52 protein-coding genes and 5 tRNA genes (1 of these 57 only partly in view) are annotated in these 55785 nt (G+C 60.4%); 28 read left to right on the top strand and 29 right to left on the bottom strand.

The annotated features are described in order from the left end of the window. Positions 1-2082: cadherin-like domain-containing protein (locus ABMC88_RS14020; protein ID WP_349577524.1), on the bottom strand; the 2082-nt coding region annotated here is incomplete at its 3' end. 939 nt (positions 2083-3021) lie between these two features. Further along, a tRNA-Leu gene (locus ABMC88_RS14025) sits at positions 3022-3105 on the bottom strand. Between the two features lie 138 nt (positions 3106-3243). Here ABMC88_RS14025 and ABMC88_RS14030 point away from each other — a divergent pair. Both ABMC88_RS14030 and ABMC88_RS14035 read left to right on the top strand, forming a co-directional pair. Then, positions 3244-3822, top strand: coding sequence for a YqaA family protein (locus ABMC88_RS14030; protein WP_349577525.1), 579 nt, complete (start codon positions 3244-3246; stop codon positions 3820-3822). Continuing rightward, positions 3819-4289 carry a disulfide bond formation protein B gene (locus ABMC88_RS14035; RefSeq protein WP_349577526.1) on the top strand — a complete coding sequence of 157 codons (471 nt, stop codon included), beginning with the start codon at positions 3819-3821 and terminating at the stop codon, positions 4287-4289. Before ABMC88_RS14030 ends, ABMC88_RS14035 begins: the two co-directional genes overlap by 4 nt. Here ABMC88_RS14035 and ABMC88_RS14040 read toward each other — a convergent pair. Next, positions 4286-4711, bottom strand: coding sequence for an Lrp/AsnC family transcriptional regulator (locus ABMC88_RS14040; RefSeq protein WP_349577527.1), 426 nt, complete (start codon positions 4709-4711; stop codon positions 4286-4288). The genes ABMC88_RS14035 and ABMC88_RS14040 overlap by 4 nt on opposite strands. A 113-nt stretch (positions 4712-4824) precedes the next feature. Here ABMC88_RS14040 and rocF point away from each other — a divergent pair, with 113 nt between their 5' ends. Then, on the top strand, positions 4825-5745 hold the full coding sequence (rocF, locus tag ABMC88_RS14045) for an arginase (protein WP_349577528.1): 921 nt from the start codon (positions 4825-4827) through the stop codon (positions 5743-5745). Between the two features lie 17 nt (positions 5746-5762). Continuing rightward, entirely contained in the window at positions 5763-6806 is a 1044-nt protein-coding gene (gene ocd / locus ABMC88_RS14050) for an ornithine cyclodeaminase (RefSeq protein WP_349577529.1), read from the top strand. Positions 6807-6824: 18 nt separating this feature from the next. Here ocd and ABMC88_RS14055 read toward each other — a convergent pair whose 3' ends face one another. Together ABMC88_RS14055 and dksA are read right to left on the bottom strand one after the other, a co-directional pair. After that, positions 6825-7997: an FAD-dependent monooxygenase gene (locus ABMC88_RS14055; protein WP_349577530.1), complete on the bottom strand. Its 1173-nt coding sequence runs from the start codon at positions 7995-7997 to the stop codon at positions 6825-6827. A gap of 81 nt (positions 7998-8078) precedes the next feature. Further along, a complete protein-coding gene (dksA, locus tag ABMC88_RS14060) occupies positions 8079-8501 on the bottom strand; it encodes an RNA polymerase-binding protein DksA (RefSeq protein ID WP_349577695.1) in 423 nt (140 codons plus the stop codon). Positions 8502-8670: 169 nt separating this feature from the next. Here dksA and ABMC88_RS14065 point away from each other — a divergent pair, with 169 nt between their 5' ends. The 8 genes from ABMC88_RS14065 (at position 8671) to ABMC88_RS14100 (ending at position 14535) form a co-directional block, all read left to right on the top strand. Beyond that, positions 8671-9510: an AAA family ATPase gene (locus tag ABMC88_RS14065; protein WP_349577531.1), complete on the top strand. Its 840-nt coding sequence runs from the start codon at positions 8671-8673 to the stop codon at positions 9508-9510. Between the two features lie 5 nt (positions 9511-9515). Beyond that, positions 9516-9887, top strand: coding sequence for a hypothetical protein (locus ABMC88_RS14070; protein WP_349577532.1), 372 nt, complete (start codon positions 9516-9518; stop codon positions 9885-9887). 281 nt (positions 9888-10168) lie between these two features. Further along, the gene (locus ABMC88_RS14075; RefSeq protein ID WP_349577533.1) at positions 10169-11539 is read left to right on the top strand and encodes a DUF2927 domain-containing protein; all 1371 of its coding nucleotides are present in this window, start codon (positions 10169-10171) and stop codon (positions 11537-11539) included. A gap of 15 nt (positions 11540-11554) precedes the next feature. Beyond that, complete coding sequence (locus tag ABMC88_RS14080) at positions 11555-11722, top strand: apolipoprotein acyltransferase (protein WP_349577534.1); 168 nt, start codon at positions 11555-11557, stop codon at positions 11720-11722. Next, positions 11722-12909, top strand: a complete 1188-nt coding sequence (locus tag ABMC88_RS14085) for a vWA domain-containing protein (protein WP_349577535.1) — start codon at positions 11722-11724, stop codon at positions 12907-12909. The genes ABMC88_RS14080 and ABMC88_RS14085 overlap by 1 nt, the downstream gene beginning before the upstream one ends. 138 nt (positions 12910-13047) lie before the next feature. Next, positions 13048-13350 carry a hypothetical protein gene (locus ABMC88_RS14090; RefSeq protein ID WP_349577536.1) on the top strand — a complete coding sequence of 101 codons (303 nt, stop codon included), beginning with the start codon at positions 13048-13050 and terminating at the stop codon, positions 13348-13350. 41 nt (positions 13351-13391) lie between these two features. Beyond that, positions 13392-13733, top strand: coding sequence for a hypothetical protein (locus ABMC88_RS14095; RefSeq protein ID WP_349577537.1), 342 nt, complete (start codon positions 13392-13394; stop codon positions 13731-13733). Between the two features lie 118 nt (positions 13734-13851). Further along, on the top strand, positions 13852-14535 hold the full coding sequence (locus ABMC88_RS14100; protein ID WP_349577538.1) for a M48 family metalloprotease: 684 nt from the start codon (positions 13852-13854) through the stop codon (positions 14533-14535). A gap of 70 nt (positions 14536-14605) precedes the next feature. Here the strand turns inward: ABMC88_RS14100 and ABMC88_RS14105 are convergent, their stop codons facing one another. From ABMC88_RS14105 to glnE, 5 genes are all read right to left on the bottom strand, one after another. After that, a complete protein-coding gene (locus ABMC88_RS14105) occupies positions 14606-15148 on the bottom strand; it encodes an RSP_2648 family PIN domain-containing protein (protein ID WP_349577539.1) in 543 nt (180 codons plus the stop codon). Positions 15149-15179: 31 nt separating this feature from the next. After that, complete coding sequence (locus ABMC88_RS14110; RefSeq protein ID WP_349577540.1) at positions 15180-16397, bottom strand: RSP_2647 family RNA methyltransferase; 1218 nt, start codon at positions 16395-16397, stop codon at positions 15180-15182. Positions 16398-16436: 39 nt separating this feature from the next. Further along, positions 16437-17180, bottom strand: coding sequence for a DUF6778 family protein (locus ABMC88_RS14115; protein ID WP_349577541.1), 744 nt, complete (start codon positions 17178-17180; stop codon positions 16437-16439). A 158-nt stretch (positions 17181-17338) separates the two neighbouring features. Further along, positions 17339-17608 (bottom strand): hypothetical protein, encoded by a 270-nt coding sequence (locus tag ABMC88_RS14120; RefSeq protein WP_349577542.1) that lies wholly within the window; start codon positions 17606-17608, stop codon positions 17339-17341. Continuing rightward, positions 17605-20397, bottom strand: coding sequence for a bifunctional [glutamate--ammonia ligase]-adenylyl-L-tyrosine phosphorylase/[glutamate--ammonia-ligase] adenylyltransferase (glnE, locus tag ABMC88_RS14125; RefSeq protein ID WP_349577543.1), 2793 nt, complete (start codon positions 20395-20397; stop codon positions 17605-17607). Before glnE ends, ABMC88_RS14120 begins: the two co-directional genes overlap by 4 nt. A 241-nt stretch (positions 20398-20638) precedes the next feature. On the opposite strand from glnE, the gene ABMC88_RS14130 reads away from it, so the two are divergent. From ABMC88_RS14130 to ABMC88_RS14140, 3 genes are all read left to right on the top strand, one after another. Then, entirely contained in the window at positions 20639-21070 is a 432-nt protein-coding gene (locus ABMC88_RS14130; RefSeq protein WP_349577544.1) for a DUF2852 domain-containing protein, read from the top strand. Positions 21071-21150: 80 nt separating this feature from the next. Next, on the top strand, positions 21151-21576 hold the full coding sequence (locus ABMC88_RS14135; RefSeq protein WP_349577545.1) for an RDD family protein: 426 nt from the start codon (positions 21151-21153) through the stop codon (positions 21574-21576). 71 nt (positions 21577-21647) lie between these two features. Next, positions 21648-22469 (top strand): arginyltransferase, encoded by an 822-nt coding sequence (locus tag ABMC88_RS14140; RefSeq protein ID WP_349577546.1) that lies wholly within the window; start codon positions 21648-21650, stop codon positions 22467-22469. 144 nt (positions 22470-22613) lie between these two features. Here the strand turns inward: ABMC88_RS14140 and ABMC88_RS14145 are convergent, their stop codons facing one another. The 3 genes from ABMC88_RS14145 to ABMC88_RS14155 form a co-directional block, all read right to left on the bottom strand. After that, entirely contained in the window at positions 22614-24968 is a 2355-nt protein-coding gene (locus ABMC88_RS14145; RefSeq protein WP_349577547.1) for a TRAP transporter large permease, read from the bottom strand. Next, the gene (locus ABMC88_RS14150) at positions 24968-25936 is read right to left on the bottom strand and encodes a TRAP transporter small permease subunit (protein ID WP_349577548.1); all 969 of its coding nucleotides are present in this window, start codon (positions 25934-25936) and stop codon (positions 24968-24970) included. The genes ABMC88_RS14145 and ABMC88_RS14150 overlap by 1 nt, the downstream gene beginning before the upstream one ends. A gap of 131 nt (positions 25937-26067) precedes the next feature. Next, a complete protein-coding gene (locus tag ABMC88_RS14155; RefSeq protein WP_349577549.1) occupies positions 26068-27156 on the bottom strand; it encodes a TRAP transporter substrate-binding protein in 1089 nt (362 codons plus the stop codon). A 262-nt stretch (positions 27157-27418) separates the two neighbouring features. Here ABMC88_RS14155 and ABMC88_RS14160 point away from each other — a divergent pair, with 262 nt between their 5' ends. The 5 genes from ABMC88_RS14160 to ilvN all read left to right on the top strand — a co-directional run bounded on the left by ABMC88_RS14160 (position 27419) and on the right by ilvN (position 32416). Continuing rightward, the gene (locus ABMC88_RS14160) at positions 27419-28837 is read left to right on the top strand and encodes a cache domain-containing protein (RefSeq protein WP_349577550.1); all 1419 of its coding nucleotides are present in this window, start codon (positions 27419-27421) and stop codon (positions 28835-28837) included. Next, positions 28834-29478, top strand: a complete 645-nt coding sequence (locus tag ABMC88_RS14165; RefSeq protein WP_349577551.1) for a response regulator transcription factor — start codon at positions 28834-28836, stop codon at positions 29476-29478. The genes ABMC88_RS14160 and ABMC88_RS14165 overlap by 4 nt, the downstream gene beginning before the upstream one ends. 336 nt (positions 29479-29814) lie before the next feature. Beyond that, complete coding sequence (locus ABMC88_RS14170) at positions 29815-31566, top strand: acetolactate synthase 3 large subunit (protein ID WP_349577552.1); 1752 nt, start codon at positions 29815-29817, stop codon at positions 31564-31566. Between the two features lie 5 nt (positions 31567-31571). Then, a complete protein-coding gene (locus ABMC88_RS14175; RefSeq protein WP_349577553.1) occupies positions 31572-31856 on the top strand; it encodes a hypothetical protein in 285 nt (94 codons plus the stop codon). Then, the gene (gene ilvN / locus ABMC88_RS14180; RefSeq protein WP_349577554.1) at positions 31856-32416 is read left to right on the top strand and encodes an acetolactate synthase small subunit; all 561 of its coding nucleotides are present in this window, start codon (positions 31856-31858) and stop codon (positions 32414-32416) included. Before ABMC88_RS14175 ends, ilvN begins: the two co-directional genes overlap by 1 nt. A gap of 133 nt (positions 32417-32549) precedes the next feature. Here the strand turns inward: ilvN and ABMC88_RS14185 are convergent, their stop codons facing one another. After that, the gene (locus ABMC88_RS14185; protein WP_349577696.1) at positions 32550-33719 is read right to left on the bottom strand and encodes a DegT/DnrJ/EryC1/StrS family aminotransferase; all 1170 of its coding nucleotides are present in this window, start codon (positions 33717-33719) and stop codon (positions 32550-32552) included. Positions 33720-33981: 262 nt separating this feature from the next. On the opposite strand from ABMC88_RS14185, the gene ABMC88_RS14190 reads away from it, so the two are divergent. Beyond that, on the top strand, positions 33982-35136 hold the full coding sequence (locus ABMC88_RS14190; protein WP_349577555.1) for an aromatic ring-hydroxylating oxygenase subunit alpha: 1155 nt from the start codon (positions 33982-33984) through the stop codon (positions 35134-35136). Further along, positions 35133-35351: a hypothetical protein gene (locus tag ABMC88_RS14195; protein ID WP_349577556.1), complete on the top strand. Its 219-nt coding sequence runs from the start codon at positions 35133-35135 to the stop codon at positions 35349-35351. Before ABMC88_RS14190 ends, ABMC88_RS14195 begins: the two co-directional genes overlap by 4 nt. On the opposite strand, the gene ABMC88_RS14200 is transcribed toward ABMC88_RS14195, so the two are convergent. From ABMC88_RS14200 to ABMC88_RS14225, 6 genes are all read right to left on the bottom strand, one after another. After that, positions 35352-36761 carry an amidase gene (locus ABMC88_RS14200; RefSeq protein WP_349577557.1) on the bottom strand — a complete coding sequence of 470 codons (1410 nt, stop codon included), beginning with the start codon at positions 36759-36761 and terminating at the stop codon, positions 35352-35354. A 63-nt stretch (positions 36762-36824) separates the two neighbouring features. Further along, positions 36825-37619 carry a hypothetical protein gene (locus tag ABMC88_RS14205; RefSeq protein ID WP_349577558.1) on the bottom strand — a complete coding sequence of 265 codons (795 nt, stop codon included), beginning with the start codon at positions 37617-37619 and terminating at the stop codon, positions 36825-36827. Beyond that, on the bottom strand, positions 37619-38743 hold the full coding sequence (prfB, locus tag ABMC88_RS14210; RefSeq protein WP_349577559.1) for a peptide chain release factor 2: 1125 nt from the start codon (positions 38741-38743) through the stop codon (positions 37619-37621). The genes ABMC88_RS14205 and prfB overlap by 1 nt, the downstream gene beginning before the upstream one ends. Positions 38744-38829: 86 nt before the next feature. Further along, on the bottom strand, positions 38830-41373 hold the full coding sequence (locus tag ABMC88_RS14215) for a penicillin-binding protein 1A (RefSeq protein ID WP_349577560.1): 2544 nt from the start codon (positions 41371-41373) through the stop codon (positions 38830-38832). 140 nt (positions 41374-41513) lie between these two features. After that, on the bottom strand, positions 41514-42743 hold the full coding sequence (locus ABMC88_RS14220; RefSeq protein ID WP_349577561.1) for an N-acetylmuramoyl-L-alanine amidase: 1230 nt from the start codon (positions 42741-42743) through the stop codon (positions 41514-41516). A 79-nt stretch (positions 42744-42822) separates the two neighbouring features. Beyond that, positions 42823-43965, bottom strand: coding sequence for a pyridoxal phosphate-dependent aminotransferase (locus tag ABMC88_RS14225; RefSeq protein WP_349577562.1), 1143 nt, complete (start codon positions 43963-43965; stop codon positions 42823-42825). 23 nt (positions 43966-43988) lie between these two features. Between ABMC88_RS14225 and ABMC88_RS14230 the strand changes: the two genes are divergently transcribed. Both ABMC88_RS14230 and ABMC88_RS14235 read left to right on the top strand, forming a co-directional pair. Further along, on the top strand, positions 43989-45320 hold the full coding sequence (locus ABMC88_RS14230; RefSeq protein ID WP_349577563.1) for a M48 family metalloprotease: 1332 nt from the start codon (positions 43989-43991) through the stop codon (positions 45318-45320). Between the two features lie 7 nt (positions 45321-45327). Beyond that, positions 45328-46071, top strand: coding sequence for a DsbA family protein (locus ABMC88_RS14235; RefSeq protein ID WP_349577564.1), 744 nt, complete (start codon positions 45328-45330; stop codon positions 46069-46071). A 32-nt stretch (positions 46072-46103) separates the two neighbouring features. On the opposite strand, the gene ABMC88_RS14240 is transcribed toward ABMC88_RS14235, so the two are convergent. Next, positions 46104-46976 (bottom strand): glycosyltransferase family protein, encoded by an 873-nt coding sequence (locus ABMC88_RS14240; protein ID WP_349577565.1) that lies wholly within the window; start codon positions 46974-46976, stop codon positions 46104-46106. A 78-nt stretch (positions 46977-47054) separates the two neighbouring features. On the opposite strand from ABMC88_RS14240, the gene ABMC88_RS14245 reads away from it, so the two are divergent. After that, complete coding sequence (locus tag ABMC88_RS14245; protein WP_349577566.1) at positions 47055-47864, top strand: hypothetical protein; 810 nt, start codon at positions 47055-47057, stop codon at positions 47862-47864. Positions 47865-47921: 57 nt separating this feature from the next. Here the strand turns inward: ABMC88_RS14245 and ABMC88_RS14250 are convergent. From ABMC88_RS14250 to ABMC88_RS14275, 6 genes are all read right to left on the bottom strand, one after another. Then, positions 47922-47998 (bottom strand) — tRNA-Asp (locus ABMC88_RS14250). A gap of 174 nt (positions 47999-48172) precedes the next feature. Continuing rightward, positions 48173-48249: transfer RNA gene (locus ABMC88_RS14255), tRNA-Asp, on the bottom strand. A gap of 51 nt (positions 48250-48300) precedes the next feature. Beyond that, positions 48301-48376, bottom strand: a tRNA-Val gene (locus ABMC88_RS14260). A gap of 41 nt (positions 48377-48417) precedes the next feature. Beyond that, positions 48418-48993 (bottom strand): histidine phosphatase family protein, encoded by a 576-nt coding sequence (locus ABMC88_RS14265; RefSeq protein WP_349577567.1) that lies wholly within the window; start codon positions 48991-48993, stop codon positions 48418-48420. Between the two features lie 51 nt (positions 48994-49044). Continuing rightward, positions 49045-49119 (bottom strand) — tRNA-Val (locus ABMC88_RS14270). A gap of 74 nt (positions 49120-49193) precedes the next feature. Further along, complete coding sequence (locus ABMC88_RS14275; protein ID WP_349577568.1) at positions 49194-49610, bottom strand: HU family DNA-binding protein; 417 nt, start codon at positions 49608-49610, stop codon at positions 49194-49196. 143 nt (positions 49611-49753) lie between these two features. Between ABMC88_RS14275 and ABMC88_RS14280 the strand changes: the two genes are divergently transcribed. Next, positions 49754-49936 (top strand): hypothetical protein, encoded by a 183-nt coding sequence (locus ABMC88_RS14280; RefSeq protein WP_349577569.1) that lies wholly within the window; start codon positions 49754-49756, stop codon positions 49934-49936. 159 nt (positions 49937-50095) lie between these two features. On the opposite strand, the gene lon is transcribed toward ABMC88_RS14280, so the two are convergent. Then, positions 50096-52507 carry an endopeptidase La gene (gene lon / locus ABMC88_RS14285; RefSeq protein WP_349577570.1) on the bottom strand — a complete coding sequence of 804 codons (2412 nt, stop codon included), beginning with the start codon at positions 52505-52507 and terminating at the stop codon, positions 50096-50098. 301 nt (positions 52508-52808) lie between these two features. Between lon and ABMC88_RS14290 the strand changes: the two genes are divergently transcribed. Continuing rightward, positions 52809-53672, top strand: coding sequence for an aldose 1-epimerase family protein (locus tag ABMC88_RS14290; RefSeq protein ID WP_349577571.1), 864 nt, complete (start codon positions 52809-52811; stop codon positions 53670-53672). Here ABMC88_RS14290 and tgt read toward each other — a convergent pair. Next, a complete protein-coding gene (gene tgt / locus ABMC88_RS14295; RefSeq protein ID WP_349577572.1) occupies positions 53669-54796 on the bottom strand; it encodes a tRNA guanosine(34) transglycosylase Tgt in 1128 nt (375 codons plus the stop codon). The genes ABMC88_RS14290 and tgt overlap by 4 nt on opposite strands. A gap of 59 nt (positions 54797-54855) precedes the next feature. Here tgt and ABMC88_RS14300 point away from each other — a divergent pair, with 59 nt between their 5' ends. Next, a protein-coding gene (locus ABMC88_RS14300) for an SPFH domain-containing protein (RefSeq protein ID WP_439655609.1) crosses the window boundary here: on the top strand, positions 54856-55785 show its 5' portion. The gene runs 15 nt beyond the window's last position; the window shows 930 of its 945 coding nt (coding positions 1-930); its start codon is at positions 54856-54858; its stop codon lies beyond the right edge, outside the window.

Consider the following 55785-nt stretch of genomic DNA (forward strand, 5'->3'; position numbering starts at 1 on the left):
CACGACCGCCTGGCCGACATCGCTTTGGCCGTTCGGGTCTGTAATAGTATAGGTGATCGTTGCTTCACCGTTGAAGTTTGGCGCTGGTGTGAAGGTCACGGTGCCGTCGCCATTGTCGACAACAGTCCCCTGCTCAGCCGGGACAAGAATGTCCGACAACGTCAGCTCGTCCAGAGTATTGTCCGCATCGGTATCGTTGCCGCGCAGATCGACGATGACAGCGGTGTCTTCATCTGTGGTTGCGGCGTCATCGTTGGCCACAGGCGCTTGCAGGCCGGTTGGATCGCCAAGGATTTCCTCGATCTCGGTGAATTCGAGTGTGCCGGTTACACCGCCGGCGCCATCTAGGAATTCAACTGTACCTGAGTCCGAGTCGCCATCGGCGTCGCGGGTCACGTCTGTCAGGCGAAAGTCGCCTGCGTTTGTCAGATCAAGCGTGTCGAAATCAACGCCTGTTGTCTCGCCCGTGCCGCCGTCGACAGTGTCGCCGTCGGTGCCGCCTACGAACAGGTCGGAATCGTCGCCACCCGACAGGGAATCCGCGCCTTCGCCACCTGTGATGGTGTCATCGCCGGTTTCGCCGAAGATGGTGTCGGCGCCAGCGTTGCCAGACAGATCATCGTCGTTGCTTTCATCCACAATGACAACGTCGCCCGTGTCAAAGAAGACGTCGGTGATGTTGATGTCCGTGCCGCCTGAACCAGTCTGCTCATGCACGATCTCGATCCGCGAAACGGGACCGGGAATGTCGACTTGCAGCGTGTAGAACGGATTCGTCGCGTCGGCGTAGCCGCCATCGCTGGCAGCGGTGTCCGTGCCGTTGAGGCCGTCACGGTCGGACAGCGTCAAACCGCCGCCGCCTGCCAGATTAACTTCGATCGGGTTGCCGTCTTCGTCGTAGGCCAGAACAGTGACGCGCGTGTCGCCATTGATGTCGTTGATGTTGAAGTCAACGTTGGTGACAGGTGTGTCAAACTCAAGGCGGTATTCGTCTTGCTCACCCGGAACCAGTGTTGTCGAGCTCGAGAGCGAGCTGGTCGTGCTAACGGTTTCGTCGCCCCCGTCGATACCCGTCACGTCAAGCCGTTCTGTCGTTACGCGTGTGTCCGTTTTGGGGGACGCCGACGATACGATCGTGAAGGCTACATTGACGTTGCCGGTGTCTTGGGTGAAGTCCGTCGCGACTTCGCCCTCGGCAAAGCCTGCTTCGCTCCAGTTAAAGCTTTCGCGCACGCCGCCTGTCGTGACAGGCGCGTCGTCATTTGCAAGCGTACGGTCGCCATAGATCAGGTCGTCGCCTGCGCCGCCCGCGACAACATCATCGCCAGAACCCGCATAGATGTCGTCGTCGCCTGAAAAGGCCGTGACGGTGTCATTGCCGCCCAAAGCGTCTACAATATCGTCGTCAGCGCCTTCGCCGGCAATCAACGCGTCGCCCGCATCAATCCGGTCGCCCTCCGGATCGCCTTCATAGGCCAGATCGATGGTGTTGGCAGCGTCATCACCAGACACAATGCCATCGCCGTCCGCGCCAGGATCGACAGGGTCTACCGGATCAACGGGATCTACCGGGTCAACAGGATCCACTTCGTCAACGGTGTCGTCCTCGAACACAAGGTTATCAATGCCGCCCGACCCTTCCAGCGCCACTTCGAACCGGACGGTGCCGGGTACAAACAACTGAACCGTGGTCTGGTCGTTGTCGCCCACCGGCGGCACAAACTGTTCGCTCAGAACGGTGCCGTCTTCTGCAAAGAACGTCAGGCGCGCAGGCGCTTCGATATCGATAAATGTCAGCGACTTGATCGCCACAGCATCCGCAAAATCAAACGCAAAGACACCGCCCGTGGCGTTGTCATTCGGATCGTCTGCATTCCCATCCTGAGAGATGACGAGCACATTATCCAGATTATCCGACGCCAGATCCTCATCCCCACCTGTGGGGTTGTTGGTGTCAAAGATCATCGCCTGATCCACACCCGTACCGTTTGCGCTTGCAGAGACGGTCACACCCAGATCGCTGAATTGGTCGGTGACGGTGTTACCTGCGGAAAGTGCGTTGAAATCGATTGTTCTGATCATAGTAAGTGCTCCTATGCTGCGGTGCGCGCGGCGCGCGACGCGGCCGGATTGTAAGATGTGTTACGTGTGAGTGGCCGAGAGACTGGAACGGCAAACCCGGTCGCCGACAGGCTCCCTGCGTCTCGTTTCATCGCGAGATTCGACTTCAACATTTGTCTTCTCCGTTCTTTCTCTTCAACCCCGTGGGGCTTTGCTACAGGTCGGCATAAACCACACGCAGCGATACCTCTCTGAGGGGGAAGACGGGCCGAATTGAGGCCAAATCGCGGAACATTACGGACGTTCCGAGACTATGTAGCAGCAGTCGCAAACATGCGGCGCTACACCTTCCCACATCATTTGATGCAGTCCTTGTGTGGCCGCCCCCGGACCTTGGTCGTGTCGTCGCCCCCCAGTTGGGCTTGGATCATAGATATATCTCAGGGTGTTCGAGACAAAGGGAAAAATGTTCGAAAAGTGTCACAGATGTGGCCGGATGGTTAATTCGGGCGGTGTACTCACAAACAAATTACACGCTATGAGAGAGCGTTGTTTCCATTCACGAATTCCCGATTTTTCGGCTAAGTTAACGTAATCGCACGGTGAATAGAGATTTATCTCCGAAATACGCCTGAATTAACGCACGCCCATTGTTCACAGCACCGCTACAATGCGTCTGATTGGGCCATGGGCAGCTCCCCGCTTACCTCCAAGTTCCCCTAGGGTAAGTCGTTTTCTTTTTGGAACCAATCCGCCCTATCCCGTCGAATTAGCTGCCAAAGCGCTTGGAAAGTGACACATTTCGCCGAATCGTTTTGGCCCGAAATTGAGACTGTAAACAATTCCAAAAAGGGAAAACCTTCCATAAATCGTCGCTTTTCACCGCGCTGATGCCGCTAAAAAAGGCAGTCTGCGTCATTTGAATTAAGGCAATTTACGGAGACCTGACATTTGTCAGGTTGGTACCCAAGGCCGGACTCGAACCGGCACGCCTCGCGGCGGGAGATTTTGAATCTCCTGCGTCTACCATTCCGCCACTTGGGCACTGGACGCGGTGTAGCCCGTGCCTGTTGGCGGAGCAAGACCAAATTCACACACCATCGCAAACTCCCCTTGGGCGGCTCTTGACCTGCGCAAACTGGCGTGGTGTTCAAGGGGCACCGCAGCAGGAGCGCCCAACCTATGATACAACGCCTCTATGACTGGACTCTCAGCCTGGCCGAGCACCGCCACGCGATGTGGGTTCTGGCACTTGTTGCCTTCCTCGAGAGTTCGATGTTTCCGATTCCGCCCGATATTATCATGATCCCGATGATTATAGCGCGGCCCAACCGCGCCTTTGTGATTGCGGGTGTGGCGCTGATGGCTTCGGTGCTGGGCGGGATGCTGGGCTATGCCATCGGGGCGCTGGCCTATGACACGATTGGCGCGCCGATCCTACAGGCACTTGGCAAGGGCGACGCGATGGCGGAATTTGCCACGCGGTTTAATGATCTGGGCTTTTGGGCCGTGCTGGTCGCGGGGGTCACGCCCTTCCCCTACAAGGTTATCACTATCATGTCGGGCTTTACCGCCATGCCGATCGGTACATTTATCGCCACCTCTATTCTGGCGCGGGGTTTGCGCTTTTTCCTTGTGGCGCTGCTGCTGTATAAATTCGGCGCACCTGTGCGCGACTTTATTGAAAAGCGGTTGCCATTGATGTTCACCCTTGCCGTCGCCTTGCTGATCGGCGGCTTTATGGTTTTGAAATTGCTATGAGCACGCTCGACCGCGCCCTTCGCCTTACCATGATCGCGGCCTTTGGGTCGGCCATCGTGTTGGCTGGAGCCTATGCATTCCAGCATCTTGGCGGCATGGCCCCGTGCAAGCTGTGCCTGTGGCAGCGTTGGCCCCACGCCGCGGCCATCGTGATCGGCGCGGTTGTTGTATTGACCAAGCAGATGCGTCTTGCCTGGCTGGGGGCATTGGCCGCCCTCTCCACCGCTGCCATCGGCGCCTATCACGTCGGGGTCGAGCAAGGCTGGTGGGAAGGCCCGACCAGCTGCACCTCTAGCGGCGTGTCCAACCTCAGCGCCGAGCAGCTGATGGAGCAAATCCTCGCCGCTCCTCTGGTGCGCTGCGACGATATCGCGTGGCAGTTGGCGGGCATCAGCATGGCGGGCTGGAACGCGATTGCGTCCCTGTGCCTTGCCGCCCTGTGGATCAAAGCAGCCCGCGCCGCCTAGCCCGACTTCTGCGTCGACAAAAGCAGGCTCGTCTCCGAGGCCACCACCCCGTCAAGCTGGCGGATGCGGTCCAGAACGCGGTCGAACTCCTCCAGCGTGGTGGTACCAATCTCGACAATCAGGTCCCAGCGGCCATTGGTGGAATGCACCGCCCGCAGCTGCGCCATCGTGGCCAACTGCCGCTTGATCCGCGTGGCACCGCGTCCCTCGATCTCGATCATCATCATGCCGCGCACGGGGTCACGGGCCACATCGCCCCGCGTGACAACCGAAAAGCCGACGATGTCGCCGGCTTGCTGCAACCGCGCCAGCCGCGCCCGCACCGTTGTGCGCGACAGGCCCAGCGTCAGCGCCAGATCAGACAAAGACGCCCGCGCATCATGGCGCAGCGCAGCGATCAACCTCTCGTCCGTTACGTCCATCTCGACCCTCCATATTGGCCAGATCACTTCCTAATTGGCCACATTGTACGCTATTCGGTTTCCATATGCACGGGCTATACCCGCCCTGACACATCAACTCAGGAGCAGACAGCATGATCCCGCAACATTGTATTCTTCAAGGCGCCCCCCTTGATTGTGGTAAAATTCGCCGTGGCTGTATCATGGGGCCTGACGCCTACCGCACCGCGGGGCTGGCCGAAGCGCTGCAAAGCCTTGGCCACACTGTCACCGACATCGGCAACGTCACGCCCGCGCCTTTTGACGACACACCGCACCCCAAACTCCACCGCCTGTCCGAGACTATCGCATGGACCCATGCCCTCGCCGACACTACCGAAAGGTCACTGACGCGCGGGATGCCCATCACCATGGGCGGCGATCATGCGCTGGCGGCGGGGACGATGCTGGGTGCCATGCGCCACGCGGCGGCGCAGAACCGCCCGCTTTTCGTGCTTTGGCTGGACGCCCACAGCGACTTTCACACCCTCGACAGCACCGACAGCGGCAACCTGCACGGCACGCCCATGGGCTATGTCACAGCCCGCGAGCCCTTTGGCGGCTGGCCCGCCCTGCCCGCGCCGCTGCCCTACGCGAATATCGCGATGATTGGCCTGCGCTCGGTTGATCCGGCAGAGCGTGACGCCCTGCAAGACACCGCCATCACGCGCGTCGACATGCGCGAGATCGACGAGAGCGGCATCGCCCGCCCGCTGGGTGCGTTTTTGGAACGCGTAGCGGCGGCGAACGGCATGTTGCATGTCTCGCTTGATGTGGACTTCCTCGACCCTGCTGCGGCGCCTGCGGTGGGAACCACCGTGCCGGGCGGTGCGACTGTGCGCGAAGGTCATCTGGTCATGGAGATGGTCAACGACAGCGGGCTGATGACCTCCCTCGATCTGGTCGAGCTGAACCCGTTTCTGGATGAACGTGGCCGCACGGCCGAGCTGATGGTCGATCTGGCCGCCTCGGCCCTTGGCCGCAACGTATTCGACCGCCCCACCCGCGCATTTTGATCCCGAAGGAAACCACTATGAATACCCCATCCGAAAAAGCACTTGTCCCCTTTGTCAGCGTCGACCAGATGATGCAGCTGATCCATCACATCGGCCTTGCCCCCATGCTGCGCGGCCTCAGCGACCGGATCGAGGGCGACTTTCGCCGCTGGCCGCTGTTTGACAAGACGCCGCGTGTGGCGTCGCACTCCGATGTCGGCGTGATTGAGCTGATGCCAACCTCGGATGGTGAGGTCTACGGCTTCAAATACGTGAACGGCCACCCTGACAACACGCGCAGCGGGTTGCAGACGGTGACGGCTTTCGGGCTGCTGTCGGATGTGGCCACGGGCTATCCCGTGCTGTTGTCCGAGATGACGATCCTCACGGCGCTGCGCACGGCGGCAACCTCGGCTTTGGCGGCGCGGGTCTTGGCGCCCAAAGGGTCCAAGGTCATGGCGATGATCGGCAATGGCGCGCAGTCCGAATTCCAAAGCATCGCGATGCAGGCGATTGTCGGGATCGAGGAAGTGCGCCTGTATGACACCGACCCCGCCGCGACCAAAAAATGCGCCCGCAATCTGGCAGGCTCCGGCCTGCGCGTGGTGGCCTGCGCATCGGCGGAAGAGGCGATTTTGGGCGCGCAGATCATCACAACCTGCACGGCAGACAAACAATATGCGACGATCCTGACGGACAACATGGTGGGCGCAGGCGTGCATATCAACGCCATCGGCGGCGATTGCCCCGGCAAGACCGAGCTGGCCCCCGCCATCCTGCACCGCGCTGATATCTTTGTGGAATACCCTGCACAAACCCGCATCGAGGGCGAGATACAGCAGCTAAAGGCCGACCACCCCGTGACCGAGTTCTGGGAAGTGCTGGAGGGCCGCGCCCAAGGGCGGCGCGATGCCAAACAGATCACCCTGTTTGACAGTGTCGGCTTCGCGATCGAGGACTTCTCGGCGCTGTGTTATGTGCGCGATGCGATCCGTGGTACGGCATTTTTCACCGCGCTTGACATGCTGGCCGACCCCGATGACCCCCGCGACCTGTTCGGCATGGTAGCGCGGGCGAAATAAGCGAGGAGCGCAGCGCAGCTAGCGAGGAGCGCCCGCGGTCACGTCATGGCCGTAGAGCCAGTCAAACGCGCCCAGCATACGGCGCGGCGCAAAACGGCTGCCTGTGCGCAGGCCCAGATGCGCCAGCGCCCGTAACGGTCCAGGGTGCAGGTGATAGCGCCACGCGTTGCCCTCGGCCACTTTGATCACCCGCGTCACCCTTGGCACCCGCAGCGCCTGATACGCCTCCAGCGCCGCGGTGCCGCCACGGGTGACGTGGTCGGCCAGAACCCATGCGTCCTCCAACGCCATATTGGCCCCCTGCGCCAGAAACGGCAACGTTGGGTGCGCCGCATCACCCAACAGCGCCACGCCGCCGCGCTGCCAGACAGCGGCCACGGGATGGCGGTGCAAGCCCCACAGCGTCGGCACTTCAACCGCGTCGATCAGCGCCCGCGCCGTGCCACTGAAGGCGGCAAACGCCTGCCTCAGGTTGGCGGCGTCATCGGGGTGGTTCCACCCCTCTTCTGCCCATGTCTCGCGTTCCTCTACGGCAACAAGGTTCACCAACGCGCCGCCGCGCAACGGGTAGCTGACCAGATGCCGCCCGGCGCCCATAGTAACCATCGCGACATCCGCATGGCCAACCGTGTTGGGCACCGCCGCGCGCCACGCCACCTGCCCCGTGAAAAACCCTGCATCCGCCCCGTTGAGCGCAACACGGGCCCGCGAATGGATCCCATCCGCCCCCACAACCAGCTCGGCCCGCCGTGTGCTGCCATCGGCCAGCGTCAGTTGGGGCATATCGCCTGCCACGACATCCTCCACTTGCGTGCCGAATTCAAAGCTCACGTTCTGCTCGCGCGCAGCGCGGGCCAGCGCATCGACCAGATCAGCGCGGTGCATAAACAGATAGCGTTGCTGCGCGGGCAGTTGCGTCAGGTCCAGACGCGCCACATCGCCTTGCTTGTCAAAGGCCTGCATAACGACCGCTTGACCCTGCACAGCACCTTGCGCTTTCAGCCGTTTCTCCAACCCCAATGCGCGCAGCACGGCCAGCCCGTTCGGGCTGATCTGCAAACCAGCGCCGACTTCGCGGATGGCCGGCGCTTGCTCCAGCACCGTCACCGCCACGCCGCGCCGCGCCAATGCGCAGGCCGCAGCCAACCCGCCGATCCCTGCCCCGATGACAATTGCGTTGTTCAGCCCCATAGCCGCCCCTCACATACAAACAGGGCGCTGCGGTTTTCACCGCCGCGCCCCTGGTTCTTTATTGCGCGTCGCGCAATCGGCTCACTCGTCGCGGTGGACTTTCTCACGGCGCTCGTGACGCTCTTGCGCCTCAAGGCTCATGGTGGCGATGGGCCGCGCATCCAGCCGCTTGAGCGAGATCGGCTCACCGGTAACCGAGCAATAGCCGAATTCGTCCTCTTCAATGCGGCGCAGTGCGGCGTCGATCTTACCGACCAGCTTGCGCGCGCGATCGCGGGTGCGCAGCTCCAGCGCACGGTCTGTTTCCTCCGAGGCGCGATCATTCACATCGGGAATGTTGCGCGTGCCGTCTTTCATCGTTTCGATGGTGTCGCGGCTGCCCTCCATAAGCTCGGCTTTCCAGTCCAGCAGCTTGCGGCGAAAATACTCGACCTGACGGTCATTCATAAACGGCTCGTCCTCGGCTGGACGATAATCATCTGGCAAAAAATTCTCTTGCTTCACGGTGTCTTCCCCCTTGACGGTTTTCGACAATGTCACGTGGATTCCCTCCTCACGACGCCCCCATTTGGGCGGGGTTTATAGGACGGATCAGCGATTGTCACTACTCAATCACACGCTATTATGCCCTTCGGAACACACCAATAAACTGAACCAGAGGGTTGATCACGATATGAAATTCCAAGGCACCGCCGACTACGTCGCAACGGATGATTTGAAAATTGCGGTAAACGCTGCGGTCCAGCTGGAACGCCCCCTGCTGGTCAAGGGCGAACCCGGCACAGGCAAGACCGAACTTGCGCGCCAGGTCTCGGCCGCGCTGGGGCTGCGCATGATCGAGTGGAACATCAAATCCACCACCCGCGCCCAGCAGGGCCTTTATGAATACGACGCCGTCAGCCGCCTGCGCGACAGCCAGCTGGGCGAGGAAAAAGTCCACGATGTTGCCAACTACATCCGCAAGGGCAAACTGTGGGAAGCCTTCGAGGCGGGCGAAAAAGTCGTTCTGCTGATCGACGAGATCGACAAGGCCGACATCGAATTCCCCAACGACCTTTTGCAAGAGCTCGATAAGATGGAGTTCTTCGTCTACGAGACAGGGCAGACGATCAAAGCGGACGTGCGCCCGATCGTCATCATCACCTCCAACAATGAAAAAGAGCTGCCCGACGCCTTCCTGCGCCGCTGCTTCTTCCACTACATCCAGTTCCCCGACATGGAGACCCTCAAGAAAATCGTCGAGGTCCACCACGCAGGCATCAAACCCGATCTGCTGACCACGGCGCTCACGCAATTCTACGAGATTCGCGACCAGCAGGGGATCAAGAAAAAGCCATCGACGTCCGAGGTCATCGACTGGCTCAAACTGCTGCTGGCCGAAGATATGGATGCGGCCGACCTGAAAGCCGATGGCGCATCCGCCCTGCCCAAGCTGCACGGCGCCCTGCTCAAGAACGAACAGGACGTGCATCTGTTTGAACGCCTCGCCTTTATGGCACGCGGCGGACGGTGACAGAGATGTCGCGGCGCGGTCTGTACTATCTCGTCGCGATCCTACCCTTGCACTACTTTGCAATGCTGGCGGCCTCCTTGCCGCCGGCATTGTTGCTGCCCCCTGACATTCTGGTTCAGGCCGTGATGGCGGTGCCGCTGTTTACGGGCCTGATTTATTGGTCGGTCCCCGCCTTGTTGCGGCGTCTTGGCCTGTTGCGCCCTGACCAGCCCGCAGGCGCTATTCGCGCATATTCGCTGGCTGTGGTGGGGCTTTGCATCGCTTTTGCAGCCGCGGGCATCGTTATGGGGATCACCACCCCGCTAGAGGCGGCGATCTTTGGGCTTTTCGCCCTGCTGATGGCCCATATGATGCTGCTGCGCCGACTGACCAAATGACACATTGATGCGCAAACGGGCCTAAGCGCCGCCTATCCCGATAAAACTGTGGCTTTTTCGCATCCTCAACCACAGGTTTGCCTCAATCAAGACAATTTGCCACGATTTTGCCTTAATTGCTCCATACCCGTGACTGGTTGAGGGACGAAAAGATCTCCGACACAGCTCAAAAAAGGGCAGGCAGGCAGAGTTATGAGTATTCGGAACGCACTTTTCGTGCGCGTAGTTTTTGCGCGTATTCCAACAAGTTACACACCGCAGTTCATTTATGGTGATCGCACATGAAGTCGCGCATTGCCTTGGTGCTGGCGATTGTACTTAACGCGTGTACCCCCACCACCAGCGGGGATGTATCACGGCTGAATATTTCGACCGAAAGCGGCCTGCCGCCCATCAAGGTCTTTGCCACAGGACGGCACGCCAGCCCGATCCGCGCCAATAACGACCTCGCCATTGATTTCATCGAGCTTTCTTTCAAGCTCGAAAGCGGGCGCGACCTGCCCGTTTTCACGCGCTTTGAAGGGCCGATCACGGTCGCCGTTACGGGCAAGCAGCCCCCCTCGTTGCAGCATGACCTGCGCCGCCTTCTGGCCCGCCTGCGCAGTGAGGCCCGCATCAACATCTCCCAGGTCAAGGGACCAGGCGCGAATATCACGATCAATGCGGTGCCCCGTTCGGCCATTCGCAAACTGCTGCCGCAGGCTGCCTGTTTCGTCGCCCCCAATGTCAGCACCATTGATGAATACCGCAAAGCCCGCCGCAGCAAAAAGGCCAACTGGTCACAGCTGCGCAGCCGCGAAAAGCTGGCGATCTTCCTGCCCAATGACGTAAGCCCGCAAGAAGTGCGTGATTGCCTGCACGAAGAGCTGGCGCAATCGCTGGGCCCGCTCAACGATCTGTACCGCCTGCCCGACAGCGTCTTTAACGACGACAACGTCCATACCGTGCTGACCGGCTTTGATATGCTGATGCTGCGGACCTATTATTCGCCCAAGCTGCATAACGGCATGTCACGCGGTCAGGTGGCGGCGACCCTGCCCCACATCCTGCGTGAGATTAACCCCCAAGGCGAACGTGCCGCGGCGAACTATGCCACCCGCACGCCGCAGCCGTGGAAACGGGCGATTGAAACGGCGCTTGGCCCCGCCTCTGGCCGCTCGGCCCGCTATGCCGGCGCCAACGAGGCCCTGCGCATCGCCACCGCGATGGGCTGGCAGGACCAGCGCCGCGCCTTTGCCCATTACGCCATGGGCCGCGTGTTGCAACGCGACAATCCGCAGGCCGCCCAAGACCACTATGCAAAGGCGAAAAAGTTCTATGAAGCCACCCCCGGCACCCGCCTGCACCGCGCCTATGTCGCCACGCAGCTGTCGGCCTTTGCCATCAGTCAGGGCGCGGGGGCACATGCGCTCAAACTCATCGGGCCGCATATCGAAACAGCCAAGCTGAACGAGAATGCCGCATTGCTTTCAACGCTCTTGCTGCTACGTGCAGAGGCGCTGGATCTGGAGAACCGCCCTTCGGAAGCATCGGCTGTGCGTCTGGACAGTCTGGGTTGGGCACGCTACGGATTTGGCTCTGACTGGGCGGTGCGGGCCAAGCTGCGTGAGATTTCATCACTCAGCCCGCTGAAAGGCCGCCCGCAACTGTAAAAAGGGCGACGTGGCATGATCGTAATCGGGTTGGCAATTATCGGGGCAATCATTGGCGGCATGACCGCCAAGAAACGCCGCGGCAACCGCAAGGATATTGCGCAATACGCAGCAGGCTATGGCATGGCCTTCCTGATCGTGGGCATGTTCATCACCGTGATCATCGACAGGGCGCTAAGCTGATGTTCCTGCCGTTTTTTGAGCATTTGCGCGCCCATAAGGTTCCCGTATCCATGCGGGAGTTTCTGGCTTTCCTTGATGGCATGTCCGCCGGTCTGGCCACCTATGACGTCGAGGCGTTCTACTACCTCGCCCGCGTCAGCATGGTGAAGGACGAACGCAACATCGACAAGTTCGACCAAGCCTTCGCCGCTGCCTTTTCCGGATTGGAAAACATCACGGTAGAGCAGGTTCTTGAAGCGGTAGACATCCCCGAAGAATGGCTGCGCAAGATGTCCGAAAAGCATCTGAGCGCGGAAGAAAAAGCCGAGATCGAAGCCTTGGGCGGGTTCGACAAGCTGATGGAGACGCTCAAAGAGCGGCTGAAGGAACAAGAGAAGCGCCACGAGGGCGGCAACAAGTGGGTTGGCACGGGCGGCACCTCGCCCTTTGGCGCTTATGGCTACAACCCCGAAGGCGTGCGGATCGGCCAGAAGGAAGGCCGCCACGGCAAAGCGGTCAAAGTCTGGGACAAGCGCGAGTTCCGCAACCTCGATGACAGCGTCGAGCTGGGCACCCGCAACATCAAAGTGGCACTGAAACGCCTGCGCCGCTGGGCGCGCGATGGCGCGAACGAGGAGCTGGATCTGAACGGCACCATCCGCTCCACCGCCGAGCAAGGGTACCTGGACGTCAAGACACGGCCAGAGCGGCGCAATGCCGTGAAGGTCTTGCTGTTTTTGGACGTTGGCGGCTCGATGGACCCGCATATCAAAGTGGTGGAGGAGCTGTTTTCTGCCGCAAGATCCGAGTTCAAGCACATGGAATCGTTCTATTTCCACAACTGCCTTTATGAAGGTGTGTGGCGCGACAACCGCCGTCGCTGGGACGCGCAGACCCCCACGCATGAGATCATCCGCACCTACGGCCCCGACTACCGCTGTATCTTTGTCGGTGACGCCAGCATGAGCCCCTACGAGATCGCCTACCCCGGTGGCGCGAACGAGCATTGGAACCCCGAGGCAGGCTCGGTCTGGCTGAACCGCGCGCGCGAGCAGTGGAAATCAAACCTCTGGATCAACCCGATCCCCGAGAAATACTGGTCCTATACCCAGTCGATCACCATGATCCAGGAAATTTTCGGCCAGGAGGCGATGGTGCCCATGACGCTTGAAGGATTGTCACGCGGGATGCGCACGCTGACGCGGTAAACGCTGCGGCCTGAACACAGGACACGCCTGCACACCTCATGCGGGTAATTCTTAAACCTAGTTTATGAACCGCTGGCTGCTTTCTAAGAGGGTTCTTGCAGTGGGTTCTGCAAGTCTTCTGGGATTCTGGCCGCGATTATGACCCCACGTTTTGGAAGCGACGACCATGACGATCTCGCTGAAGAAACACCGTTCAGCCTTAAGCCCGAAGAAACGCCATTGGTCCTTGAAACCGATGCCGCACCCGACAGCCATGAAATTGATCTGGTGACTGAAGGCACGGAAGAAAGCGATTTTTTCAATCTGGAAGATGTCCCCCGCGACGGTCGCGGAGACCTGACAGCCCCACAAACGCAAATGGAGGGGACGACATTTCTGCGCTCACGTCGGAAGTTGGCGTTGAACCATCGGGATTTTAAGAAGACGCCTTGGCTAAGTTGAATATCTAGGGCGGCGACGACTCGCCGATTTTGGGCGCCTCCATGACCGATCTAGGGGTTTTGCGAAGCGGCGGCGCTGATACAATCCGCATCGGGTTTGATCCGGATGTCCTGCCCACAAATCGCGTTGCTCAGCGCCTGTTCGAAGGCTTCGAGGCGGGGCCTTACACGATAGAGCTGGACAAACCCTTGACCAACGGCACCTACGTGGCACGTGAACTGCATCTGGAAGAGGATCCGCAGACCAATACACCCCGCATCACTGTCGGCTACACAAGTCAGACCGAAACAAGCCGTGACATGGTGTTCACACGCAATGCAACAGGGGTGCAGATGAATGACATTGTGCTGCTCGATGACTCGACGCTGGAACCGGCAACCTAAGACAAACGTCCCTTTTCACCGCATGGTGACTGCGCTTTAGTCTTGCGTGGTCACACTGCTGTTAGAAAGCAGGCACGCCACCACTTGCCCTGCCCCGCTTTCCATCCATATTTAACCTATGTTCAAAGTTCTCCCCATTCTACTTGCCGTGCTCTACGGCCTGGCCATGTACCGTTTTTCCGTTTGGCGTACGGGGCGTGAGCTGGATGAAAAATCAACCGTACTGGCCGATCCTGCGTTGGTGGGGATGACCAAGCAACTGGCCAACGCCCTCGATATCCCGCGGATCAAGGTCCATATCTACGAGATCGCGCCCGTGAACGGCCTTGCCGCCCCTGACGGGCGAATTTTCATCACCCGCGGGTTTTATAACAAGTTTCGCGCAGGTGAGGTCACGGCCGAGGAACTGGCCAGCGTGATCGCGCATGAACTGGGGCATGTGGCCCTTGGCCATTCGCGACGGCGGATGATCGACTTTTCCGGCCAGAATGCGATGCGGGCTGCCCTCGGCATGGTGCTGAGCCGTATTATCCCCGGCATCGGGATATGGATTGCAAGCGGGCTGACCTCTCTGCTGGCGGCGAAATTGTCGCGCAGTGACGAATATGAGGCGGACGCCTATGCGGCGGCCTTACTGACCAAGGCAGGCATCGGGATCGCGCCGCAGATCTCGCTTTTTGAAAAGCTGGATGCGCTGACGAAATCAAGCGGCGGAACAGCGCCCGCGTGGCTGATGAGCCACCCCAAGACCGCCGAGCGGATTGCCGAACTTACAAAAATGCAGGGTAAATGGGAGAGCTGAGGGAGGGGGCGCTGTCCCCGCAGCCGAAGGCTGCTCCCCCCGAAATATTCAAGGCCTAAAAAATAGGCGCCTAGGTGGTGAGCGCTTTGCCCAGCCGTGGCAGGCGGGCTTTTTTCATCAAAGACCGCTTGTCCCAGTCCTCACCTGACAGGCGGCGGGCTTCGTCGACGACTGATTGGGCCACGTGGTCTACGGCGTCGGGGTTGGCGTGGTAGTGGCCCAGCAGGAAGGCGTCGGGGTCATTGCGGCTGAGGCCCTCTTCTGCCAGCAGGCCACGGGGGAAATCCTTGGCGTTCATGGTGATGATGCCGTCTGCGTTGCCGTGGATCGCGGCGGCCAGAACGTGGATGTCATTTGCGTCGGGCAGCCACAGCCGCGCCTCCAGCCCTGCGTGTACGGGCACGCTGGCTCTGGGGAAGGCGCTTTGGATCATGGCGATTTCGCCGCGGGCAATAGCCTCGCCCTCGGGGCCGAGTTTGCGTGCGGCAAGGGCCCATTCCTCCAGAATGCGTGCGGACCACAGTGGAGTATAGGCGCCTGTACGCGCGACGCCCAAAAGCATCTCGCGCATGACGGTGGGGTAGATCACGCAGGCATCCAAGAGCATTTTCATGGGGGTGTTGGCACCTTTGCCGTGATTAATCCTAGAGGTGGAAGAACAGCGACTTGAGGTAGCCCGTTTCTGCCAGCTGAGGCAGTTGCGGGTGGTCTGCACCGGCAAAGCCTGTGTGGATCAGCGAGGGTCTGCGCCCTGCCCGCCCTATGCCGCGCACAGATGCCGTGCGGAAGGCCGTGAGGTCTGCGGCGTGACTGCATGAGCAAAGCCCGAGGATGCCGCCCTCGGCCACCAACGGCGAGGCGAGCCTTGCGATACGCTCGTATGCGCGCAGGCCCGCCTCAAGCGCGGGTTTAGCGGGGGCAAAGGCGGGAGGATCGCAGACGACCACGTCGAACTCGGCTCCCTCGGAGCGCAGGGCTGTCAGCACGTCAAAAGCGTCCCCTTGGCGGGTGGTCAGCTTGTCTTCGACGCCCATCGCAGCTGCGCCTTGTTCGGCCAGCGCAAGAGCGGGGGCAGAGCCGTCGACGCACAGCGCTGATGACGCGCCCGCAGCGATCGAGGCCAGACCGAAGCCGCCCACATGCGAGAATACATCCAGTACACGCGCCCCGCCCCGTGCCATAGAGGCCGCAAAAGCGTGGTTGGGCCGTTGGTCATAAAAGATGCCCGTCTTCTGGCCACCTGTCAGGTCCGCCATATAGGTGGCCCCGTTCATCTGTACCGCCACAGCCGCGTCGGGCGCGCTGCCTGCGAGTACGGCGTTCACGTCGTCCAGCCCTTCAAGGCTGCGGGTGCGGCCAGAGGCGTTTTTCAGCACGTTTGTGACACCTGTCACTTCGATCAGCGCCGCCGTCAGCGGCTCAATCAACGCATCCGACCACGCCGCGTTGGGCTGGATCACGCAAGTGTCGCCGAAGCGGTCGATGATGACGCCCGGCAGGCCGTCGGCCTCGGCGTGGACAAGACGGTAGAAGGGCGCGTCGTACATCCGCGTCCGAAGGGCAAGGGCGCGGGCCAGATGGCGGGCGATCCATGCCTGATCAATGACGGCGGCGGGGTCTGCATCCATCATGCGGGCAATGATTTTGGAGTTGGTGTTGACCGTCACCACGCCCAAAGGCTGGCGCAGGCTGTCTTCCAGCACCGCGATGGCTCCGGGGGCCAGTGCTTTGGTACGGCGGTCGGTGACCAGCTCGTTTGCATAGACCCACGGCGCGCCGTGGCGGATCGCACGGGCGTTGGCCTTGGGCATCAGGCGGACAACAGGAAGGGGGTGAGACGTGGAAAAGGGCGCTATATTCATAGCGCCCTTCCCTAATTGGTATCCGTGGCAAGCGAAAGCCTAGAGTCTGTTCACCAGCTGATAAAAGCCGAGTGAGGCGTTTTTATAGCCTTCGGGCCGGCTCATCTGTTGGCGGATCACTTCGGCGATGTGACCGGAGATGCGGGCCTTCTGGGTCAGGCCGCGGCTTTCGGCGACGATTGCCTGCTGACCGCCAAAGGCCTCAAGGTCGGTTTCGACGCGGCGCGGCTCGGACAGGAAGGCGCCTGTCTTTGCATCGCGCAGGACCATGTTAAAGACGATGTGATGTACGCCGCCCACGGTATAGCGGGCCTTTTCGCTGAGCGCATGGAAGCGGACCAGCTGCACGTCCAGAATGACCGGCACAGGCCCCTGAAAAACGGTGGTGCCGTTGGTCAGCGCATCATGCATGATGCGGGCAACCTGTGCGTGGCGGTTGCCCATCGGGTCTTCGCGCCAGACGATATCGCCACCGGGGTAATAGCGGTTGGCTTCGGAGACTTTCAGATCGCTTGGCACGCTCACGTTGATCTGGGCCACATTGATCTGCTTCAGGATCGCTTCGGGCAGGATGGTCCGCGCCTCGTTGGCGGAGGCCGTGATGCGGCGCACGCTTTTGGTCGGATCAAGGGAGAGACGCGCGTTGTCGCGGGTCTGCGTGCCATAGGTTGCTTGGGGGGACTGTGTCTCGAATTGGGCGTCGCGGGTTACGGTATCGGACGCACCGCATGCGCTCAGCGCGGCGCCGATGCTCAGTACACATGCCAGTTTCATCATCTTCATCTCGTACTCCTCAGACCCTGCGGCCTTGAACTTGCTACGAGAACACTGATGGCGGGTGAATAAGGCAGGTTTTAGACAAATTTGCGCAAGACTTGGATCAAAACAGAGGTATTAATCCTATCTTAAGCATTCCCCAACGTAAGATTCAGCGACAATGCCTAGTCCCGCTTGCGGCTGCGCCATCCGCCCCGCCGGCGCGGCGTTGCAATGCTGTGCAGGCCTTCCGTTAAGACTTCGGACATCGGATGGGCAGGGTCGCCCCCGTACATGGCCAGAAGGGCGCGCAGGGCGGTTGGGGTTTCACGGTCGGCCCCCAGGCTGAGCGCCCAATCTAGGAAAATCGTGCGGCATTCGGATTTGGTGATGCCGCCGATCTGGTAAGCCTCAAAGATCAGACCTTTTGGATCGTCGGGGATGGATTTCTTCATGTGGGTGCTCCGCCGCCTAGTGCCGCGGTTATGATCGCGTCTGCCCGTGCGTAATGCTGTGCCAGTTGCGTCTCCAGATCGGCGCTGGTGTCGTGTTCGGGCGCCTCGGCCACCGCATCCAGCAAAAACCGCTGTGTCGCGCTGCGCAGGGTGCCAAGCTGCAAGGGGGCCGACGACAAAAGCCGCGTGGCCGATTGCAGCGCCCACAGGCGGGCATAGGCGGCGGTCAGGGTCGCCTGCCCTTGCGCGTCAATCAGACCTGCGGCGCGTGCTGCCGCCAGCCCTGCGGGGATGTCGCGGTCTGTGCTGCCGCCGATCAAGGCCCCCGCTTGGGCAAACAGTTCGATGTCTTGCAGGCGGCCCGCGCCGATCTTGGCGTCCAGAATACCGTTCGCTGATTTCGCGGCGGCAATGCGGGCACGCATCTGGGCGGTTTGCGCACGGATATGCGCCGCGTCGCGGGGCAGTTGCAGGATTTCGGCCCGCAGCGCCTCGACCGTCCGGCCCAGTGTTTCAGGGCCCGCAATCACTTCGGCGCGGGTCAGGGCCAGATGCTCCCACACCCATGCCTCATTGCGCTGGTAGCTGGCAAAACTCTCGATCGAGGTGGCGACGGGGCCTTTGTTCCCTGAAGGGCGCAGGCGCAGGTCCAGCTCATAAAGCCGCCCTTGGGCCATGGGGGCGCTCATCGCGGTGATCATGGTCTGGGTCAGGCGGGCATAGTATTGGCGGGCGGCCAGCGGGCGGCGGCCGTCCGACATCTCGACCCCGTCCGCATCATAGATCACGATCATGTCCAGATCGGACTGCGCCGTCAGCCGCCCCGCCCCAAGCGAGCCCATGCCGACGATCACCGCGCCTTTGCCGGGCGGCGGCCCGTGACGGCGCGAGACTTCGGCGATGACCACAGGCCACAATGCGCCCAGCACAGCGCGGGCCAGATCGCTGTAGTGCGCCGCTGTGGTGTCCGCATCTGTGAGGCCACGCAGATGATGCACGCCAATGCGGAAATGCCATTCACGCGCCCAGCCGCGTGTGCTGTCAAGCTGGCTCTCGTAATCGTCCAGCGCGGCAAGGCGGTCCGACAGCATCTGCGTCAGTGCCGCCTGCCCCGGCCAATCAGCAAAGAAATCGCCGCCGATCACCGCATCCAGCACACCCGCATTGCGCGACAAATGGGCCGCCAGCATAGGCGAGACACTGACGATGGTGATCAGCAGATCGGCCAGTTGCGGGTTCGCCTTGAGCAGGGAAAACAGCTGCACCCCTGCAGGCAGCCCCGCAAGGAAGCCGTCAAAGGCCCGCAGCGCCTCGTCCGGTTTGTCGGCCAGCGCCAATTTGGCAAAGAGGTCAGGCTTTAGCTGTTCGAACAATTCCGCACCGCGTTCCGAACGCATGGCAGGATAGCTGTGCCATGCCTCGACGACTTTATCGTCAAAGCTGTGCTGGGGCGGAGGTGGCTCGGGTGCGCGGCTGTCGGCAAAGAACCCTTCGGTGATCTCGTGCACAGCACTTAGCCGCTCGCGCAGGGTTTGCTCAAACGCGGTCACATCCATATCCATCATCGCGGCAATCCGCGCCATGCCCTCAGCCGATTTGGGCAGCGTGTGGGTCTGCGCGTCGCGCACCATCTGCAAGCGATGCTCGACCGTGCGGTGGAAGGTATAGTGGTCGCTCAATTCCTCTGCCGTTGCCTCCGGCACCCAGCCTTTGGCGGCCAGCAGCGCAAGGCTCTCTTTCGTGCCGCGTGTGCGCAGGCCCGCATCGCGCCCGCCTGCGATTAACTGGCGGGTCTGGGTAAAAAACTCGATCTCGCGGATGCCGCCACGGCCCAGTTTCATATTGTGGTCGGGCAAGGTGATCGGCCCGCCAAGCCCCTTGTGGGCGCGGATGGCAAGGCGCATGTCGTGGGCGTCCTGAATGGCGGCGAAATCCAGATGCTTGCGCCAGACAAAGGGTTTCAGCGTATCAAGGAACGCCTCCCCCACGCCAATGTCGCCCGCGCAAGGGCGCGCTTTGATATAGGCGGCCCGCTCCCACGTGCGGCCAAGGCTTTCGTAATACCGCTCGGCGGCGAGGATGCCCACGCAGACGGGCGTGACCGCAGGATCGGGGCGCAGGCGCAGGTCGGTGCGAAAGACATAGCCGTCATCGGTAATCTCGCTGAGGCTCGCGGCCATGGCGCGGGTGGCTTTGATCAGCCCCGCGCGCGCCTCGTGAAAATCAGTCGCGTCAAAGCGGTCTTCGTCGAACAGGCAAATCAGATCAATATCGGACGAGTAGTTCAGCTCGCCCGCGCCCATCTTGCCCATGGCCAGCACAGTCATGCCGCCCCCCTTATCCGCGTCATCGGCGCCAAGACCGGGAAGCTTGCCGCGCCTGATCTGCGCCGACAGGGCCACGCGCAACGCCGCATGGCTGGCGGCATCGGCATAATCGCTCAAGGCACCTGTCACCTCCTCCAGCGACCACGCGCCGCCCAGATCGGCCAGCGCAGACAGGATCGCCACGCGCCGTTTGCCTTGCCGCAGCCCTGCGCGCAGCGAGGTTTCGTCCAACTGTTGCGGTGCCGCGATAATGGCGGCCAGCGCGGTCTTGGGGGCCTGCACAGCCTGCGCCAGCCACGCGGCTTCTTGCGTGATAAGCCGCGCCAGATAAGGTGCCAGCGCCGCGGTCCCGCGCAGCAACGGGTGCAGGTCTGTGTCGAAATCAGCCAGCGGCAGATCATCCACCGCTTCATCGCCACGCGGGCAACGTGTCAGCAGTTTTGAGAGGGAAACATAGGTCATACCCCCACAGTCACCCCTGAACCGTCCGCCGTCAATACGTTTCAGCGCGGAAATTTTCACAGCCAAGGCACTGATATGAAACGGCTAATCAAACAAATGTAAAAAGCTTTCACATTTGCTCTTGCAATAATCCAGCCCGTTCCCAAATTGAATGATGTGAAAGGCATTAACATAAGCGTCCTTTCATCGGTGAAGCGCCCCGATCATGGTGGCCGCACACCACATACCCAAGGGGACCGATATGGCCACACAAACGTACACCGCTTCCTACTCCAACCGCAGCATGCCACGCGAAGGCTGGCTCACCCGCTCGGAAAACTGGCTTGATGCGCGCGGCAAGGGCGCATGGATCGCCGCCATGGTGTTGGGATTTATCTTCTTCTGGCCCGTAGGCCTTGCCCTGCTGGCGTATATGATCTGGAGTAAACGCATGTTTTCATCATCCTCCCGCAGCTGTAGCCGCACCATGGGCCGCACCATGTCCATGGCCCGCCCCACAGGCAACGCAGCCTTCGACGCCTACAAGGCCGACACCCTGCGCCGCCTTGAGGAAGAGCAGAACAACTTTGAAAGCTTCCTTGAGCGTCTGCGCGAAGCCAAAGACAAGTCCGAGTTCGACGCCTTCATGGACGAACGCGCCACCCGCAAGGACGACAAGACCGAGGACGCCTAAGGCCCCTTGAACACAAACGGGCCGCTCCCCACCTCAGGGGTGCGGCCACCCCCAAATCCCCCAAACTGAACGAGCCCCAAATGACCCCTGATCCCGACCTCTCTCCACAATTTTATGACGGCGTGCCCGCGAAACGTCTGATGGCGTGGGGCGTCGATACGGTGCTGATCTTTGTGCTGGTCCTGCTGGTGCTGCCGTTCACAGCCTTTCTGGGTCTGTTTATCTTTCCCTTCCTGTATCTGGTAATCGGCTTCGCCTACCGCGTCGTGACCCTGTCGCGCGGGTCGTCGACATGGGGGATGCGCCTCATGGCGATCGAGCTGCGGACCCACGATGACGAACGCTTTGATAGCTCTGCCGCGTTTCTGCATACGCTGGGCTATACGGTCTCGCTGGGGATGCCGTTGCTGCAATTTATCTCGGTCGTTATGATGCTCAGCACCGAACGACGTCAGGGCCTGACCGATATGGTCATGGGCACTGTCGCGATGAACCGCCGCGCCTGAAAACTTTGGGGTTTGCACGCCCCACCACGCAGGCTATCGTCTGATAAATCCCCCGTAAGGACCACAGCTTAATGCGCCACTCGCTTCCTATTGCGCCGCAGTTCTATGTGACAGCCCCCCAACCCTGCCCCTATCTTGAGGGACGGATGGAGCGGAAACTGTTCACCGCGCTGCAAGGCGAAAATGCCGAGAAGCTGAACGCCAGCCTGTCGTCACAAGGATTCCGCCGCAGCCAGAATGTGCTCTACCGCCCATCCTGCGCCGATTGCGCCTCGTGCCTGTCGGCCCGCATTGACGTGGCCAAATTCACCGCCAGCAAAAGCCAGCGGCGTACGCTGAACCGCAACGCGGGGCTGGCGCGGCGCGCCACATCGCCTTGGGCCACCGAAGACCAATACGACCTCTTCCGCCGCTACCTTGACAGCCGCCACTCCGATGGCGGCATGGCGGATATGGACGTCTTCGAATTCGCCGCCATGATCGAGGAAACCCCGATCCGCAGCCGCGTCATCGAATATACCGACACCGAAACAAACGAACTGATCGGCGTCTGCCTCACGGATGTGCTGGGCGATGGAGTCAGCATGGTTTACTCCTTCTACACCCCAGACCGCCCCCGCGACGGCTTGGGCAACTACATTATCCTGGATCACATCAACATCGCCCGCGATGCGGGCCTGCCCTATGTCTATCTGGGCTACTGGGTCCCCGGCAGCCAGAAGATGGGCTACAAAGCCAAATTCTCCGGCCTCGAAGTCTTCATGGCCGGCGAGTGGCACCCCATGCGCGACCCCGAAGGCTTTACGCCCGAACAACACCCGCTCAGCAATGATCCAATTGCCGAACAGGTCGCCAACATCTCCCTGCCCGATCTCACGCCAAAACGCGGCTGATCCCCCCAATGGGCCACAACGTCCCCGCACCTTCTTTATTTTGCCCTTAAACTCAATCCCGCGCCCACAACGGGCACTGCGGGTTCACATACGAAAAAGGGCGCCCGAAACAGGCGCCCTTTTCTAATTCCGTGTCATCCTAAGTCAATTCGGGATCAGATCCGGAATGATCGTCACGATCGACGGGAAGAACCACAAGATGGCAAGCCCCGCCACCTGGATCAACACGAACGGTATGATCCCGCGGTAGATGTGGCGCGTCGTGACACTGGGCGGGGCAACCCCGCGCAGGTAGAACAGGGCAAACCCGAAGGGCGGCGTCAGGAAGGACGTCTGCAGGTTCACCGCGATCATGATCGTCACCCACTTAGGGTCAAACGAGCCGCCGTAAATCACCGGCCCCACAATCGGCACCACGATGTAGATGATCTCGAGGAAGTCGAGAACGAAACCCAGAACAAACAAAACCACCATCACGATGAGGAATACCTTCAGCTCGTTATCAAACGACTTCAGGAACTGCTGGATGTAATGTTCACCGCCAAAGCTGATCACAACAAGGTTCAGCAATTGCGACCCGATCAGGATCGTAAACACCATCGAGGTCACTTTGGCTGTCTCGCGCACAACAGGTGTCAAAACGCCGTTGGTGTACAGGATCCAGCAGCTGAACAGCAGGCCGAACACGGCGTAAAGATACGCACCATAAGCGACAAAGAACGCCACCCAGTTCTCGAAACCGACCTCATCCTGATTGATGCGCAGATCAAAGTTCACACCGACAAGGATACAGATGATGATCGCCAGCGTGGACCAGATGATCACCTTGGGCGAGCGGTCCAGATCCTTGAGCTTGCGGTAGGCGGCCAACATGATCGCACCCCCTGCCCCAAGAGCGGCCGCAGGTGTCGGGTTGGTGATCCCGCCAAGGATCGAGCCCAGCACCGCAACGATCAACACCAGCGGTGGGAAGACCACGCGGATCAGCTCGTTCCTGGCGCAGAGTTTGACGCCATAGACCACGCCATACATGACCGCCACAAAGGGCAAGGCCATCAGCACGACCATCACACCGGGGCTGGTCGTCGGGCTGACCAAAACGATGTCGACCAACAAGAGAACGACAATCCCGATCCCCCCGATCAACAGCGGCTTGGCATCAGCCGAAGGCGACACCCCCCGCGCAGTGGTCAGGATCAGACCCAGAAGGATCATCATGATCGCGATGCCGGTACCAATAGGCGCTGCCGCGTCGATCTTGGCGGCTTGGGCTTCGGCAAATTCTTCATCCGACAGCTTTTCGCTCGCCGCCAGACCGCCCGCATCCTCGATCACCTGCTGCTGCTGGATCGCAAGGTCCCAGCGTTCCTGACCGTGCAGCTCGATCATCGCGGCCTTACACTGGTCATTCACATTTGTACGCAGCGTGGCCGCTTCACCGATGTCCGAGAAGCTGGAAACGCGGGTATCCTGACTGCCCACGATGCCAAGATTGCCAAGGACGATCGTCCCTACAATCATCAGCACAGGCGCGCCGGCAAACCATGTGAACGCCTCAGAGCGGGTCACGGGTTCGGCGTTGGTCGACCCCATCGGCACGGCAGGCGCCTTGTCGGGGTTCAGCAACGCATAGCCAAAGGCATAAAGCGCATAGAGCAACGCCAGCATGATACCGGGCAGCAGTGCCGCCTGGAACAACGTCCCGACCGAGACAACCGCAGGCTCCCCCAGATAGGTCAACGCGTCGGTACAGCCCAGCGACGAGGCACGCGCCTCTTGCGCGGCTGAGTACAAGTCACCTGCCAGCGTGCCCAAAAGCACGATCACGATGGACGGCGGAATGATCTGGCCCAAAGTGCCGGAGGCCGCGATGACCCCTGTCGCGATCTCGGGCGAGTAGTTGTTGCGCAGCATCGTCGGCAGCGCCAACAATCCCATCGTAACAACCGTCGCACCCACGATCCCGGTCGAGGCCGCAAGGAAAGCCCCCACAACCACAATCGACACGGCCAAACCACCCGGCAGCGGGCCAAACACCCGTGCCATCGTCGTCAGCAAGTCATTCGCGATCTTCGAGCGTTCCAGCGTGATGCCCATCAGAACAAACATCAACACGGCCAACAGCGTCTCGATCGACTGGCCTGCAAGCACACGTTCGTTCATGCGGTTCACAACAAACGATACGTTGCGGTCCAATGCGACTTCCCACCCTTGGGGGAAGACAGGCTCGGCGATCCTTGGCAAATCGGGATAGCGGAACAGCGATACCGCGTCCTCCCTGATGCCCGAGTTCACAAGCGCGCGGTATGCCTCGGATGAGGTATCAATCGCTTGGTGAATAAGCAGCCCCGCGCTGTCCATCGCGGCAATGATCCCGAATGAGATCATGCCCGCGCCACCGATGGCAAAAGCCACCGGGAAGCCCGACAGAATACCGCCGAACAGGCAGACAAACACAATGATCAGGCCGACTTCGACCCCGTCTAGTCCGAAAAACATCAGTGTGCTCCCTCGTATGCTTCTTCCCCTTCGCCAAGACTGTCCTTGTCGAGGTATTTTCCTGCGCTTTCTTCACCTTCACGCAGTTCGCACCACGACCGGTAGAACATTGCGATTGCCTGCAAAATCACCATCACGCAGAACAGGCACAGCAGGACTTTGAAGATAAAATAGCCGTTGAACCCGTTGGGCGAAAAGCCGATCGTCTCGACGTTCCATTTCAGCACCCGCGACTTGCGCAACAACAGCTCGAGGCTGTCGGAGGCCGACGGGTTAGGCGTGACCAGATGGCGCCACAGGAAATACCAGCCGTACATCCATGTCACGATGGCAAAGGGCATCATGAAGAACACCGCGCCGAACATGTCGACGATCTTTTTGGTGCGGAACTTTGCGCCCGCGTAGAACAGGTCAACCCGTACATGCCCGCCTTGGACAAAGGTATAGGCCACGCAAAGACAGACCACCAAGGCGTTGTAAAGCTTCAATTCTTCGGCAAACCAGCTGATGTCGAATTGCAGCGGGATACCAAAGCCGACCGAGATGTCGGGCCGTGTGAATATCCGTTGCATAAACACGATGATGATCTGCTGAAGCACCATCAAAAGCCCCGCCCAGGCGAACAGGCGGCCTACTCCGTTGCCGACCCATTCAAGGCCGCGCACCATGCCCCACATGAACGCGCGCTTGCGCATGCCGACGATGGTCAGGATGACCAAGGCAACCAACAGGACAAAGAAAAACTCGACCGAGCCACCGTAGTAGATGAAGCGCATCATGGCCTTTGGATCAGTCCAGTTCAGCCACATGCCGGGGTTCAGGATGGCGGCGAAGAAGTTGTAAAACGCCTCCAGCACATTGCCCGCCACGAATTGAACCAGACCACTATCCTGGAACTTGTCAAGGCAGCTGAGCTTTGCGCCCTCAGCTGCACGGAAAAATCCCGAACATACAATATCGTCAGCCATGTATCCCCCTCCGGATGCGCCTCATGGGGCGCGTGCATTTCGCAATCTTGCGGCAGTTTGCCTGCCTGTGTTTGTGAGTAGCCAAGGGCCACGCAGAATATGCGTGGCCCCCGTCTTCGATTGGAAATCGATTACATGTTTGCGCGGACGCGCTCACGCTGTTCGACGTAGAAGGCGTCGGACTTGGACAGCCATTCAGCCGAAGACGTAAGCGACGCTTCAAAGCTGGCGCGTGTTTTTGCAAACAGCTCGTCGCCCATGTTTTCGTCCATGACTTCGGCGGATGCTTTACCGAATGCATCCCAGACATCGTCAGAGAACTGCATGGTTTTGACGCCCTGCTGCTGCAGACGCGACAGTGCCGCACCGTTGTTTGCCAGCGTTTCTGCCAGCTGAACGTGTGTTGTCGCCATTGTTGCGTATTCGATGATCTTCTGGTGCGCCGGGGACAGCTCGTTGAAGACATCGAGGTTAACCGCACATGCAAGGCCCGAGCCTGGCTCGTGGAAGCCAGCAGTGTAGTAGACTTTTGCAACTTCCTGGAAGCCGGCGCGTTCGTCCGCGAAGGGACCAACCCACTCCAGACCGTCCAGCGCGCCCGAAGACAGTGCTTGGTACAGTTCACCACCGGGGATGTTCTGAACGGATGCGCCCAGTTTACCCAGCACTTTGCCGCCCAGACCTGGCATACGGAATTTCAAACCGTTGAAATCAGCGGCTGAGCCGATTTCGTTGCGGAACCAACCACCGGACTGTGAACCGGAGTTCCCTGCGAGGAACGACTTGAGGTTGAAGATCTCGCCCAGTTCGTTGTGCAGGTCATGGCCGCCACCGTGGTGGTACCAGTTTGTCAGCTCTTGTGCTGTGCCGCCGAAAGGTACGGCTGTGTAGTAGGCGTAGGCAGGGTGCTGACCGATGAAGTAGTAATCGGCAGAGTGGTACATGTCGGCCTGACCGGAGGAGACGGCGTCGAAGACTTCGAACGCGCCGACCAGCTCACCGGGGGCTTTTTTGTCGATGGTCAGCGTGCCGTCAGACATCTCGTTAACCATGTTGTTGAGGTATGTGGCCGCATCGTCCAGCACGGCGAAACCGCGTGGCCATGATGTTACCATTGTCAGTGTCTTTTTGCCTTGGGCATAGACAGGCGCGGCCAGCGTGGATGCTGCTGCGGCTGTACCACCAAGGGCAGATGTCTTCAAAAATGAACGACGATCCATAAGGTATCCTCCCGGGATTATTATGCCCGCACAGCGGTGGATTCCGCGCGCGGGTTGTTTCAAGTGCCGCTACCCTAACGGCTTGGATAGGATTTAAAATACCTACTACTGCGTAGAAATGCACAATGCGCTGATTTTTAGGCTAAATTTACCAATTCAGGCCGCAAGATCAGGTGCGTTATACGGGCGGCACCCCATACATGTTGTGGCGCGGTCGTGGTTTCGCTTTGCTCCGACGCGGGATTCGGCGTATCGAATCGCCATGTCGGCCTTTCCACGTTTTCATATCCCCTACGGGCAAAAACTGACGCTGCTGGCGGCTGTGCCGCTGATTCTTGCGGTGGCCGCTATTGCCTTGGTCGTGGCCATTCAGGCCCGTGCGCTGGCCGAGCGCGAAATCAACGCGCTGGAGACGCAGTTGATCGAGACCAAAAAGGCCGAGCTGCGCAACTATGTCACCCAAGCGCGCAACGGATTCTACTTTATCTACGGCAATGCCTCCCCCACGGATGCGCAAGCCAAGGAGCGCGTGGCCCAGATCCTGTCGGCGATGATCTATGACGAGGACGGACAGTTCTTTGTCTATGATTATGACGGCACGGCCATCGTCTCGCCGCGAGAGACGGCGCGCATCGGGCGCAACTTCAGCGGCGAGACAGACGCCGAAGGCACGCCCGTGGTGGACCGCATCATCGACATCGCCCGCGACGGCGCAGGGTATCACGATTTTGTCTGGCCCAAACCCTCGACAGGCGTGCCTGCGCGCAAGATCGTTTATGTGACCTCCTTTCCCTCGTGGCGGTGGGCGGTTGGCACGGGGGTTTTTATTGATGACGTGGTGGCTACCGTTGCCACGTCGCGGGCGGATGTGCAGGCGCGTGTGCAGCGCACGTTTGTGTATATCGGGGCAATCACACTGGTGGCGCTGCTGGTGGTGTTTGGCTCGGGCATGGGGCTGAACCTGCGCGAACGGCGCTTGGCGGACGCCAAGCTGCGCAAACTGACGCAACGGGTGTTTGACGCCCAGGAAGAAGAGCGCGGCCGCGTGGCGCGTGAATTGCATGACGGGATCAGCCAGATCCTTGTGGGCGTCCGCTATGCGCTGGACAATGCGCGGCGCAGGCTGCCCTTGGGCGATGGATCCGCGGATGCGCCGCTGCGCAAAGGGATCGCTACGCTGGGCGAGGCCATATCAGAGGTGCGCCGCATCAGCCGCGACCTGCGCCCCGGCGCGCTGGATGATCTGGGACTGGGCGCCGCCCTGCGCCAGTTGGCCGAGGAATTCGGCGAACGCACAGGCATCGAGGTCCATGTGGAGACAGTGGTGTTCCGCAACCGTCTGGATAATGAGGCCAAGATCGCGCTGTTTCGCATCGCCCAAGAGGCGCTCACCAATATCGAGCGGCACGCGAGCGCCACCGACGTCAGCGTTGATTTGCGCGGCCACCCAGATGGCGCGACCTTGATGATCAAGGACAATGGCATTGGTTTTGACCTCAACGCACAGACGCCCGGCCTTGGCTTGCGCAACATGCAAGAACGCATGGACCAGCTGCGCGGCACCTTGTCTTTGCGCACATCCCCCGGCAGCGGTACTATTGTCGAAGTTCAGGCCCCCCTCGCCCATATGCTGGCCCCCGATACGACGGGCCAAACCTCCCCAGACAAGGAAACCGCATGACCCACCCCCTGCGCATTGCCATCGTAGACGATCACCCCATGGTCGCCGAAGGCATCCAGAGCATTCTGGAAAGCTATAATGATGTCGATGTTGTCGGCACGCTCAACAGCGGGCGCGAGATGATTGACCAGTTGGAGACACTGGCCCCCGATGTGATCCTGATGGACCTCAACATGCCCGACCTCGGCGGGCTGACCGCGACCGAGATGGTGCTGGAGACCCGCCCCCAAACGCGCATCGTCATCCTGTCGATGCATGACAGCCCCGAATATATCTCCTCGGCGCTGAGCCACGGGGCGATGGGGTATCTTCTGAAAGACGTCCCCACGGACGAGATCAAGCTGGCGATTGATACGGTAATGGGCGGCGACCAATATCTGTGTACCGGTGCCAAGGGGGCGATCACGCCCAAAGAAGGTGGCGCACGCGATGCACTGACGGGCCGCGAACAAACGATCCTGCTGCAACTGGCACAGGGCCAGTCCAACAAGGAAGTGGCCCTCACCCTCGATATTTCTGTTCGCACGGTGGAGACACACCGCAAGAACATCAAACGCAAGCTGGGCATTTCCTCCACCGCGGGCCTGACGCGCTATGCGCTGGAGCATGGGGTGTTGCAGGGCACGGGTGTGGATTTTTAAGACAGTCGGCCGGATCACATCGGCGCTTGGGTCAAATCAGACCACTGGCTTTACCAAAATGTCGCTTCAAACCCAAGTTCGCGCAATAAAATTTCAATAATTCCGCATTTGGGGACATAATTATGGAAAAATGGCTGTTGACGCCCTTGCGATCCAATCCTAATGTCCCAAAACGCATAAAGGAGCCTTTGGGCATGAACGATCTAGTCGTCATTGTGAGGAAACAGCGCATGGGCCGGTAACGGTACACCATATTCTACCCCATGCGCCCCCGACACCATCGGGGGCTTTTTTATGCCAAGCCGAAGAATTCAAACGCCCAAACGGAGCAAGACCATGACACGCCAAATGACCGGAGCCAAAATGATCGTTCAAGCCCTGATTGATCAGGGTGTCGATACCGTATTCGGGTATCCTGGCGGCGCGGTCCTACCGATCTACGACGAGATTTTTCAGCAAAACCACATCAAACACGTGCTTGTGCGCCACGAACAAGGCGCGGTTCACGCCGCCGAAGGCTATGCCCGCTCGACCGGGAAACCCGGTGTGGCGCTGGTGACGTCCGGCCCCGGTGCGACGAATGCCGTAACGGGCCTGACCGACGCGCTGATGGACAGTATCCCGATCATCGTTCTGACGGGTCAGGTGCCGACCTTCATGATCGGCTCGGATGCGTTTCAAGAGGCCGATACCGTTGGCATCACCCGCCCCTGCACCAAACACAACTGGCTGGTGAAAGAGACAGACAAGCTGGGTGAAGTGATCCATGAGGCGTTCCACATCGCCACGTCGGGCCGCCCCGGCCCTGTTTTGGTCGACATCCCGAAGGATGTTCAGTTCGCGACAGGCACCTACGCGCCCAAAGCGCCGTCAAAGTCGCATTACCAGCCGCAACTGAAGGGCGACATGGAGGCGATCACCGAATTGGTCGAGGCGATGGAGAAAGCCGAAAAGCCCGTGTTCTACACGGGCGGCGGCGTCATCAACTCGGGTCCCGCGGCATCGCAGTTGTTGCGCGAACTGGTGGCGGCGACAGGCTTTCCGATTACGTCTACCCTGATGGGGCTGGGCTGCTATCCTGCGTCCGGCGACAATTGGCTGGGGATGCTGGGCATGCACGGCCTCTACGAGGCAAACATGGCGATGCACGGTTGCGATCTGATGATCAACATCGGCGCGCGCTTTGACGACCGCATCACGGGCGTTGTTGAAAAGTTCAGCCCCGACTCCAAAAAGGCGCATATCGACATTGATCCCTCCTCGATCAACAAAGTCATTCGCGTGGACATCCCGATCATGGGCGATGTGGGGCATGTGCTGGAGGATCTGCTGAAGGTCTGGAAATCACGCGGCCGCAAGACCAACTCGGACGCGGTGGCCAAATGGTGGAAACAGATCGAGGAATGGCGCGCTGTTGATTGCCTGAAGTTCAAGCAGGAAGGCCCTGTTATCAAACCGCAATACGCGCTTGAGCGGCTTGAGGCACTCACCAAAAAGCACGACCGCTATATCACCACCGAAGTGGGCCAGCACCAGATGTGGGCCGCGCAGTATCTCGGATTTGAAGACCCCAACCGCTGGATGACCTCTGGCGGGCTCGGCACAATGGGTTACGGCTTCCCCGCCTCGATCGGCGTGCAAATGGCCCACCCCGAGGCGCTGGTGATCAACGTCGCGGGCGAAGCCTCGTGGCTGATGAACATGCAAGAGCTGGGCACGGCCATGCAATACGCCCTGCCCGTCAAACAGTTCATCCTCAACAATGAGCGGTTGGGCATGGTGCGCCAGTGGCAGGAACTGCTGCACGGTGAGCGGTACTCAAGCAGCTGGTCCGAGAGCCTGCCCGATTTTGTAAAGCTCGCCGAAGCCTTTGGCGCCAAGGGCATCCTGTGCAGCGACCCCGACACGCTGGACGACGCGATCATGGAGATGCTGACCCACGACGGCCCCGTGCTGTTTGATTGTTTGGTCGAGAAGCACGAAAATTGCTTTCCGATGATCCCGTCAGGCAAGGCACATAACGAGATGATCATGGGCGAGGTTGATACCTCAACCGCGATTGATGCCGCAGGCAAGCTGTTGGTCTAACCCCGATGGAGGAACAAGCCCCAACTCCCTATCAACTGATGCCGCGCTGGTGGCAAATAGGTTCCAACACTGTGCTGATGGCCGCCTATTTGCTGTGGCTTGTGCCGATTGCCCAATACTTCTGGCGCGGTGCAGGCTGGGGCGGAACCTTTGTGTGGGTGCTGGGGGTTTTAACTTTTCAGTTCTTCCTCGCCAGACTTGTCAAACTGGTCGAGTTCTTTGAAACGGCCAAACAAATCGAACAATCGCAAGCCCATGAGGGTAAGCCGCATTTCGGAGATATAGAATAATGTCCGCACTAAAAATCAAAAAAGGCGCGCAAAGCCATTCCGCTTATAACCTACGCCCCAACTTCTCGGATGTGGAAGAACGCCACACCCTCGCCCTGATGGTCGAGAACGAGCCAGGTGTTCTTGCGCGTGTCATTGGCCTGTTTGCGGGTCGTGGCTATAATATCGACAGCCTGACCGTGGCCGAGGTGGATCACACGGGCCACCTGAGCCGTATCACCATCGTCACGCGCGGCACGCCGCAGGTGATTGAACAGATCAAAGCGCAGACTGGTCGCATTGTCTCGGTTCGGGAGGTCCATGACCTTACCGTTGAGGGCGCGAGCGTCGAGCGCGAGCTGGCGATGTTCAAAGTTGCAAGCACCGGCGACAAACGGGTCGAGGCCCTGCGTCTGGCCGACATCTTCCGCGCCAATGTGGTCGACAGCACGTTGGAAAGCTTTGTCTTCGAGATCACAGGCGCCCCCGAAAAGATCGACGCCTTTGCCGACCTGATGCGCCCGCTGGGCCTGATTGATGTGGCCCGCACGGGTGTCGCGGCCTTGTCACGGGGGACTTAAGCGCGGGCATTCCAATGAATTAGGCACGATCCGCTGTGCGGGCGGATCTGCCATTTGTTGCAGCTGCGCGATTGTCCGCTTGACGTAGGGCGAGGCACGGTCCTCTTCTTGGCCTCGCCAACACGCGCCGCAGTTATGCCTTCATGGTCGCTCCAAGTGCGTCAAGAATTGTCTGCGCCACGGCATCACATTCCTCAAGGCTAAGACGGGAAGGCAGGCGCACATCACAGGCACGGTTCAACATTTCGCGGGTTTTGGGGCGGTCGGGATTTTCGGTTAGAAAATGCCAGTTCCAGAATGCCCGCGCATTGTCTTGTGAACGGCCAAAGACTTGGACATTCAGGCCCGATGCCGCAGCTTGGCCCGTGAAGTCGTCCACTTGCGTATCTGTCATTCCGCGTAAATTGAACTGAACGGAGTCCGGCGCGCGGTTTTCTTGCGGCAACGCATTCGGGACAGAAATCCACTGGCAACGGCCAAGAATTTCCACAACATGATCATGGTTGCGCCGCCCGTTCGCGACCCGCTCCGCAAGCGCATCAAGCTGGGGTCGGATCAACGTCGCCGAAAGTGTATTTAGCCGCAGATTGTAGAGCGGCAGCTTGTTTTGCCATTTTGCAAAAGCCGCATGAAGGACCGGGTGTTTTTGCCAGTTATGCTCATAGGCGCCCGACATGATGATCGCCTGCGCAATAAGATCGGCGTCGTCGGTGACCATGATGCCACCTTCACCGGCATTCAGCATTTTGTAGGACTGAAAACTGAAGCACCCGACCTTGCCAATGGTCCCGATATTCCGACCGTCCCAAGTTGTGCCAAGGCTATGGGCGGCATCTTCGATCACGGGAACACCGGCGGCGTCACAAAGCGCCATGATCGCATCCATGTCCGAGGTGTGGCCCCGCATGTGGCTGATGATAACCGCGTCAGCCATCGGGAGCTTCTGTGCAAAGTCATCAAGGTCGATCCGATAATCATCGCCACATTCGCACAGCACCGGAACGCAATCCGCATGAAGCACTGAAGACGGCACCGCCGCGAAGGTGAACGCGGGAATGAGCACTTTGGAATCGCGCGGCAGGCCGAGCGCTTTGAGAGACAGAAACAGGGCTGCTGAACAGGATGAAACCGCCAGCGCAAATTTACTTCCAAGCGCTTTGGCGAACTCTGCTTCTAGCAACGCCACAGGTGAATGATCGGAGCTGTAACGAAACAGATCGCCGGTTTGTAAAATCCGATCAACTTCCTTTTTGGCCGCATCCGGAATGGGTTCTGCAGCAGTTAAATTCGGTAGCTTAGGCATATCGCTCGTTCCTCTGGAATCGACCGTGGTGACAAAAAGGCGCGACACAGGTCATCATCGATTTTCCCCAGCTTTTACATCCTAGCAACGCAGATGAAAACAAGTTGCCGGAAGCGGACCTTTGTGGTCGTCCCTTCGGGCTCTGACCGTGCTGTCGCCTCCCCCTCCCCGCGCATGTCGCCCGCAGGCAAAGCGGGTCGCTGTCGGAAAAGTGTCTCCCCCTCCCGCACGCTAGCCTTTTCGTAATCAACAGGAGAGCGTCATGGCCCGATCAGACATCAGCACCGTTCGCAACCCCATTGAAGCTGCCAACGGCCTACCCAATGCGCATTACATCGACGCGGGTGTTTTTGATGAAGAGCGCACCGCCGTGCTGGCTGACAATTGGGCGGGGCTGGCTGTCGCTGCGGATGTGCCTGAAATCGGCGATGCGGTGCCCCTCACCTTCCTTGGGATGCCCCTGCTGCTGGTGCGTGATAAACAAGACACTGTGCGCGTGTTCCAGAACATCTGCCGCCACCGCGGCATGATCCTTGTGGACGCGCCGCGCAAGATCGAGGGCGCGATCCGTTGCCCCTATCATTCGTGGTGCTATTCGACCTCGGGCAAGTTGGTAAGCACACCGCATGTGGGCGGGCCGGGGCAGAACACCCACGACGGCATCGACCGCGACCTGCTGGGCCTGATCGAGGTGCGCAGCCATATCTGGATGGATGTCGTCTGGATCAACATCTCGGGCACCGCTGCTCATTTCGAGGAGGCGAACGCCGAGCTGCTGGCCCGCTGGGCCGAGTTTGACAAGCCGCTCTATCACGGCGGCGCGAACAGCCGCTTTGCGCTGGAGGTGAGTTGCAACTGGAAGCTGGCGGTTGAAAATTACTGCGAGAGCTATCACCTGCCCTGGGTGCATCCCGGGTTGAACAGCTATTCCCGCCTGGAGGACCACTACCACATCGAAGCGCCTGACCGTTTTTCGGGCCAAGGCACGCTGGTCTACCGTCAGTTAACGGGCGAGGACGGGCAAAGCTTCCCCGATTTCGGCGACCTCAGCGACAAATGGGACACGGCGGCCGAATACATCGCCGCCTATCCCAATGTGCTGCTGGGTGTGCACCGCGACCACGCCTTTGTCATCATCCTCGATCCGCAAGCCACCGACCGCACGGTCGAGCATATCCACCTCTATTACGCCGCCCCCACCACCGACCTCGATTTGCGGGCGCGCAACACCGCCCAGTGGAAAGAGGTGTTCGAGGAAGACATCTTTGTCGTCGAGGGAATGCAGCGCGGACGGCACGCGGTGGGGTTTGACGGCGGGCGGTTCTCGCCTGCGATGGACGGGCCCACGCATCTGTTCCACGCGTGGGTCGCGGCCCGGATTGCGCGGCGGCGCGACGCGACGCTTGCGGCTGAATGAGCGTTTCGGACGATGATCTGCTGGCAGCGCACGCATGTGGCGACACGGGCGCGCTGATCACGCTTTATACCCAAGCGGCAGAGGCCGCAGCGGATGTGGATACCGCGTGTTTCTTTCTGACCCACGCCCATGTCTTTGCGCTGGAGCGTGGCGATGCACGGGCTGCCGATTTGCGTGCGCGGTTGGTCGCCCACGGGCGCGAAACGCCCCTGTGATCAAAGGCTTGGCGGGCGCTTTTGCGGCCACTGCGTGACCCCGTGCCATTGCTGCGCCAACCGCAGCAGCGCGGCATCACTGCCCCGTGGCCCGATCAGTTGCAGCCCCGCAGGCAGGCCATTGGCACCAAAGCCGATAGGCACATTCACCACCGGCAGCCCAATCAGCCCCGCAGGCACCACCACCTGCATCCAGCGGTGATAGGTATCCATCCCGCGCCCCGCGATCTGTGCCGGATGCACCATCTCCACATCAAAAGGCCACAGCTGCGCCGAGGGCAGAACCAGCACATCGTGGCTGGCAAACAGCTCCGTCGTCTTGCGGAACCAGTCAGAGCGGATGGCGCTGGCCCGTTGCACGGTGCTGGCGGACATGTTCACGCCCCGCTCGACCTCCCACACGGCCGCGGGTTTAAGATGGGGGCGCATGTCTGCATCCGCGTAGGCTGCCCCCAGCCCCGCCGCCACGGCAAAGGATCGCAGATCGGTCCATGACGTCCACATGGCATCCGCATCAAAGGGCGCGGCCAGTGCCTCAACCCTGTGGCCCAAACCTGCCATCTGCTGCAAGGCGGCCTCTGAAATCTCGGTGATGCCTTCCGCGTAAGGGAAGGCCCCGCCCCAATCGCCCAGCCATCCCAGTGACAGGCCCTTGGGCGCGGTATCGATACCCTCCAGCGTCTTGCCCCCTTCGGTGCTCAGCGGTTGGCGCGGATCCGCGCCCGTCATCACATCCAGCAACATCGCCAGATCCGCAGGGCTGCGTGCCATGGGGCCGCTGGTGGCGAGCTGGTGCATGAACATGTCGCCCGCAGGCTCGGACGGGACGGTGCCCCATGTGGGGCGCATGCCGTAGACGTTGTTCCAGCCCGCGGGATTGCGCAGACTGCCCATCATGTCGGACCCGTCTGCAATGCCCAGCATCCCTGTCGCAAGCGCAGCCGCCGCCCCACCGGACGAGCCGCCAGAGGATTTGGTCAGATCATAAGGATTGTACGTGGCTCCATGCACGGGATTGAACGTGTGCGACCCCAGCCCGAACTCGGGCGTGTTGGTCTTGCCGATAATGATTGCACCTGCTGCACGCAGCCGCGCCACCATCACGTCATCCTGCGCGGCCACCTGCCCCGCAAACAAGGGCGAACCCATCGAGGTGGGCAGACCGCGCGCATTGGCCAGATCCTTGATCGCGATGGGCAGACCGTGCAGCGCACCTTTGTGCTGCGCTTTGTCCGCCGCCTGTGCGTCGGCCCGCAGATCATCACCGTCGCGCAGGCTGACCACCGCGTTCACCACAGGGTTCACCGCATCAATACGCGCCAATGTGGCATCCATCAGCTCTGCCGCTGACAGATCACCATTCTCCAGCGCGGCAGCTTGGGCCCGCGCATCCATGCTCAGAATATCCATACACCGATATGAGCAGCCATCGCAGGACAGCGCAACAGCTTTGGTGCCTCCGTCCGTCAGGGTTTATTTGTATGCCAGGTGCGCCGGCACGCAAAACGGCGGACGCGGCTTGCCTTTGGCATTCAACCCAACCCCGTCGACCCAGTCAGACGCCAGAAGCGCCAGTGGAACCTCGAAACCATGCCACGCATTGACGATGGGGCCTTGGCCCAAATCCTCATAATAGCTAACCCATGCGGCGTCATCTGTTGCACTGCCTTCCTCACAGGGGACAAAGCGGGCGCGGGCGCGTATAAACCCGTCAAAGCCTGCGCGAAGATCGCGGTGGCTTTCCGCCAGATCATCCGCATAAGGCACATTACCGCAAGCCCCGCCAATGAATTGCGGACCGACAGGCGTGCCTAGCGGGCTGGCGCTGAAAAAGCGCCATTCGCCGCTGAACACGCCAGCACCGAACATCGCAAGGTATTCACGGAACGCCCGCTCAGCGCTCCACCCACGTGTGGCCTGCACCGCCGCCTGCATCTCGAAGCTGTTCAAGAAACAACCGGGTGCTCCATCATAAGCATCCACCGCCGAGATATACGGTGCCACATCAGGATCCTCAGCGCGCAATGTGGCGGTAATGTCGGGTGGTGTAATTGTGCAAAGCGCAGGGCCGATCAACAGCCAGTCGCCTTGTTCTTCTGCATGTCCAACAGCCGTTGCTACGCGCGCCTTGACGGGCCGTTCTGCGCCCGGCTCAATAACGCAGCCTTGCGCGCCGAGGCTTTGCAACCCGCTTAACCATGCGAAGGCACCAAAATACCCTCCGAAACCCGCCGCGACAACGACAGCCGCCATAACGCCAAACCGCACTACTCGCCTTGCGCTTCCGCGCGGCTTTTGCCCGACACGGCCAGCGCAAGCGTCGCCCCCATCAGCCCGTCCAGATCACCGTCCAGCACGCCTTTTGTATCGGAGGTCTCATAGCTGGTGCGCAGGTCTTTGACCATTTGGTAGGGTTGCAGGACATATGAGCGGATCTGGTTGCCCCAACCCGCGTCACCTGCGTTCTCGTGGACCTCGTTCACCAAGGCGGAGCGCTTGTCCAATTCCATCTGGTAGAGACGCGATTTCAGCGCCTTCATGGCGATGTCGCGGTTCTGGTGCTGGGATTTCTCTGACGAGGTCACGACGATGCCCGTGGGGTGGTGGGTGATGCGCACGGCGGAATCGGTGGTGTTGACGTGCTGGCCGCCTGCGCCCGAACTGCGATAGGTGTCGATGCGGATATCGCTGGGGTTTACCTCGATCTCGATGTTGTCATCGACAACGGGGTAAACCTTGACCGAGGTAAAGGACGTGTGCCGTTTGGCGGCTGAATCGAATGGCGAGATGCGGACCAGACGGTGTACGCCGCTCTCGGATTTCAGCCAACCATAAGCGTTATGGCCGCTGATTTTATAGGCGGCGGATTTGATCCCCGCCTCTTCGCCCGCGCTCTCTGATTGAAGCTCGACCGAGTACCCCTTCTTCTCGGCCCAGCGAACATACATCCGCGCCAGCATCGAGGCCCAGTCGCACGATTCCGTGCCGCCCGCGCCCGAGTTGATCTCGAGGAAGGTATCGTTGGCGTCCGCCTCCCCGTCGAGTAGCGCTTCGAGCTCTTTTTGCGCGGCGGTGACCTCAAGTGCGGCCAGCGCGGCCTCGGCCTCCGATACGACTTCGGCGTCGTCTTCCATCTCGCCCAATTCGATCAGGTCAAGGTTGTCCTGAAGCTCTGTCTTGATGCCGTCATGGGTGGCCATCGCATCCACCAAAGCCTGGCGGTCGCGCATCAGCTTTTGCGCGGCAGCAGGGTCATCCCACAGGGTCGGGTCCTCAACGCGGGCGTTGAATTCCTCCAACCGATAAGGCGCGGTTTCGACGTTGAGCCGCTGGGCCAGAAGGTCCACTGATTTGCGGATTTTATCGACGGTACTTTGGACTTCTGCGCGCATGATCAACCTTGAGAATAAAGAAAGCGGCCCCTGAAACAAGAGCCGCCCCCGTGATAGACCAGCGCCAGAGCGCGGGCAAGCCAGCCTTAGTACAAACCACCCGCGCTGAGCGATCCAAAGCCCGCTTTGGGGCCGACGATGGCCTTTTTACCGGTCGAGGTTGTGACCTCTTTGGCCTTTGGCCCGCCGACCTCTTCCACCAGCGGCAGATCGGCCCCCATGGCAAAGCCGCCGTCGAAGGTGATGCCGAAGTCGATTGTCTCGCCTTCGCGGAAACATTCGGACACGACGTTGTTGCCTTTGGCACCCGATCCAAGGCGCGCGCCGGTAAAGCGGTCGATCTTGATGAATTCACATCCCGCAGGTGCGCGGAATTTACCGCCGCCGTATTTCTTGACCGCTTTGGACATGAACCGCTGGAACACAGGGCCACACATGCCCCCGCCAGAGGCCGACCGACCCAAGCTGCGCGGCTGGTCAAAACCGATGTAGCAGCCCGCCACGATGTTGGAGGTGAAGCCCACAAACCACACGTCTTTTGCGTCATTGGTGGTGCCGGTCTTGCCCGCTGCGGGCACCCGCAGGTTCACGGTTTTCTTTGCTGTGCCGCGCTTGACCACGCCCTCCATCATCGAGGTGAGCTGGTAGGCTGTCACAGGGTCCATCACCCGCTCGCGGTTGGAGACAACACGCGGCGCCTCACCTGCGCGCAGATTGGTCTGCTTGCAGTCATCGCAGACGCGCTTGTCGTGCTTATAGACCGTGCGGCCATAGCGGTCCTGCACGCGGTCCACCAACGTAGGCTCCACCCGCTCACCCCCATTGGCGAACATCGCATAAGCTGCAACCATCTGGTAAAGCGTGGTTTCTTGTGACCCGAGCGCATTAGCCAGCACCGGCGACAGGTTCTCGTAAACGCCGAACCGTTCGGCATAATCGCCGACCACGTTCATGCCCACTTCTTGGGCCAAACGAATGGTCATCAGGTTGCGCGACTGTTCAATCCCTGTGCGCAAAGGCGTGGGACCATAGTAGCGGTTGGAAGAGTTCTGCGGCCGCCAGATGCCCTGCGGGGTATTAATCTCGATCGGCGCATCCACAACCACAGTCGCAGGCGTATAGCCGCTGTCGAGGGCTGCGGCGAAAACAAAGGGTTTGAAGCTGGAGCCGGGCTGGCGTTTGGCTTGGGTGGCGCGGTTGAACACGCTCGCCTGATAGCTAAAGCCACCCTGCATCGCGATCACGCGGCCCGTGTTCACGTCCATCGCGACAAAGCCGCCCTGCACTTCGGGCACCTGCCGCAATGTCCAGCGGATGAAAGAGCCGTCCGCATCCGTGACCATGCGGCGCACCAGCACCACATCACCGACGTCGACGATCTTGCCTTTGGGGCCAAGCCGCCCGTTAGCGAGCCGCTTGCGCGCCCATGCCATGTCTTTTGGCGGCACCCAATTGCCGCCCTCGGCGTTCTCAACGCTCTCAATGCCCAGACGCGCACCTTTGCCGCTGACTTCCAGAACAACGGCGGGGAACCACTGTGTCTCAAGACGGATGTCGCGGGGCACGCGCAGATCGGCAAGGGCTGCACGCCAGGTCGGCTCATCCACCAGTGCCTCTGCGGGGAGCGTCTGGCCCGTGCCGCGCCACACGCCTGTTCCACGGTCGTATTGCTCCAGCTGGCGTTGCAGGGCATCTGCGGCAATCGGCTGCATCTCGTTGTCGATGGTGGCACGCACGCTCAACCCGCCGGTAAAGAACTCCCCCTCGCCGAAGTCTTCGGAGAGCTGTCGGCGGATTTCATCGGTAAAGTAGTCACGCGGCGGCAGATCGGCCTTGAAGCTGTCAAAGTCGCCATTCTGGACCGAGCGCAGCGGCATATCGCGCTCCTGCACGTAAGCCGCCTCGGTGATATAGCCGTTTTCCTTCATCTCCCGCAGCACAAAGTTGCGGCGGGCGAGCAGACGCTCTTTGCGGCGCACGGGGTGGTAGTCGGACGGCGCTTTGGGCAGGCTGGCAAGGGTTGCGGCCTCATGGGGGGCCAGTTCGGCCAGTGTTTTGTTGAAATAGGTCTGGCTGGCGGCGGCCACACCGTAAGAGTTCTGGCCGAGGAAAATCTCGTTCAGATACAGCTCGAGGATCTTCTCTTTGTCCAGCGCCTCTTCGACGCGGGCGGCAAGGATGATTTCCTTGATCTTACGCTCTGCACGGCGGTCACCACTGAGCAGGAAGTTCTTCATCACCTGCTGCGTGATGGTCGAGGCACCGCGCACGTCTTTACCGCGCGAGCGGACCGCATCCACTGCCGCAGCACCGATGCCGCGCAGGTCATAGCCGTCGTGTTCGTAGAAATTCTTGTCTTCCGCGCTGATGAACGCCTGCTTGATCAGCGGCGGGATCGTATCGGCGGGGGCAAACAGGCGACGCTCTTTGGCGAATTCATCAATCAAACGGCCTTGGCCTGAATAAATCCGGCTGATCGTCGGCGGCGTGTAGGAGGCAAGGGATTCGTGACTGGGCAAATCGCGGCCATACATCCAGAAAATCGCACCAATCGTCAGTGCCACCATGCCGATCGACATGGTCAGGGTGGTAAAAATACCCCCGAAAAAGGAAAGGATCATCCGAAACACGCGCGACAGCTCCTGTATGGCTGTTTGATTAACGTCTCTATAGCCGCCCCGACACAGATCGTCAAAAGGCAAGCGCGGGGAAAAAGGGCGCAACTCCGCCTATTTCATTGCGTTTTTTGCGCGGGTTTTTGCGGGCGTGCCTATTGCCGGACCAGCGGGGCGCGGGCGGCGTCCGCGTCGCGCCACCGCAAGATGCCGTTTGCGATGCCCTGCGCCATGTTTTCCCGCCACACAGGATCGCGCAGATTATCGAGGTCACGTTTGGAGCTTAGAAACCCCAGCTCGATCAGGACCGACGGGATGTCGGCGGATTTCAGAACCGAAAACCCCGCCTCGCGCAGCGGACGACGGTTCATCGGGCCGCCCGATGCCTTCATACCCTCGGCCACAGCCGCCCCCAACGCGGCAGAGCGTGGCGCGGATTCGGTGCGGGCGACCTCCAACAGGATTTGCGCCACCTGATCGTCTGCGTCACTCAGGTCTGCGCCCGCAACGATGTCAGAGCGATCGTGCCGCGCCACCATCTGCGCAGTCGCCGCGTCCGAGGCGTCTTGCGACAGGGTATAGACGATGGCCCCTTTGGCGCCCCCCTGGCTCAGGTTATCGGCGTGCAGCGAGACAAAGATATCGCCCGCCGCCCGTTGGGCGATGGCGACACGGGCGTCAAGGGCGACAAAGACATCCTCGCGGCGGGTCAGCACCACCTCCACGCCCTCGCGGCGCAAGGCATCCGCCAAGGTCTGCGCAAAGCTGAGCATCAGGAATTTCTCATTTGTTTCACCGTTTTGTGCGCCGGGGTCGATGCCGCCATGGCCCGGGTCCAGCACCACGGTAAAGCGGCCATCGGGCTTTGCCTTGGCCACGGGCGCGTCCAGATAGGCGGGGGTCCAGTTGGGGTCCTGGGGTGTGCCCGATGCGGCGGCGAACGCCTCTGCCTTGACGGTCTTCAGGGTGATCTCGAGCGTGGCGCGGCCTGTGTCGGGGTTGACGGGCATACCGATCACCTCCGGCAACATCGGTTCGGATAAATCCGCGACCAGACGCGACCACCCGGGCTGGAACGCGCCAAAGCGGATGGCCTGGATGCGCCCCCCCTGCTCGAGCACGTCTGCGGCGCTGAGCCCTGTGAAATCCACCTCGCGGAAGTCGACGACCAGTCGTGCGGGATTGTCGAGGGTAAAGACGCGGAACGGCACGCCTTGGCTAAGGTTCAGCGTGATGTCGCTGCGGCCCCACCAGCCATCCGTGATGGCGCTGCCTTGGGGCGTGATGCGGGCCAGCGCCGTGAGGTCTTGAGCCGCGCCGCTCGAAGGCAAGCCCCCCAAAGACACAGACAAGGCACAGATCAGGCTGGCAAAAAGTCGTTTCATCACTGCTCCGTGGCCACTGGTTGATGTCGCGGCACCTTGGCAGCACCATACCACCGCCAAGGCGCGGCGGTCCAGCGTTTCAGCGGGTCTTCATAAAGGCCGCAAGCCGGTTCAGCCCTTCGGCAATGTCTGCGGTGCTGCGCGCGTAGGAAAAGCGCAGCGTAGTGTGGCCGCGCAGGGGATCAAAATCTAGGCCCGGTGTCACGGCAACGCCTGCCTTCTCCAAGATCTCGGCGGCCAAAGCGCGACTGTCATTGGTGATCTCGCTCACGTCCGCATAGACATAGAACGCCCCGTCGGGGGGGGCGATCCGGTCAAATCCTGCGCGGGGCAACCCCTCCAGCATTAAGGCGCGATTGGCGCGGTAGACATCCATATTGCCCTGCAATTCATCGTTGCAGTCCATCGCCGCCAGAGCGGCCACTTGGCTGGCATGGGGCGCGCAGATAAACATATTCTGGGCGATCCGCTCGATCACGCGCACGTGGTCCTCGGGCACAACCATCCAGCCGATGCGCCAGCCCGTCATGCTGAAGTATTTCGAAAAGCTATTGATGACGTAACACTCGTCGGTGATCTCCAGCGCGGTCACGGCCTTTTTCTCGTATTCGACGCCGTGGTAAATCTCGTCCGAAATAAACGACGCGCCGGTGTCGTGGCACGCGCCGATCAGCGCGGACATGGCTGCGTGGTCCAGCATGGTGCCTGTGGGATTCGCAGGCGAGGCAACCATCAGCCCGCGCAAATCCATATTTGCAAAGTCGGCAGGCACGGGTTGAAAGCGGTTTTCCGCCGCCGTAGGCAGGTCCACAGGCGTCATCCCCAAAGCACCCAAAATCTGGCGGTAGCTGGGATAGCCCGGCGCGCCGATGCCGACACGGTCCCCGCTGTCAAAAAGCGCGGTGAAGGCCAGAATGAAGGCGGCGGAAGACCCTGACGTGATCACCACGCGGCTTGGATCAAGGTCCAGATTATACCACTCACCATACATCTGCGCGATCCGCGTTCGCAATGCAGGCAGGCCCAACGCCACGGTATAGCCCAGTGGCCCGTCCGCCATGGCAGAGGTCAGCGCCTCTGCCGCGCCGCGCGGCGCACCCGTGCCGGGCTGGCCCACTTCCATGTGGATGATATGGCGGCCGGCGGCCTCGGCCTGTGCGGCGGCCTGCATGACATCCATCACAATAAAGGGATCAACGTGGGATCTGCTTGAATTCCGCATGAAGGCGCTCCTAAACTCGGGTCATGCGCTTTCACCTGAACAACGCCCTCACGTCAATAGCAGTGCTGCTGCTGACCCTGTCCCTTGCCCTGCCCGCGCAGGCCCGCGGGTTGCTGCGCGATGCGGATATGGAATATGCGCTGAAACAGATCGCAGCGCCAATCCTGCGGGCGGCGGGCCTTAGCCCTACGCGGGTAAAGGTGCTGGTGGTCAACGACAGCTCGATGAATGCGTTTGTGGTCAGCAATGACGCAATTTTTGTGCATTACGGCCTGATTAATAAAATGGTCAACGCCACGATGCTGCAAGGCATCATCGCCCATGAGGCCGCCCATATTGCCAACGGCCATATCGCACGGCGGTTGGGCAACCTGTCGAATTCGCGCACGATCTCGGGCTTGGGGCTTGCCCTTGCGGCGGCGGCCGCAGCGGCGGGCAGCCCCGAGGCCGCACGCGGGATCGCCATCGGCAGCGCCAGTTCTGCCCGCCGTGCGTTTCTGTCCCATACACGGTCCGAGGAAGCCTCGGCCGATCAGTCGGGCATCAGATATATGAAGGCCGCAGGCGCATCACCGCAAGGCTTGGCCGATGTGCTGGGTCTGTTTGCGGGTCAGGAAACGCTCAATGTCACACGCCAAGATCCTTATATGCGCTCGCATCCGCTGAGCCGTGATCGTATGCGCGCCGTGCAGGGGTTTGTGGCAAGTTACGGCACCCTGCCCCCGAACCCCGCCGCCGAATACTGGTTTGCGCGTCTGAAGGGCAAGATCACCGCCCATACCCGTGCGCCCAGCTGGACCTTGCGGCGGCTGAAATCCGAAGGCTACGCCGATGTCCGCGCCCTGCGCGAAGCGGTGGCCCTGCACCGCAATTCCAAGACGAAAAAGGCGCTTGCTGCCATAGACAAAGCCATTGCCCTGCGCCCCAAAGACCCGTTCCTGCGCGACCAAAAGGCCGAGATTTTGTTGGACACCCGCAACTTTGCCGCCGCCGTGCAGGTTTACGCCAGCGCGGTACAGCGTGCGCCGAATGATCCGCTGGTTCTGTCGGGCTATGGCCGTGCGCTGCTGGCCAACGGCCAAGTCAAAAAGGCACTGGGTGCGTTGGAGAAATCGCGCCGTCAGGATTATCGCGACGGCTCGATGCTGCGCGATCTGGCGACAGCTTATGCCAAGACAGGCCAGACCGGCATGGCCGCCCTGATCACCGCCGAGCGCTTTGCGCTGGGGGGACGGATGAAAGACGCAGGCATTCACGCAAAACGCGCCTCGGGGCTGCTGGGTCGGGGCTCTGGCCCTTGGCAGCGGGCGCAAGATGTGTTGATTGCTTCCCAACGAGCTGCAAAACGAAAGTGACCGAACCATGAAACGCCTGATCGCGACCACCGCCCTGTTGGGCACCCTTGCCACGGGCGCCTTTGCCCAAGACCTCACCCCTATGACCGACGCCGAGCGCGAGGTGTTCCGCGCCGAGGTGCAGGCCTACCTGTTCGATAATCCCGAAGTCATCATGCAGGCGGTCGAAATCCTGCAACAGCGCGATGCACAGGCACAGGCGCAGGCCGATGTTGATCTGGTCACGGCCAACGCAGCCGCCATCTTTGACGATGGCTATTCCTGGGTCGGGGGCAATCCTGACGGTGACATCGTGCTGGTAGAGTTCCTTGATTACCGCTGTGGCTATTGCAAACGCGCCCACGGCGAGGTCGCACAGCTTTTGGAAAGCGATGGCGACATCAAGTTGATCGTAAAAGAGCTGCCGATCCTCGGCGATGCCTCGGTGCTTGCCTCGCGCTTTGCCGTGGCGGTCAAACAGGTCGCGGGCGGCGACAGCTACAAAGCGATCGGCGACGCATTGATGAGCTTTCAGGGCGAGATCACCCTGCCCTCCCTGCGCCGCTTGGGCAGCACCTTCGGGCTGGACATGGACGCCGTTGAGGCCCGCATGAACAGCGATGAAGTCACAGCCGAGATCGCGGCCACCCGCGAATTGGCGGGCATCCTTGCTATCTCGGGGACGCCGACCTTCGTGATGCACGACGAGTTGCTGCGCGGCTATCTGCCGCTGGACCAGATGCAGGCGCTGGTTGCCGACAAACGCGGCTAATCCGCTTTCGGCTCTCTACAGATTAGTCGGCGCTAGATCGCGCCGATAAACCGTTCCGGCAGCTGGTACTGCGTGTCCATGTCGGGACGGTTGAATTCATAAAATCCCGTCTCGCCCCGCGCCTTGAACGAACGGTGCATCCGCTTGCGGATAAATCCCAGATCAAAGCCCTCTTCCAGCTTCCGCTCGGCAAAGGCCTCGAACATGGCGCGGTCCTCGCCGCGCTCTGCGCCGAACCAGTGCCGCCCGATCGAGGTGCCTTTGATGTCGTCGCCCATCTCTTGGGTGATCGCGTTGCGGCGGTCCATCGCGCCGCTGTATTGCGCGAAATCGCAAAACTTGAGGTGGAACAGGTATAGGTCATCGGGCGTGTGCAGCTTGGGGTATTGCGAGAAATGCCCGCCGCGTGAAATTTTGGCCGCAGCCGAGACGACGCAAGGCTTTGAGTAATGCGGCGCAGGCCGCACATAGCGGCGCGGCCCGATAATATGGTCGGTGATCTCCTCCGGCTCGATATCGACGCGGTGGATCACTTCAAGCCCCACGGGCGTCAGCACCCGCTTCTCCGGCATCTCGGCCAAATACTCTTGCAGGTTCTGCCCGCGTTCAGGGTCCACGACCACCAATTCATCCACATCGCCTACAATCACATGGGTGTAGTATTTGCGCAGCCCCCCCACCAGATTGTTGAGCAAGCCCCAGCGTTTCACATCAAAATTCTTATGCGGATCACCGGGAATGCCGATGATATTGCACCCCTTGGCAAGTTCGGCCACTTCTTCGCCGTAGCCGTGGTTGATGACATAACAATTCTGCCGCCCCAGCACTTCGCCGTAGTGGCGCAGCCATGCGCGTAGAAAAAACGCGTCATCGCGGACCATGGTGACTGCTGCGGCTGTTTGCATGCCTCTTCCTTCTTTTCTTTTGCCCGTCGATTGATCACACTGCGCGGGTTTGGTGCAGTAAGCCGTGAGAGTGGTCAAATGACAATATCCCCCAATCCCAAGCCCCAGGGTTTCGACGCTTTTGCAACAAATCTGGCCGCCGACATGGCGCGCACGGGCTGGCACATCCACAAGGCGCATGACACCGCCGTCAACAGGTTTCAGGTGTTGGGCGAGCGCGGATGTGGCACCAATGTGATCCGCAAGACCGTGCAGGACGCGCTGCAAATCCGCCGAACCGAGGCATTGGGCTGGAAACACGCCGTGCCCGCCATGATCGCGATCCCGCCAAGCTTTCTGACCATCTGCGCCGTGCGCGCCCCCGAAAACTGGGCGCATTCGCTGTATAAACGCCCGTGGCACGCGGCGCCTGCGGTGCAATCGCTGGGCTTTTCGGAATTTTTGCGCGCTGAATGGCAATCATGTGTGGATGATCTGGGCCACTTCGACGGTGTGGCACCCCGCCTGCACCCGCTGGGTGAGGAACTGCAATGGGACCGCCATCCCGTCACAGGTGCGCGGTACGAGAATATCTTTGCCATGCGCAATCTCAAACACCGCGCCCTGCTGTCTTTGCCGACGCGGGGCGCTTCGGTTGTCTATGTCTCGTTGGATGCATTCAACGCCGCCCCGCAGCCGTTTCTGGCAGATCTGAGCGCGGCATTCGGACTGGACTATACCGATCAAGGCTATGCCCCCGTGGCGCGGCGCATGGGCAACCGCTGGACCGCCGCCGTTACGGACCGCGCCCCAGCCCCCGATAAATGGGCAACAGCCGATCGGGCATGGATGCACAGCCAGCTTGATCCGGAAATCGAATCCCTGTTCGGGTTTCGCCCGACACTTTAAACAATTGCCCTGAAACCAAAAAAAGGCCTCCCGAGGGAGACCTTTTTCAAGCAGCGGTGGCGCGGTTGACGGGGCTCGAACCCGCGACCCCCGGCGTGACAGGCCGGTACTCTAACCATCTGAGCTACAACCGCCCGCTGCGTCTTTGAGTGCGTATGCTCTCAAAGCGTTTGTGCGGGATATTGTACGGGGTGCGCACCGTCAAGGGGTTATCTGACGGGTTGAGGGATTTCTTTGCGTGGCGCGCAGAAATCGCATGAGGTCCGTACAGGATGTTAGATTTTAAGAAGAAAGAGGGGAGTGGGAAGTGGCGCGGTTGACGGGGCTCGAACCCGCGACCCCCGGCGTGACAGGCCGGTACTCTAACCAGCTGAGCTACAACCGCGCAGTGCTGCCCTTTGGTGGGGGCAATATGTCTCCTCCCTGTAAGGGAGAATGGTGGGTCGTGAGAGGCTCGAACTCCCGACATCTTCGGTGTAAACGAAGCGCTCTACCAACTGAGCTAACGACCCGATAAGGGCGGTTTAGACAAAGATTCTGACCATGGCAAGCCTCATTCGAGACGTTTTTGCACACCATCTTTAACATGGTACACAACACCCTGCCCGCCGCCGATGTCATGGATGCCCTGCGCGCCCTCTGCGGTGGCAATTGCGCGGATCATACGCGAGGTAATGCCATGGGTAATCAGTACCGACGGACGCGTCAATTTTGCCAAGAAACCACTGCACCGCACCTCAAGCGCTTTAAATCCCTCACCTTTCGGGGCTCTCTCATAGAGTTCCAGCGCGCCGTCGGGGCCTTCGACGTAGTTGGTGCCGACAGATAACTCCGACCGCAGCTTGCCCGCCCAATCGCCAAGGCCGATTTCGACCAGATCAGGATCGGTGTGCAGATAGGTGACATGGCGGGCCAATGCGATGGCCGCTGTCTCGAACGCACGGCCCTGCGGGCTGCATAAAATGTCGAAACCCTGCAAATCAATCGTGCCCATGATCGCGGCCTGACGTGCGGCCTGCGCCTTGCCCAAATCCGTCAGCGGCGAATTCAGCGCGCCCTGCATGCGTCCCTCGGCGTTCCACACGGTTTCACCGTGGCGCAAGATATAGAGTTCGGGATAGGGGGTCATGGATGCCTCCGCCGTGTCTGCGTCGAGGCGGCGCGCAAATCAGGAATGGGATGGTGGGTGATAAGAGATTTGAACTCCTGACATCTTCGATGTGAACGAAGCGCTCTACCACTGAGCTAATCACCCCTGCCCCGCGAGGTAGCTTTTTATGCCCCCCCGTGCAAGGGGGGCACCGTCAATTTCAAACCGGTTTCGGAGGGTTATTCTGCGGCGACGGGCGCAGGCGCCGGCGTCAATTGCGATGTCTTCTGACGCAGTTTCAGCACCAGCGCACGGCCGTCAGCCAGCTCTTTGCCGCGCTGCACCTTCAATTTGCCCAACGGCGGCAGGATCATCTCACGTTGCTCGGAGAGCGCGTCGCCCAAAACGGCCAGCATCGCCTCTACAATCGGCTTCACGTCTTTTTTCTTGTGGCCGGAGCGTTCAACAACCAGTGCGAACAGTTCTTTTTTGCGCATCTCGTTGCTGACAACCACAGGCGCCAGCGTCTCAACCACAGCAGGCGTGGCAGTCGCCGCTTTGGGCGCGCTGTCTGTATCGACCTTCGTTACCGGCGCGGCGGTGGGTGCTGCGACTTTGGTCTTTGATTTGGTCGACGTCTTCTTGGGGGTTGTCATGGTTTTTCCTACTCTACACTCAATTTTACGTTTTATATTTTCTTCAACCATAGCAGGTTTGCCGTGAAATGCACTAGTCAGGCTTGACCATATCAAGATTTAGCGTGACATTTACGCTGCAACACCAATTGAGGGGATTAACTTTGAAACACATTTTGACAGCCGTAGCATTTGTCGCCTGTACAACCGCGGCCAGCGCAGGTTCGCTTGCTGATCCGGTGATCGAAGCGCCGATCATCGTGCAAGAAGCATCAAGTTCCAGCAGTGGCAAAGTGACGGTGGCCTTGCTGGCCCTGCTGCTGATGATCCCTGCGCTGAGCGACTGATTCCAAAAGGGTCTGCCGCCCTTTGACGAAAGATGCCCCGTGCTGATGCGCGGGGCGTTTTTGTTTTTAGTGAGTGGCTTAGGCCAAACGGCCCATCCAAAATGAAAAACGCCCCGCAGCTGCCTGCGGGGCGTTTTCTATTGCGAAACGCGTTTGCGGTTAATGCGCTGTGGCTGTGTCACCCGCTGCGGAACGTGCTGCCAAAGCGGCGGCGGCTGCGGCTTCTTCTGCCGCTTCGTCCCAATCTACCGCGTCAGGCTGCGTCACCAAAGCGTGTTTGAGAACTTCTGAAACATGGCTCACGGGAATGATGGTCAGCCCCTCTTTGACGTTGTCGGGGATGTCCGCCATGTCTTTTTCGTTCTCTTGGGGAATCAGGACCGTCTTGATCCCGCCCCGCAGCGCCGCGAGCAGTTTTTCCTTCAAACCACCGATGGGCATTGCGTTACCGCGCAGCGACACCTCGCCTGTCATGGCAATATCCTTGCGTACAGGGATCTTGGTCAGGACCGAAACGATGGAAGTCACCATTGCCAGACCGGCGGATGGCCCGTCTTTTGGCGTGGCCCCGTCTGGCACGTGCACGTGGATGTCGATCGTGTCGAATACCGGCGGCTTCACCCCGATGCTCGGGCTGATCGAGCGGACGTACGAGCTGGCTGCGTCGATGCTTTCTTTCATCACATCGCCCAGTTTACCCGTGGTCTTCATCCGACCCTTGCCTGGCAGGCGCAGTGCTTCGATGTGCAACAGCTCCCCCCCGACCGAGGTATAGGCCAGACCCGTGACAACGCCGATCTGGTCATCCTTTTCGGCCAAGCCATAGCGGTGCTTTTGCACGCCAAGGAAGTCATCCAGATTGTCGCCCGTAACAGTGATGCTGTCCGCCTCTTTGCGCACGATCTTGGTCAGCGCTTTACGCGCTACCTTTGCGATCTCACGCTCGAGGTTCCGCACGCCCGCTTCGCGGGTGTAATAGCGGATCATGCCAGTCAGGGCGCTGTCCTCCATCTCGAACTCTTTGGCCTTCAGGCCGTGGTTTTTGACCTGCTTGCTCACCAAATGCTGCTTGGCGATCTCCAGCTTTTCGTCTTCGGTATAACCCGACAGCGGGATGATCTCCATCCGGTCCAGCAAGGGGCCGGGCATGTTGTAGCTGTTCGAGGTGGTCAGGAACATCACGTTGCTCAGATCATATTCGACCTCAAGGTAGTGATCCACAAAGGTAGAGTTCTGTTCTGGATCAAGCACTTCGAGCATGGCAGAGGCGGGATCACCACGGAAGTCCTGCCCCATCTTGTCGATTTCATCAAGCAGAATGAGGGGGTTCGTGGTTTTCGCCTTTTTCAATGCCTGAATGATCTTGCCGGGCATGGAGCCAATGTACGTCCGACGGTGGCCGCGGATCTCGGACTCGTCGCGCACACCGCCAAGGGAGATGCGGATGAATTCGCGCCCAGTGGCTTTGGCGACAGATTTGCCAAGGCTGGTTTTACCCACACCGGGAGGGCCAACCAAGCACATGATCGGTCCTTTCAGCTTGCTGCTGCGCTGCTGAACGGCAAGGTATTCGACAATGCGTTCCTTGACCTTTTCCAGCCCGTAGTGATCGGCGTCGAGGATCGCCTCGGCTTTGCCAAGGTCCTTTTTCACGCGCGATTTCACACCCCACGGGATGGACAGCATCCAGTCGAGGTAGTTGCGCACAACCGTCGCCTCGGCAGACATCGGACTCATGTTCTTGAGCTTTTTGATCTCGGCATCGGCCTTTTCACGGGCCTCTTTGCTCAGCTTGGTGGCGGCGACGCGCTCTTCCAGCTCGACAACTTCGTTTTTGCCGTCTTCGCCATCACCCAGCTCGGTCTGAATGGCTTTCATCTGCTCGTTCAGGTAATATTCGCGCTGGGTCTTTTCCATCTGCGTTTTCACGCGGGTTTTGATCTTTTTCTCGACCTGCAAGACAGACATTTCGCCCTGCATCAGGCCATAGACCTTCTCCAGCCGCTCGGACACGCTGAGTGTTTCAAGCAGGTCTTGCTTCTGGTCCACCTCGATGCCCAAGTGCCCCGCCACCAAATCGGCAAGCCGCGCAGGATCAGAGGCTTCGCTGACAGCGGTCAGCGCCTCTTCGGGGACGTTCTTTTTCACTTTGGCATAGCGGGCGAATTCCTCCCCCACGCTGCGCAACAGCGCCTCGGTGGTGGCGGCATCGCCGGGCATCTCGGTCAGGTATTCGGCGCGGGCCTCAAAGAAGCTGTCGTTCTCAAGGTATTCGGTGATGCGCACACGCGCCTGACCCTCGACCAGCACTTTGACCGTGCCATCGGGCAGCTTCAGCAGTTGCAGCACATTGGCCAGCACGCCTGCCTTGAAAATGCCCTCGCTGTCGGGGTCGTCGATACCGGGATCGATCTGGCTGGACAGCAGGATTTGTTTGTCGTCAGCCATCACTTCTTCCAATGCGCGCACGGATTTGTCGCGACCGACAAACAGGGGCACAATCATGTGGGGGAAGACAACGATATCGCGCAACGGCAATACGGGATAGCTAGCGTTAAGTGGCTCTTGCATGCTCTTTTCCTTCGTTTGGCAAAACGAACCGTGTCCCTGCAACGAGGCAACTTCTGGTCCGTCTCCTGTAGGTAAGGGATGTGGGGCCCCTGCCCGCCTGTTTCAATAGTTACCGTGTTTGTACGGCAGTTTTCCTTAACATGGCGCGAACCCCCAGCCTCGGCAACTGCGTTTTGCCATGTGTTTGAAAGAAATTGGGCCGGTGATGCGGCTGTGTGCCGCCTGCCCTTTGGTCAAATTGCCAATGCCCGCAAACTATGGTGTGGTCGCGCTGTCCCCCCCCCCTCTAGCGGAGCCTGCAATGACCCTGATCCACCTCACTTCCCAAGACCTGCACCTTGCCGTGGCCCCGATGGGGGCCGAGATGCAGTATCTGCGCACGGCTGCGGGCGATGATCTGCTGTGGGACGGCGATGCCGCCTTTTGGACGGGGCGTGCGCCTGTGTTGTTTCCCATCGTGGGCCGTGCGGCGGAGGATATGATAGCCGTGGGCGATCACGCGGCGCCCATGCCGCAACACGGATTTGCGCGGCGCAGTGCGTTCGAGGTAGAGGCGCAGACAGCCTCCATGTGCCGCCACATCCTGCGGGCCAATGCGGACACGCGCAAAGTGTATCCTTTTGAATTCGCCCTGCGCATCACCCATGAGTTGGCAGGCGCGACCCTGCGCGTCCGCGCCGAAGTCACCAACGACGACACACAGCCGATGCCCTTTGGTTTCGGCTATCACCCCGCGTTCCGCTGGCCCCTGCCCAACGCCGAAGGGCGCGACCATCACGTGACGCTGGCGCAAGGGGGCACGCCTGATATGCGCGCCCTCGACGATGGGTTGCTGAAGCCCACGCCAATCGCGGGGCCATTCACGGACGGCGATCTGGTCCTGCGCGATGGGTTGTTTGCAAATGGCGCGTTGGTTTTTCCAAATGGCGCAGATGCGCTGCGCTATGGTCCCAAGGGCGGTCCATCGCTGGATTTCGCCTTTCACAACCTGCCCGATCTGGCCCTGTGGCGCCCTGTCGGTGCGCCGTTTTTGTGTATCGAGCCGTGGCACGGCACCGCCTCTTATGTGGGCGACGGGCCGCAAATAGCCGAGCGGCCCAACAGCATCACGCTGGCGGCGGGGCAAAGCGTCTCTTTCGGGTATGACGTGACCTTTACGCCCTAAAGCGGGTCAATATCGCCCTGTGCGCGGCCCGCGTGGAAATCGGCCTGCCACTGGCTGAATGTCCCTGCCGCAATCGCCTCGCGCATTCCCGCCATAATATCCTGATAATACCGCAGGTTATGCCAAGTCAGCAACATAGAGGAGATCATCTCCTGACTGCGGAAGACGTGGTGCAGATAGGCGCGGGAGTAGTTCTGGCACGCAGGGCAGCCACAGTTTTCGTCCAGCGGGCGCGGGTCGTCCGCGTGGCGGGCGTTTTTAATGTTCAGCACGCCGTGACGGGTGAACACCTGCCCCGTGCGGCCAGAGCGGGAGGGCAGCACGCAGTCCATCATATCAATGCCGCGGGCCACGGCGCCCACAATATCGTCAGGCTTGCCCACCCCCATCAGATAGCGCGGCTTGTCTTGGGGCAGTTGTTCGGGCGCGTAATCAAGACAGTCAAACATTGCCTCCTGCCCCTCGCCCACGGCAAGGCCGCCGACGGCATAGCCGTCAAATCCGATCTCGCGCAGCGCCTCGGCGCTTTGCTGGCGCAGGTCCTGTTCCAACCCGCCCTGCTGGATACCGAACAGCGCATGGCCGGGGCGGTCGCCAAACGCCTCGCGCGAACGCGCCGCCCACCGCATCGACAGCTCCATACTGCTTGCAATACGGTCGCGGTCTGCGGGCAGCGCGGGACATTCGTCAAAACACATGACGATGTCAGACCCCAAAAGCGCCTGAATCTCCATCGAGCGTTCTGGCGTGATCTCGTGTTTGCTGCCGTCGATGTGGCTTTTAAAGGTCACGCCACGCTCGGTCAGTTTGCGCAAGGACGCCAGCGACATCACCTGAAACCCGCCTGAATCCGTCAGGATCGGGCGTTCCCAGTTCATGAACTTATGCAACCCGCCCAGCCGCGCAATCCGTTCAGCCGTGGGGCGCAGCATCAGGTGATAGGTATTGCCCAACAGAATATCCGCGCCCGTCTCACGGACCGAGCTGGGCATCATCGCCTTTACCGTCGCCGCCGTGCCGACAGGCATAAACGCAGGCGTGCGGATTTCGCCACGCGGCGTGGTGATCGCGCCCGTGCGCGCCCGCCCGTCTGTTGCGTCAATCTGATACGTAAAACCCGCCATGTCCGCTCCTTTTGCGCCTTGCTGTGCCCGCCTACCCCAGGTGTAGCACGCTTGCAATCATGCTCTTTGACCCCCACATATATAGTATAACAAACAAAAAGGAGGCCAGCGTGCCGCTAGAAGATCTTGTGCTGAACCTTATTCAAAGCAACCTCGGCTGGATCCTGCTGGCCGTGGTGCTGGTGGTTGTCGTGCTCAAGGCGGTCAAGATCGTGCCGCAGTCCGAACAGCACGTGGTTGAACGCTTTGGTCGTCTGCGTGCCGTGCTGGGGCCCGGCATCAACATGATCGTGCCCTTCTTTGACCGTATCGCGCATAAAATCTCGATCCTCGAGCGGCAGTTGCCCACCGCCTCCCAAGACGCGATTACCCGCGACAACGTACTGGTGCAGGTTGACACATCCGTTTTCTACCGCATCACCGAGCCGGAAAAGACCGTCTACCGCATTCGCAACGTGGACAGCGCCATCGCCACCACTGTGGCGGGCATCGTGCGGGCCGAAATCGGTAAGATGGACCTCGACGAGGTGCAGGCCAACCGCTCGGCCTTGATTGCCACGATCAAGGGCTTTGTCGAAGACGCCGTTGATAACTGGGGCATCGAAGTGACCCGCGCCGAGATCCTCGACGTGAACCTTGATGCTGCGACCCGCGCCGCGATGATGCAACAGCTGAACGCCGAACGCGCCCGCCGCGCCGCAGTGACCGAGGCCGAAGGCTCCAAACGCGCCGTGGAACTGGCGGCAGATGCGGAACTTTACGCCTCCGAGCAGACGGCCAAGGCCCGCCGCGTGCTGGCCGACGCCGAAAGCTACGCTACACAAGTGGTTGCCACCGCAATCAACGAAAACGGGCTGGAGGCCGCGCAATACCAGATCGCGCTGAAACAGGTCGAAGCGCTCGGCACCATGAGCAGCGGCCAAGGCAGCAATACCATCGTTGTCCCCTCCGAGGCGCTGGCCGCCTTTGGCGATGCGTTCAAACTGCTC

Origin of the sequence: Sulfitobacter aquimarinus, assembly GCF_040149565.1 — a bacterium.
Classification (GTDB): domain Bacteria; phylum Pseudomonadota; class Alphaproteobacteria; order Rhodobacterales; family Rhodobacteraceae; genus Sulfitobacter; species Sulfitobacter aquimarinus.

Bases quoted from the DNA above. Each gene is read 5' to 3' on its own strand.
- ABMC88_RS14030 (WP_349577525.1), top strand. From the start codon at position 3,244: ATGATACAACGCCTCTATGACTGGACTCTCAGCCTGGCCGAGCACCGC.
- ABMC88_RS14035 (WP_349577526.1), top strand. From the start codon at position 3,819: ATGAGCACGCTCGACCGCGCCCTTCGCCTTACCATGATCGCGGCCTTT.
- ABMC88_RS14040 (WP_349577527.1), bottom strand. From the start codon at position 4,711: ATGGACGTAACGGACGAGAGGTTGATCGCTGCGCTGCGCCATGATGCG.
- rocF (WP_349577528.1), top strand. From the start codon at position 4,825: ATGATCCCGCAACATTGTATTCTTCAAGGCGCCCCCCTTGATTGTGGT.
- ocd (WP_349577529.1), top strand. From the start codon at position 5,763: ATGAATACCCCATCCGAAAAAGCACTTGTCCCCTTTGTCAGCGTCGAC.
- ABMC88_RS14055 (WP_349577530.1), bottom strand. From the start codon at position 7,997: ATGGGGCTGAACAACGCAATTGTCATCGGGGCAGGGATCGGCGGGTTG.
- ABMC88_RS14065 (WP_349577531.1), top strand. From the start codon at position 8,671: ATGAAATTCCAAGGCACCGCCGACTACGTCGCAACGGATGATTTGAAA.
- ABMC88_RS14070 (WP_349577532.1), top strand. From the start codon at position 9,516: ATGTCGCGGCGCGGTCTGTACTATCTCGTCGCGATCCTACCCTTGCAC.
- ABMC88_RS14075 (WP_349577533.1), top strand. From the start codon at position 10,169: ATGAAGTCGCGCATTGCCTTGGTGCTGGCGATTGTACTTAACGCGTGT.
- ABMC88_RS14080 (WP_349577534.1), top strand. From the start codon at position 11,555: ATGATCGTAATCGGGTTGGCAATTATCGGGGCAATCATTGGCGGCATG.
- ABMC88_RS14085 (WP_349577535.1), top strand. From the start codon at position 11,722: ATGTTCCTGCCGTTTTTTGAGCATTTGCGCGCCCATAAGGTTCCCGTA.
- ABMC88_RS14090 (WP_349577536.1), top strand. From the start codon at position 13,048: ATGACCCCACGTTTTGGAAGCGACGACCATGACGATCTCGCTGAAGAA.
- ABMC88_RS14095 (WP_349577537.1), top strand. From the start codon at position 13,392: ATGACCGATCTAGGGGTTTTGCGAAGCGGCGGCGCTGATACAATCCGC.
- ABMC88_RS14100 (WP_349577538.1), top strand. From the start codon at position 13,852: ATGTTCAAAGTTCTCCCCATTCTACTTGCCGTGCTCTACGGCCTGGCC.
- ABMC88_RS14105 (WP_349577539.1), bottom strand. From the start codon at position 15,148: ATGAAAATGCTCTTGGATGCCTGCGTGATCTACCCCACCGTCATGCGC.
- ABMC88_RS14110 (WP_349577540.1), bottom strand. From the start codon at position 16,397: ATGAATATAGCGCCCTTTTCCACGTCTCACCCCCTTCCTGTTGTCCGC.
- ABMC88_RS14115 (WP_349577541.1), bottom strand. From the start codon at position 17,180: ATGAAGATGATGAAACTGGCATGTGTACTGAGCATCGGCGCCGCGCTG.
- ABMC88_RS14120 (WP_349577542.1), bottom strand. From the start codon at position 17,608: ATGAAGAAATCCATCCCCGACGATCCAAAAGGTCTGATCTTTGAGGCT.
- glnE (WP_349577543.1), bottom strand. From the start codon at position 20,397: ATGACCTATGTTTCCCTCTCAAAACTGCTGACACGTTGCCCGCGTGGC.
- ABMC88_RS14130 (WP_349577544.1), top strand. From the start codon at position 20,639: ATGGCCACACAAACGTACACCGCTTCCTACTCCAACCGCAGCATGCCA.
- ABMC88_RS14135 (WP_349577545.1), top strand. From the start codon at position 21,151: ATGACCCCTGATCCCGACCTCTCTCCACAATTTTATGACGGCGTGCCC.
- ABMC88_RS14140 (WP_349577546.1), top strand. From the start codon at position 21,648: ATGCGCCACTCGCTTCCTATTGCGCCGCAGTTCTATGTGACAGCCCCC.
- ABMC88_RS14145 (WP_349577547.1), bottom strand. From the start codon at position 24,968: ATGTTTTTCGGACTAGACGGGGTCGAAGTCGGCCTGATCATTGTGTTT.
- ABMC88_RS14150 (WP_349577548.1), bottom strand. From the start codon at position 25,936: ATGGCTGACGATATTGTATGTTCGGGATTTTTCCGTGCAGCTGAGGGC.
- ABMC88_RS14155 (WP_349577549.1), bottom strand. From the start codon at position 27,156: ATGGATCGTCGTTCATTTTTGAAGACATCTGCCCTTGGTGGTACAGCC.
- ABMC88_RS14160 (WP_349577550.1), top strand. From the start codon at position 27,419: ATGTCGGCCTTTCCACGTTTTCATATCCCCTACGGGCAAAAACTGACG.
- ABMC88_RS14165 (WP_349577551.1), top strand. From the start codon at position 28,834: ATGACCCACCCCCTGCGCATTGCCATCGTAGACGATCACCCCATGGTC.
- ABMC88_RS14170 (WP_349577552.1), top strand. From the start codon at position 29,815: ATGACACGCCAAATGACCGGAGCCAAAATGATCGTTCAAGCCCTGATT.
- ABMC88_RS14175 (WP_349577553.1), top strand. From the start codon at position 31,572: ATGGAGGAACAAGCCCCAACTCCCTATCAACTGATGCCGCGCTGGTGG.
- ilvN (WP_349577554.1), top strand. From the start codon at position 31,856: ATGTCCGCACTAAAAATCAAAAAAGGCGCGCAAAGCCATTCCGCTTAT.
- ABMC88_RS14185 (WP_349577696.1), bottom strand. From the start codon at position 33,719: ATGCCTAAGCTACCGAATTTAACTGCTGCAGAACCCATTCCGGATGCG.
- ABMC88_RS14190 (WP_349577555.1), top strand. From the start codon at position 33,982: ATGGCCCGATCAGACATCAGCACCGTTCGCAACCCCATTGAAGCTGCC.
- ABMC88_RS14195 (WP_349577556.1), top strand. From the start codon at position 35,133: ATGAGCGTTTCGGACGATGATCTGCTGGCAGCGCACGCATGTGGCGAC.
- ABMC88_RS14200 (WP_349577557.1), bottom strand. From the start codon at position 36,761: ATGGATATTCTGAGCATGGATGCGCGGGCCCAAGCTGCCGCGCTGGAG.
- prfB (WP_349577559.1), bottom strand. From the start codon at position 38,743: ATGCGCGCAGAAGTCCAAAGTACCGTCGATAAAATCCGCAAATCAGTG.
- ABMC88_RS14220 (WP_349577561.1), bottom strand. From the start codon at position 42,743: ATGAAACGACTTTTTGCCAGCCTGATCTGTGCCTTGTCTGTGTCTTTG.
- ABMC88_RS14225 (WP_349577562.1), bottom strand. From the start codon at position 43,965: ATGCGGAATTCAAGCAGATCCCACGTTGATCCCTTTATTGTGATGGAT.
- ABMC88_RS14230 (WP_349577563.1), top strand. From the start codon at position 43,989: ATGCGCTTTCACCTGAACAACGCCCTCACGTCAATAGCAGTGCTGCTG.
- ABMC88_RS14235 (WP_349577564.1), top strand. From the start codon at position 45,328: ATGAAACGCCTGATCGCGACCACCGCCCTGTTGGGCACCCTTGCCACG.
- ABMC88_RS14240 (WP_349577565.1), bottom strand. From the start codon at position 46,976: ATGCAAACAGCCGCAGCAGTCACCATGGTCCGCGATGACGCGTTTTTT.
- ABMC88_RS14245 (WP_349577566.1), top strand. From the start codon at position 47,055: ATGACAATATCCCCCAATCCCAAGCCCCAGGGTTTCGACGCTTTTGCA.
- ABMC88_RS14265 (WP_349577567.1), bottom strand. From the start codon at position 48,993: ATGACCCCCTATCCCGAACTCTATATCTTGCGCCACGGTGAAACCGTG.
- ABMC88_RS14275 (WP_349577568.1), bottom strand. From the start codon at position 49,610: ATGACAACCCCCAAGAAGACGTCGACCAAATCAAAGACCAAAGTCGCA.
- lon (WP_349577570.1), bottom strand. From the start codon at position 52,507: ATGCAAGAGCCACTTAACGCTAGCTATCCCGTATTGCCGTTGCGCGAT.
- ABMC88_RS14290 (WP_349577571.1), top strand. From the start codon at position 52,809: ATGACCCTGATCCACCTCACTTCCCAAGACCTGCACCTTGCCGTGGCC.
- tgt (WP_349577572.1), bottom strand. From the start codon at position 54,796: ATGGCGGGTTTTACGTATCAGATTGACGCAACAGACGGGCGGGCGCGC.